Source organism: Geodermatophilus sp. SYSU D00779 (genome assembly GCF_054050595.1).
Genome location: NZ_JBJGZQ010000004.1, coordinates 113,802 through 171,472 on the forward strand (window position 1 = coordinate 113,802; position 57,671 = coordinate 171,472).

Consider the following 57,671-nt stretch of genomic DNA (forward strand, 5'->3'; position numbering starts at 1 on the left):
GACGTTGCGCGCCGCGGTGATCTCCTCCTCGGCCGCGCCGTCCACGTAGTCGAACACCGCGCGCGGGGTCGTGCGCCTGGCCGCCGCGCGGAGGTCGCGGACGGTCAGCGCGTGCTCCAGGCGCCGGGCCGTCCGGCCGAGCCGCGGCCTCCGGAACTGCACGACCTCGCGGAGCTCGGACCACCGGGGCACCTGCCGAACGGTCGGGACCGGCCCGAGCGGCGCCTTGTCTGCCATGTCCCTCGCCTCCGTGGGCCCACGTGACCACCAGCCGGATCGCGGCGTCGTCCAGGGTCGCAGGGTCCACGGGGGCGCGCTCGTCGTCCGCCGGCTCCACAATCGCGCCGGAAGGGGTCGAGCCGTCCGGTGTCGGGGCGCCCGGCCACGACCGGCGAGAGGAGCTCCGGTGGACGACGACGTGGCACCGGCCCGGCGGCTGCGCAGCCAGGCCTGGTTCGACAACCCGCAGAACCCCGGGATGACGGCGCTCTACGTCGAGCGGTACCTGAACTGGGGGCTCAGCCGCGAGGAGCTGCAGTCGGGCCGGCCGGTGATCGGCATCGCGCAGACCGGCTCGGACCTGGCCCCGTGCAACCGGCACCACCTGGTCCTGGCCGAGCGCGTGCGTGAGGGGATCCGGGACGCGGGCGGGCTGGCCCTGGAGTTCCCGGTGCACCCGATCCAGGAGACCGGCCGGCGTCCCACCGCAGCCCTCGACCGCAACCTGGCCTACCTCGGCCTGGTGGAGGTGCTGCACGGCTATCCGCTCGACGGCGTCGTGCTCACCACCGGCTGCGACAAGACCACCCCGGCGTGCCTGATGGCCGCGGCCACGGTCGACCTCCCGGCGATCGTGCTGTCCGGCGGGCCGATGCTCAACGGCTGGTTCCGCGGGGAGCGGACCGGGTCGGGGACCATCGTCTGGAAGGCCCGCGAGATGCTCGCCGCCGGTGAGATCGACGAGGCGGGGTTCTACGACCTCGTCGCCTCCTCGACCCCCTCGCCCGGCCACTGCAACACCATGGGCACGGCCTCCACCATGAACGCCCTCGCCGAGGCCCTCGGCATGAGCCTGCCCGGCAGCGCCGCCATCCCCGCGCCGCACCGGGACCGCGCCCAGATGGCCTACCTCACCGGCCGACGGATCGTGGAGATGGTGCACGAGGACCTCAGGCCGTCGGACGTCCTGACCCGGCAGGCGTTCGAGAACGCCGTCGTGGTCACCTCCGCCATCGGGGGCTCCACCAACGCGCCGATCCACCTCAACGCCATCGCCCGGCACGTCGGCGTTCCGCTGGACGTGGCCGACTGGCAGGACCTGGGGCTGACCGTCCCGCTGATCGTGGACCTGCAGCCGGCCGGTCGGTTCCTCGGCGAGGAGTTCCACCGGGCCGGTGGCGTGCCCGCCGTCGTCCACGAGCTGATGGCCCACGGGCTGATCCACGAGGACGCCCGCACCGTCAACGGCCGGACCATCGGGCAGAACTGCCGGGACAGCGCCGCCACCGACCGCGAGGTCATCCGCACCTTCGACCGGGCGCTGCTGCCCGACGCGGGTTTCCTCGTGCTGCGCGGCAACCTGTTCGACAGCGCGATCATGAAGACCAGCGTCATCTCCGCGGAGTTCCGGGAGCGCTACCTGTCCGACCCGGCGCACCCGGGCGTGTTCCAGGGCCGCGCCGTGGTCTTCGACGGGCCGGAGCACTACCACGCCTGCATCGACGACCCGGAGCTGGACGTCGACGAGTCGTGCCTGCTGGTGATCCGCGGGGTCGGCCCGCTGGGCTATCCGGGTGCCGCCGAGGTGGTGAACATGCAGCCGCCGGCGGAGCTGATCAAGCGGGGCGTGCACGAGCTGCCGTGCATCGGGGACGGCCGCCAGTCCGGGACGTCGGGGTCCCCGTCGATCCTCAACGCCTCACCCGAGGCCGCCGCCGGCGGCGGGCTGGCGCTGCTGCAGACCGGTGACGTCATCCGGATCGATCTGGTCGCCGGCCGGGCCGACGTCCTGCTGCCCGACGAGGAGCTGGCCGCACGCCGGCGCCGGCTGGCGGAGTCCGGGGGGTATCCGGTGCCGGCCTCCCAGACGCCGTGGCAGGAGATCCAGCGCGCGATGGTCACCCAGTTGTGCGACGGCATGGTCCTGCGTCCCGCGGTGGGCTACCAGCGCGTCGCGCACACCACGGGCATCCCGCGCGACAACCACTGAGAACCGTCGCCGGCGACCCCCTGCGGCAGCGCTCCCGGTGTCATGCGAGGCCGGCCTCATGGACGCAGATCGCTATCTGCACACGGTTCGCCACACCCGTCTTGACGAAGATGTGCGAGACGTGGGCCTTGACCGTCGGGAGGCTCATGAACAGCTCACGAGCGATGTCCGCGTTGGACCTCCCCTGCCCGATCGCGATGGCGACCTCCCGCTCCCGGTCGCTGAGACCCGCCAGCCGGGCCGCCGCGCGTGCCCGTGCGGCACCCGCCCCGGTGGGGGACGCGTCGACCACCCTGCGGATCAGCTGCGCGGTGACGCTCGGCGACAGCATCGGCTCGCCGGCGGCGACCCGCTCGACTGCCTCCACGATCTTCGCCGGCGCGGTGTCCTTCAGCAGGAACCCGCTCGCGCCGGTCGCCAGGGCGCGGACCACGTACTCGTCGGCGTCGAAGGTGGTGAGGACGACGACCCTGGGCGGGTCGGGTCGCGCGAGGAGCTGCTCGGTGGCCGCGAGGCCGTCCATGCGCGGCATCCGGATGTCCATCAGGACGACGTCCGGACGCGTCCGTCCGACCACGTCGAGCCCCGCGGCGCCGTCGCCGGCCTCCCCGACGATCTCCACCCGCGGCGTACCACCCAGCACGAGCCGGAGCCCGGTGCGCACCAGGGGGTCGTCGTCGACGAGGACGACCCGGACGGCGGGGCCGCTCACCGGTCCCACGGCAGCCAGGCCCGGAGGACGAAGTCCCCGTCGGCGGTGCGGCCGTGCTCGAGGCGGCCGTGGCTCGCGGCGGCCCGCTCGGCCAGCCCGACGAGGCCGAAGCCGGGGTCGTCGCCGTCCCGGCCGCCGGCGCGCACCGGGTTGCGGACGCAGAGGTCGAGGCCGCGCCCGGGGCTCCCGGCCAGCTCGACGGTGACCGCGGCGTGCGGCGCGTGCTTGCGCGCGTTCGTCAGCGCCTCCTGCACGATCCGGTAGGCGCTGCGGCCGGTCGACACGGGCAGCTCGTCGAGGTCCTCGACGGAGGAGTGCAGGGTGACGTGCGCGCCGGCGGCGTGCTCGTCGGCCAGCAGCGTGGCCAGGTCCCCGAGGGTGGGCTGCGGCCGGTGGTCGGTCGCGTCGATGCCGCGCTCGGGGTCGCGGAGCAGGCCGAGGATCTCCCGGAGGTCGGTCAGGGCGCGCTGGGAGTTGGCCTGGATGACGCCGGCGGTCTCGCGGGTCTGGTCGGGGCTCAGGTCGGTGCGGTAGGCGAGCGCGCCGGCGTGCAGGGCGACCAGCGACATCCGGTGGGCCAGGACGTCGTGCATCTCGCGGGCGATGCGCGCCCGCTCGGCCGTCCGCGCGGAGGCGACCTGCAGGGTCTGCTCCCGCTCGGCGCGGTCCGCCCGGTCCCGCAGGGAGGCCAGGAGCTCGCGGCGGGCGCCCACGTACATGCCCACGGCGACGACCACGCCGGTGAGCAGCACGGTGAAGACGAGGTTCGCCACCCAGGACAGCGGCTGCTCGGGCTGCACGGCGTAGAGGACCAGGCCGCCCAGGACGCCGAGCACGGCGACGGGCAGGACCTCCCGCCACCTCCGGCGCGTCGCGAGGGACGCCGTGCAGACGGTCCACGCGCCGATCGCGCTGGCCGAGAGCGCCGTCGCCGCCGCGGTCAGGACGGCGACGGCGACCGGCCGGCGTCGGCGGAACGGCACCGCCCCGACGGACACGACCCCGAGGGCGGCGTCGATCCAGAACAGCGCCCCGGCCGACCCCCACTGCTCCCGGAAGAGGACCAGCCAGACGCCGCCGAAGAGGACGGCGAAGAGCGTGACGCGCCAGTGCCGCCGAACCGCAGACCGGAGCCGTGGGGCGGGATCGGCCGGGAGGCCCATGGCCGGAGCGTAGGGCGGATGGCGTGCGCCGACGACCGACCGAAGTCGGCACCGGACGCCGACTTCCGTCGCGCAGGCCCCGACCGCAGCCGGATGCCCGGCCCCATCCCGCCGCAGCAGGCTCACCACGACGCCGGTGGTCGACCCGATGTCACCACCACGACTCGAGGGAGATCTGTCATGACCAGCGTCGCCACGGACACCAGGTCGGGCCCGGACGGCCCCCGGCACACCGACGCAGCGGCCGAGGTCTCGCTGCCGCGCCTCCACGCGTTGCGGGCCGGGTACCTCCTCATCGGCGTCGGCCTCGCCGTCACGGAGGGGCCGTCCTTCGTCCAGGACAGCCGGTCCTGGCCCCTCGTGGAAGGAGTGGTCACCTGCATGCTCGCGGCGATGTCGATCCTCGCCTTCGTCGGTGTCCGGTACCCGCTGCGGATGCTGCCCCTGCTGCTGTTCGAGTGCGCCTGGAAGCTCATCTGGCTGGCCGTCGTGGCCCTGCCGCTCTGGGCCGCCGGTCGGATGGACCAGGCCACGTGGGACGTGGCGTTCGCGTGCCTCCTCGTCGTGGTGGTCCTCGTCGTCGTCCCCTGGCGCCACGTCGCCGCCCACTACGGCACCGAGCGCGGGGACCCGTGGCGCTCCGACGCTGCCCACCGACCGCGCCTCTCGGGAAGGCACTGACGTGGGGACGAGCGTTGCCGAGGTCCTGACCCGTGCCGCCGACTCCGCCGAACGCCGGCACGTCGGGATCGTTCTCGGCCTGGTCGATGCCCGCAGCGGCGAGACGGTGGTGGCCGGCCGAGGCCCCACCGGGCGCCCGGACGGCCGGCCCGTCGACGCGAGCACGCTGTTCGAGATCGGCTCGGTCACGAAGACCTTCACCGCGCTGCTCCTCGCAGACGCCGTCGTGCGGGGCGAGGTGCACCTCGACACGCCGCTGCGCGCCATCGTCCCCACCGACGTACGGGTGCCGTCGCGGGACGGCGTGGACATCACGCTGGAGGACCTGGCGACACACCGGTCGGGTCTCCCGCACTCGCCCCTGGGCTGGGCGCCCCTCCTGCGATCCGGTCTGCTGACGCACGACGACCCGTACGCCGGCATCACGGTCCCTGGGCTCTATGACGCGCTGGAACGCGCCCGGTTGCGCCGCACGCCCGGTACGGGGCGCCCCCGGTACTCCAACTTCGCCATGGCGGTACTCGGTCAGGCGCTCGCCGACCACCTGGGCCACCCCGACTACGCCTCGCTCGTGCGGGCACGGGTGTGCGAGCCGCTCGGCCTGCGCGACACCGTCGTCGTCCCCGGCACCCACCAGGAGGAGCGCCTCGCCAGGGGGCACGGGCGCCGCGAGCGGCCGATCGAGCCGTGGCCCCTGCTCGGGGTCGTCGGCGCGGGCGCCCTGCGGTCCACCGCTCACGACCTGCTCGTCTACCTGCGCGCCCAGCTCCGTCCGGACTCCACGCCACTCGCGGGAGCGCTCGTCCTGACCCAGCAGGAGCGGCACCGCAGCCGCCTGGCCGGCGGCATGGCCCTCGCCTGGATGCGGTGGTCCGGGCCGAGCGGCCCGCTGCTCCTCCACGGCGGCGCCACCGGCGGCTTCCGCACGTTCACCGCCTTCGCACCGGAGGCCGCGCTCGGGGTGGTCGCGCTGAGCAACAGCACCCGCAGCCCCGACCGAGCCGCCATCGGCCTGCTGCGGACCCTCCTGCGCGCCGGCTCCGCCCGGTCCGACCACTCCCCCTCCCCCGGAAGGACTCGTCCGTGACCGGACCATCCGCCTGCCTCCGGTTCCCCGATCGCACGAGGCACGGTGCCTACGAGGTGACCGACTCGAACGGCGTCGTCGCGCGCATCACGGCCGACTGGACCGGCAACCGCTTCACCGTCACCGACGCCCAGGGCGCTCCTCTCTGCGCGGCTCGGACGAGCTGCTGGCGGCTGCCGACGCGATGGCGGGCGACCGGACCGGACGGCAGCCTCCTCCTCACGGCGCGGATGCGGGGCATCACGAGGACCTCCGCGGAGGTCCACCTCCAGCGCGGAGGTCGCTTCCTGGTCCAGGGCAGCGCCTGGCGGCGTGACTTCCGCGTCACCGACGAGCACGGCGAGGTCATCCTGACCGCAGCTCCCCGTGCGTCCGCGTGGTCCTTGCGACCGCACGACTACGCCGTCCAGCAGGCGCCCGGGACCTTCCAGCTGGAGGAGGTGATCGCGCTCGTCCACATCTGGCGTACGACCATGAAGGAGGAGTCGGCGACTGCGGCGGGTGGCGCGCTCGCCGGCGGTGCCGCGGCCGTGTAGTCGGCGATCACACGGTGAGGTCGCCCGGCTGACCGTCGGAGCAGGACGCGCGCACTGCCCGGCCGCGCACGCCCGCTCCCGCCGCCAGTGGGCACGATCCTGGGGACGGTCCACTCGCCGCCGTCGGCTGCGGCACGTCCGATGGCGACGACGACGCGCGCACGGCTGTCCATCCCGACCTCACCGATGTCGTCTGGTGTCAGGTTCCACTCGTCGCGGCCGGTATATCGGTAGGAGGTCAGGGCTTCTCGATCGACACGTAGGCAGCCCTGACGCTGCTGTCGCCCCCGTCGAGGTCGTGGAGCGCAGTCCCGGCTCCCTGCCCGTGACGGCGCTGGTGACGGACCGCCATCGGAACGGTTCGTCCGAGTCGACGACCGTCGACCCGAGGATCGCTCCGTGACACGTAGCAGTCCCGCCGTCCATGCACGAGTTCGTCAGTACCGTTGCCGTACCGGAGAGTTGTCGAGCTGGCAGAGTTTGGCCCGGACGGCCTCGGCGTCGGGATGGGCGAGCTCGTCGAGGATGGTCAGGGACTGCCGCCAGGCGTCGCGGGCGGCCTGGGGCTGGCCTGCGGCATGCCGGGCGTCGCCCAGGGCGGCAAGGGCGCTGGCTTGGTAGTAGCGGGCGCCGAGCCCATGCAACAGCTCGACCGCCTGCCGGTAGCAGTCGAGGGCCTGGGTGTGGTGGCCGAGGTTGCTGTGCGCCAGGCCGAGGCTGTCCCAGGTCGAGGCCTCTCCCTGGCGATCACCCGTCTCCTGGAACAGGGCCAGGGCTTGCTGGCAATGGGTCAAGGCCCGCCGGTGGTCGCCGAGCAGAGCATGGAACCAGCCGACCGCGTTCAGGGCACGGGCTTGCTCGTCCCGGTCGTCGAGGGTCCGGAACAGCTGCAGGGCCCGCTGAGCGTGGTGGAGGGCTTCAGCGTGGCAGCCCTGTCGCTCGAGCACCCGCGCCAGGCTGAAATGGACGTGGGCCTGGCCGCCCCGGTCGTCGAGTTCCTCGAACAGTGCCAGGGCCTGCTGGGCGTGGTCGACGGCTTCGGCATGGCGGCCCAACCGGATGTAGGCACCAGCGAGGCTGCGGTGGGCGACGGCCTGCGGCAGCGGATCGGCCAACTGACGGCCGACCGCCAGCGCGGTGCGTCCGGCGGTGACCCAGTCGTGCCAGTGCCCCTGCCAGTCGAAGAACATCTCGATGCTCCACACCAGTTGCCAGGCGTGGGTGTGGAAGCCGGCGGATGCGGCGTATTCGATGGCGGCCAGCAGGGCGGGGTGCTCGGCGGCGCACCAAGCGAGGGCTTGCCCGGCGTCGGGTAGGTCCGCGAGGGTGACCCCGGGCTGCTGCGGGGCCGGGGTCATCGGGATCCTGACCCAGTGCAGCAGCCGAACGGCGGCGTGTCCGGTGTGCAGATAGTGGTCCAGCAGCCGGTGGATCGCGGCGTGCCGGTCGGCCTCCGTGTCGACGGTGTGGGCCTGTTCGGTGGCGTAGGCCCGCAGCAGGTCGTGGAAGGCATATCGGCCCGGGGTGGGCTCTGCGAGCAGGTGGGTGCCGACCAGCTCGGCCAGCAGTGGACGGACCTGCAACAACGGCAGTCCGGCCAGGCTGGCCGCCGCCGCGGCGGTGAGGTGCGGGCCGGGATGCAGGCCGAGCAGCCGAAACAGCCGCGCCACTGGGTCATCGAGCTGCCGGTACGACCAGGAGAAGACGCTCCGCACGTCGGCGGCGGGACCGTCCTGGCCCGTCAGGGCGTCGAGCCGGGCGTGCGCGTCGCGTAGCTCGCCGGCCAGCGTGGCGAGAGGAAACGTCGGCTGGGCGGTGGCGCGGGCGGCCACCAGTGTCAGCGCCAGCGGCAGCCGAGCGCATGACGTGATGATCTCTCTGGTGGCCTGGGGTTCGGCGGCGACCCGGGCCGTGCCGAAGCGGCGAGCCAGCAGCGCCTCGGCCTCGACCTCGGTGAACAAGTCCAGGGACAACGGCTGGGCGCCGGCATCTGCGACCAGTCCGGTGAGTCGGTTGCGACTGGTGACCAGCACCAGACAGCCGGGGGTGCCGGGCAGCAACGGGCGCACCTGGGCGGTGTCGCGGGCGTTGTCCAACACGACCAGCACCTTCTTGCCGGCCAGCCGGCTCCGGTACAACGCCGCCTGCGCGTCCAGCTCGGCCGGTAGGCGCACGGGCGGCACCGCCAGGGCGTCGAGGAAGCCGCGCACTGCCTCGGCCGGTGCCATCGGTTGTCCCCCAGGGTCGAAGCCACGCAGGTTCACGTACAGCTGCCCGTCGGGGAAGCGATCCGCGACCTGGTGGGCCCAGTGCACCGCCAGGGTGGTCTTGCCGACGCCGGCGGTGCCGGCGATCGCCGAGATCACCACCGGCGCGCCCGCGGCGGTCGCCTCGGCCAGCAACGCATCCAACGCCGCGAGCTCGGCGGTCCGGCCGGTGAAGTGCCGTACCGGCGCCGGGAGCTGCCGCGGCACCGGTTCCGCCCCCGGGGCGGACGGTCCGGTGCCGGTGAGGGTGCCGGGGGCGGTAGTGGTGGGGGTGAGCGTCGGATCGGCCCGCAGGATCTTCTGGTGGAGCTGCTGCAGCGCCCCGCCGGGGTCGACGCCCAGCTCAGCGGCCAGCCGCCTGCGCAGCCGCTGGTAGGAGTTCAGCGCCTCGGCCTGCCGGCCCGACCTGTACAGGCTGAGCATGAGCAGCCCGTGCAACCCCTCGTGCAGGGGCCATCGGGCGACGAGGACCTCCAGTTCCCCCACCACCTCGGCGTGCCGCCCCAAGGCCAGATCGGCCTGCAGACAGGCCTCGAGCGCCTCGAGGCGCTGCTGCTCCAACCGCGGGATCTCCGCTCGGGCGAAGGGCGCGTCGGCGAACTCCGCCAGCGGTTGTCCGCGCCAGAGGTCGAGTGCCTCGCGCAGCATGCCCGCAGCCCGGTCCGGCGCCGCGCCCAGCGCCCGGGCACCCTCGCGCACGAGCCTCTGGAAGCGCCGCAGGTCGAGCAGCCCGGGGTCGAGCTCGAGCACGTAGCCGGGCTTGCGGCGGTGCAGGACCGGGGCGCAGGGTCGATCGGATACATCCCCGGCCAGGAGGGCCCTCCGCAGCCGGGAGACGTAGACCTGCACCATGTTGGTCGCGCTCACCGGCGGCTGGTCCGCCCACAGGCCGTCGATGAGCAGATCGGTGGACACCACCTCGTTGAGGTGCAGCGCCAGCATGGCCAGCACCGCACGTTGCTGAGTTCCGCCCAAGGTGAGTGGTCCGGCCGCCGTCCGGACCTCGAGCGGTCCCAGGATCCGCACGTCCATACGCGGTCCCTTCGTCCCGGCCGGCCTTGCTCGCCGGAACCACGGCAGGTCGGGTGCCTGGGGATGCCACGGCCTACGCCACTCAGCGTGCCCGTTGCTGGAGGAGCGTTCAAGGCGGTTCAGCCGCCGTTCAGGAACTGACCAGCCGCCTCCGTCACCTTCAGTCGTACGCGTTGACCACCGCTGGAGGAATCGAGGTGCGTGATGTGTTCGGCCGAGAGGTTCTCGTTCCGCTCAGCCCGCAGCCGCCTTGCGGAAGCGGCCCCTACCGCGCAATTCCCGACTACGAGGCTGGCGTCCTCCGCCATCGAGTCGTCGCTTGCGGGGGCAGCTCGAGACTCCGGTGACCGCTGCGGTGGCGATCTGCTCGGCGGCGGATCGCTCCGTGCGGCACGTAGTCCGAACGAGGAGGTGTGAGGTGCGTGACCGGCAGCTGGACCTCGAGCTCCGAGCTCTCGATCAAGCGTTGGAGCAGTTCGGGGAGCGACTCGAGTTCACGTCCATGGGATTCGCGAGGACCATTCCCGATCGCCTGCAGGGCTGGGTGATCAAGCATTCTGCACTCGCGTCCGTCGTGCTCCGACACCTCTCTCGCAGCCGGCCGCGACAAGGGCTGCGAAGTGATGACGATCGCGGATCCGCAGTCACCGATCCGGGCCACCGATGCCCCCACTCGAGGTGGAGCACGCCATCGCCGAGCGTGCTGGGTTCTCGACTTCCACACCAGTCGGCGGCTTCAGGACCAGGTTCCCGATGACCCGTCAGTCGCCGCGGTGCCCATGCGACGGAAACGCCCGGGAGGACAGCCCGATGGTGCAACAGCTGCGAGACCAACAGTGCTGTAGCGGCGGCTCAGGCGCCGCTGGCCGGTGCTCTGGCGCCGCTCCCGAGCCCGACACCGGAGCGGGGAACGTGCGCTCCCGTGCGGCTGTGTCGACGTCCGCACGTACGGCCCCCGAGGCGCCGCGGCCGATCGGTGCCCAGGTCGGGTCAGCTGGGACCGGGCCGGCTCTGGCCCCTCTCGTCCCCCGGCCCAGGCCGACCGCAAGGGTCCTCCCGGGCGAGGCCCGCATCACCGAGTCGGACGGCGGGGTCAGGCCCATGCGCATCGACACCGCCCGTGGCTCCTTCGCCGCTCTCTGCGCCGGACCCCGGACGTCTGCCCGGCCGACCGTCGTCTGCGTGCACGGGTTCATGGGGTGCAAGCAGGACTTCGCAGAGCTGCTCCCACTCGTCGGCGCCGGATACCGCGTGGTCGCCTTCGACCAGCGCGGGCACTTCGAGACCGCGCAGATGCAGGCGACCGAGGCCGAGCAGGACGTGCGGCTGCCTGAACTGGCCGAGGACGTGCTCGCAGTCATCGACGCGCTCGGTTGTGAGCGGGTGCACCTGGTCGGACACTCCTTCGGCGGTTTCGTCGTCCGCGCCGCCGCCCTGGCGGAAGCTCGGCGGATCACCACGCTGACCCTGATCGGCTCGGGGCAGGGCGCGGTCGGGGAGCCACACGCCGAGGAGCTGCGCCTGCTCGTCTGGGCCCTGCGCGAATACCCGCTCGACCAGGTCTGGGAGGCCATGAAGGCCTACCGGGCGCGGCAGCGGTCCGGGCAGCGCCGACTGGTTGACCCCGAGCGGGAGAGCTTCCTCCGCCGCCAGTTCATCGCCCACAGTCCGCATGCGCTGATGGAGGCGGCGCGGGCTCTGCAGGAAGAACCGAACCGGCTCGACGAGCTCCGCCGACTCGACCGGCCGGTGCTCGTGCTCTATGGCGAGGACGAGAAGTACTGGCCAGCGTCTGCCCAGCGCCACATGGCCCAGTGCCTGAGAGCACGGCTGGTGGAGATCCCGCACGCGGGGCACTGTCCCCCGATCGACGACCCATGTCGCACGGCCGTGGAGCTCCGAGCCTTCTTCACCGCAGTCGACGGACTCGCCCAGCCAGCGCCGCCTGCGGCCGAGGCGGTACCCGGACCACCGCTGTAGCACCGTCCACTGGCGGGAGGGGTACACCGCCACCTCGACCGGGTCGTCCCTCGATCACGTCGACTCAGGCGCCTGCCCGGCGCAGCAAGCCCCTTTCCGTCCCCGGCTCCTCTCGGCCAGCAGGCACACGAGCCGGCGGTCCCCACCACGGCGTCCCTTCGACGCGAACGCATGTCAAGGAGGAGTCATGTCCGCTCTCGACCTCCGGCGACCGGAGTCCCAGGAGGTCCGCATCCTCCGGGCGGAGGATCGCGGGTGGGACGAAGCCCGGCGGGCCTTCAACCTGCTCATCGACCAGCGACCGGCTGCCATGGCGCTCCCGCGCAGCGCCGAGGACGTCGCGGCGGCGATCCGGTACGCACGCAACCGCGGGCTGCGGGTCGCGGCCCAGGCCACCGGACACAACGCCGGGCCCCTGGGTGCGCTCGACGGCACGCTGCTGCTCAACACCTCACGGCTGACCGGCCTGTCGATCGACGCGGCCGACCGCAGGGTCCGGGTGGGGGCGGGCCTGAAGTGGGGGCACGTGGTCCCGCAGTTGTCCGATCTCGGCCTGGCCGCCCTGCACGGCTCATCGCCCGACGTGGGGATCGTCGGCTACACCGTTGGTGGAGGCCTGAGCTGGCTGGGCCGTCAGCACGGGCTGCAGTGCAATGCCGTGCAGGCCTTCGAGGTCGTCACCGCCGACGGCGAGCTCTTGCGGACCGACCCCAGCTGCGAGCCGGAGCTGTTCTGGGCGCTGCGCGGCGGCGGCGGGAGCTTCGGCGTCGTCACCGCGGTCGAGTTCACGGTGCAGCCGGTGGCGGAGCTGTACGCCGGGGCGTTGTTCTTCGCGGCCGAGCGCGCCTCCGACGTGCTGTCCACCTGGCACGGGCTCCTGTCCTCCCTCCCGGACCAGTTCACGACCTGGGCCGCCCTGGTGCAGTTCGCACCCCTGCCCGAGATCCCCGACCTCCTGCGCGGACGGGCCTTCACCGTCGTGATGGGCGCGTTCCTCGGGGCGGCGGCCGACGGCCGGGACCTGCTGGGCGATCTGGTGAGCCTGGGCCCGCAGATCGACACCTTCGCGACCGTGCCACCGGTCGGGCTCAGCGAGCTGGCGATGGACCCGCCGGACCCGCTGCCCTACCGCACCGCGCACCAGCTCGTCGGAGCGCTCCCGTCCTCGAGCCTGGACGACTTCGTCGCGGCCGTCGACATGCGGCCGGGAGCATCGCTGGCCATCGCCCAGCTCCGGCACATGGGCGGGGCACTGGCCCGCCGCCCGGCGGGCGCAGGAGCGCTGGCGACGCTGCCCGGTGAGCTCTCGGTGCTGGGGGTGGGCCTGGTCACCGACGAGGCGTCGTCCTCCGCCGTCGACGCAGCCCTCGACGCGGTCACCGCGTCCCTGGCCGACCACCGCGTCGGGCACTACTCCAACTTCGTCGAGGAACCCGTCGACGCCCGCCGGTTCTTCGGCGAGTCGACCTGGGCGCGGCTGTGCCGGGTCAAGCGCGCCTACGACCCCGCGGACGTCATCCGCGGCAACCACCCCATCCCCCTCGCGTAGGGACGGCCCCCGGTCACCCCACCAGCCGTGGCGTGACCGGAGGACCTCCCGGTGCCGTCGCACCCACCTGGGGAGGCGGTGTGCACCACCCGTTCCGGGACGCCGGGCTCCACCCGGACATCGGGTCCGGGCAGCCCGAGGCAGTTGACGACGGGCAGGTCCACGACCTGCGACGGGGACGACGGGTTCGAGAGCTGCGGGACCCCTGACCACACGAACCGAGGACTCCGCCATGTCCGACTCGATCGATGAACGCCTCCCGTCCGGTGGACCCGCCGGGCACGGAGCCGCGGGGCTCCCCCGGAGCACGGACGGCCGTGACGGCCGGGAGCTCGGTGTGCCCGCCACCTCGACTGCGCCTGCGGTCCGCCTGACTCAGCGGCGCTCGCTGGCGGAGGCGGTGACCGGCCTGCTGGGCCGGCGCTGCTGGGCAGTGCTGGTCGTGTGGGCGCTGGTGCTCGCGGTGGCCGGGGTCGTCAGCGGGGACCTGTCCGAGCGGGTCGACCCTGGCGGCTGGTCGGTGGCCGACTCGGAGTCCGACCTGGCTGCGGCGGCCGTCCGGGACGGCTTCCTCGCTCGCGACGAGCAGACCGTCACGCTCGTCGTCCAGGACGAGCGGTACACCGCCGACCAGCCGCAGTTCGCCGAGCGGGTGCGGCAGGTCATGGCGGACCTGGCCGGCCGGGGCGACCTCGACGTGACCGCGTCCTACGGCTGGGCGACCCTGGGCGCGGACGCCCGCGCGCCGTTCGAGGGCCGCGACGGACGCACGGTGACCACGGTGTTGTCGTCGGGCCTGGAGGACGGCCCCGCCGCACGGGTCCTCCCCGAGGTCCAGCAGGAGCTGGACGACCGGTATTCCGACCAGGGCCTGCGCGTGGCCCTGGTCAGTGCCGCAGCCTTCCGCGGCGAGCTCACCGAGATCAGCGAGGACGGACTCGCCTCGGCCGAGCTCGTGACCCTGCCGCTGGTGGCCCTGCTGTTGCTCCTGCTCTACCGCAGCCTGGTCGCCGCGCTGGTCTCGTTGGTCGTCGCGGTCACCGCCGTCGTGGTGGCCCTCGGCATCCTTGCCGTGGTGGCCCACTGGCTGGAGTTGTCGGTGTTCGTGCGCAGCGCGGTGACGATGCTCGGGCTCGGGGTCGGGGTGGACTACGCGCTGTTCGTCATCAGCCGCTTCAGCACCGAGCTGGCCGGCGGTGCGACGACCCGACGGGCGATCGCCACGACGCTGCGGACCTCGGGCGAGACCGTGCTGTCCTCCGCCCTGGTCGTCGTCCTGGCGATGGCGACGCTGTTCGTGGTCCCGCTGGGCGCCATCCGCTCCATCGCGCTGGGTGCGATCGTGGTCGTGACGCTGGCCGCGCTGACCAGCGTGCTGGTCCTACCGACGCTGCTCCTCCTGCTCGGTCCCCGCATCCAGGCACTGCGCATCCCGCTGCCCCGGCGACGCGCCGGCTCCTCGGGCGACTGGGAGTCCTTCACCCGCCGCACCATGCGCCGGCCGGCAACGGTGCTGGCGGTCAGCCTCGTCCTGCTGCTCGCCCTGGCCGGGCCGGTGCTGCAGCTGCGCGTGTTCACCGCCGACGCCCGCATCCTGCCGACCAGCTCACCGGTGCGTCAGGCCCACGCCTGGCTGCAGGAGGAGTTCGGCGCCGGTGCCACCGCCCCCATGACGGTGGTGGTGAGCAGCCGCACCCCGCTGGCGACGTCGGGCGTCGACGACGACCTGGTCGATCTCCAGCAGCGCCTGGAACAGCTGCCCGACGTGGCCCGGGTGGCCTCTCCGCTCGCGCTGCTGGCACAAGTGCGCCCTGACGGCCCGCTGACCGCGCTGGCCCCCGACGTGCGAGACACGCTGCCGCAGGACGTCCGGGCGACCGTCGACCAGTTCGTCTCGAACGACGCACGCCGCATCGTGCTCGAGGTGGTACCGGCCGACGCCGCCGCCAGCGCCACCACGCGCGGCCTGCTCGAGGACGTGCGCACCGAGGCGCGACGCGCCCTGGCCGGCGGCGGCCTGTCGGTGGTCGTCGGCGGCCAGACGGCCGAGGGCGTCGACAGCAACCGGGCGATCACCGACCGGCTGCCCGTGGCGCTGGCCCTGATGCTCGGCGTGATCTCCCTCGTCCTGCTGGGAACGTTCCGCTCGCTGCTGATCCCGCTCAAGGCCATCGTGGTCAACCTGCTGTCGGCCGCGGCCGCCTTCGGAGTCCTGGTGCTGGTCTTCCAGCGCGGTGTCGGCGCCGGCCTGCTCGGCGTCGAGCCGTCCGGGGACCTGCAGAACATCGTGCCGGTGCTGCTGCTGGCACTGCTGTTCAGCCTCAGCACCGACTACGAGATCTTCCTCCTCAGCCGGGTGCGCGAGGAGTGGCTGGCGACCGGCGACGGAACGGCGAGCGTCGCCCGCGGCGTCGCCCGCACCGGCCCACTCATCACCGGGGCGGCCGTCCTCATGGTGGCCGTGTTCGGAGCGTTCACACTGACCGCCAGCCTGCCGCTGAAGCAGCTCGGGCTCGGGCTGGCCGTGGCCATCGCCCTCGACGCCACCGTGATCCGGCTGCTCGTCGTCCCGGCGTCCATGCGCCTGTTGGGTGCCTGGAACTGGTGGCCCGGGTGCGGCCGACCGCGCACCGTGGCGTCGACCCACAGAACGGCCGGCGTCCCCCTGCCCCGGCAGCGGGGACCGCGCCACCTCGCTCTCCAGGCCATCCACACGGCGCCGGCCCGACCGACCGAGGACCCCCGGAGCCGGACATGACCGTGGAGCACGGACGCCCGGCCGCGTCTCCAGATCGGCAGCTGCGCCGGTTGACCGGTCCCGCCGCTGATGAGAGGAGCAGGACATGAGCACGGACGGACACCGATCGCCGGACGCCGACGGCTCGAGGCCCGCGAGGAGCAGCCGAGGACGGCGGATCCCGTCGCCAGGAGCAGGCGGCGATCAGGCCGGCGATGCTGCGGTCGCGCAGGCGCTCGCCTGGCTCCTCGGGCCCGGTCAGGGCCAGATCGCGCATCTGGTTGAGGACGGCGGTGCGGTGACACACCCGCCGGTCCCGTTCGACCGGCCTCCGCTCGCAAGCCTGCGACGGCATCGAGACGCAGGTGCGCGCGCAGTCACTCCGGCGGCTGGCGCGTCGCGCTCACGCACTCACCGCGAACGCCAGGACCGTCGGGACCGACCTCGAGGACCTCACCGCCACCAACGGTGCCGCACCTGCTGGCCGAGCCCGGCATCGGCCCGATCGTGGCGGCGCAGCCATGGGTGAGCTGGTCCCACCCCGGGCGTATCCGATCCGAAACAGCGTCTGCTGCTCCTGCCGGAACCAGCCCGTTGCCGGCCAGCAGCGGGCAGGTCACCCACCTCCGGCTCGACCGCGGCGGCGACAGACACCTCGACCGCGCGCTGCCTCAGGTGATGATGACCCGACTCTCGTGCCATTCAGCCACGCGGAACACGTTCGTCGCCGCACCGGCGATGGGAGGACACAGCGCGAGGCCCCGCGCTGCATCAAGCACTGCTGTCGCTCGCCACCGTTCGAATAACGTCAAGGAAGCAGAGTTCGACAGCTGTGAAACGACATAGTTCGTTTCCCACATGCACAAGTGGTGCCGAGGAGGATCCGGTGGACCTTCGCTTCGTGGCCTTCAACCTCATCGCTCGCGACGCTACGTTGGTGACGCTGCTCGCCAACTACGCCCGGCACCTGGAGGACGACGGCGCTCCAGGGGATCAGGCGCCGTCCTGCTTCGTCTCCCTGAGCTGGGCCGTCGACGAGCACACTCCTGCACCGGCGGGACGTGAACTCCTGACCATCCACGCGCACGTGTCCCGTGATGTGCCGCGCCCGCAAGACCATCTCGAGGGAATCTGCGAGCGGCTGCGTGCGGCACTGACCACTGCCGGGCCGAACCCATGCCTCACTGCCCGGTGCCTGACGACGTCCGACGTCATCGCGGACGCCCACTCCTGGACGTTCGTCAAGACCAGTACGTGGGAGATCGCAGCCGTACAGGCGGAGTCGAAGGTCTCCCCTGCGACCAGACTCGTGCCATGGTCGGTGTGCGGCGGCACCGACGCTCCTGGCCTCCGGGCCGGGAGCGCGGCTGCCCCCAGCCTGAACTGATCGGCGTCGAGGGCTCTCCGCGGCACGGCTTGGAGTGGAGCTCTCGGCGATGCGCCCGGAGCTCGCCACGACCCACCGTGAGGTCGATGGGCGTACACCACTCCCGTCCCCAGACCACGAGCGCGGTACCGGGTGCCAGCGGAAGCAGCTGGTGGGTCCAGGACACCTGCTGCATTCGCACACCCTCTACTCGGGCTGTGTGCAGGCCCTCGCCAGCCAGGGTCCACACCACTGGTCTGCATGATCGCCAGCAGGTACCGGCTCGGCGAGCACGACGCCGGGGACGTGGGCCAGGTGGTCTGGATGCGCCTGGTCGAACAGGTCCAGCGCCTCCGCGAGCCGCGCGCGCTGCCCGGCTGGATCGCGACCACGGCCGTCGCGAGAGCCTCGCCCCGGCCCGCGCCCACGGGCGGACCCATCTCGTCGACCCGCTGGGAAGCACGGCGCACGAGTTCGTGGCAGACCACCCGGACGTCGACGCCGAGCTGCTGCAGGATGAGGTGGTCGAGGCCGTGCGCGAGGGTCTCGCCGAACTGCCCACGGCCCAGCGCGACCTGCTCCTCCTGGCGGCCGACCCTCCGCTCAGCTACCAGGAGCTCAGCACCAGTGAGCTGCGGGGAGTGACACGTCACGAGGTCGGCCGTGCTGCGGCGTCGAGGGGACGACGACCTGCGACTCCGCCCAGGTGTGCCGCGCTCAGCGCGCGGAACGCACGCTTCTCGACCCCGTGCAGCGGCGGGCGGACAGCGGCTCAGGCACGGTCGGTCACACCACCACGGCCTCGATCCCGGGACGCCCACCCAGACCGCATCCGGAAGCGCACACCAGCGGTGTCGTACGTGCCGCTGCAACTCCTTGACACGACGGTGACGGCCACGTGACGCCGCCCTCCGTACCGTGCGACCGGATCGCACGTGCTGCACAACTCGTCGCCGAGCCACCACCGACCCCCGATGGTGCGGATGAGAGGTCGACCGATGCCCCAGTCCCAGGGACACGAGGCCCCTGCTCGAGCGCATGTCCCCACCAGGGGATGGCACTGCACCCGAGCACATCGGCAGCACAGCCGCGAAGACCTCCGGTGATCAGAGGCCGCATTTCCGCCATCTGACGCGTCTTCTGCCGGTCACAGCGTGGACTGACCCGGCGGCGGGCGCACCGGGCGAGATGGGAGGGGGAGACCGTGCGCGTGTACGAGGCGATCGTGAGGGGCCTGGAGTCGGCGGGTGTGGAGGCTGCTTACGGTGGTGCCGGTGAGAACGCCGCCGGTCTGATGATCGCCCTCGAGGAATCGGAGAAGATCCGCCCGATCATCACCCGGAACGAACAGGCCGCATCGTTCATGGCGTGCGGCCACGCGATGTTCACCGACAAGCTCGGCTTCTGCTTCGCCACGGCCGGCCCGGGCGCGTTCAATCTCATCTCCGGCCTGGCCATGGCGATGTCGGATTCCTATCCGGTGTTCGCCGTCTCCGGATACGCCGACCGGAAGTGGAGTGGACGGGGATCGCTCAACGAGACCTCAGGCCTCGGGGGGACGCCTGACTCGCGGAAGGTGTTCGAGGCGACGACCAAGAAGTCGGTCCTCCTCGAGGACATCGCCGACACGTCCGACGTCGTCGAGGACCTGGTCAACGTCGCGCTCTCCGGCAAGCCCGGCCCGGTGCACCTGCACGTCCCGGAGGACCTCACCGAACGGGGGGTGGAGGTCGAGAACTACCACGACGTCCGGCTTCAGGTGCCCGAGGTCCTCCCGGATCCGGCCCAGGTGGAGACCGTCGCCGGGGTCCTCGCCGCGGCGATCGACGGCGACGAGCCGATCGTCGCGCTGGTCGGCTTCGGCGCGATCCGCAGCGGCGCCGGCGCGGAGGTGAAGCGGTTCATCGAGCGGTTCCAGATCCCGCTCCTGACGACGCTGGACGGCAAGGGCGTTGTGGGAGAGGGCCATCCCCTGTCGGTGGGCGTGTTCGCCGACAGCGGCCACGCCAGCGCGTGGAAGGCGTTCCGGCAAGCCCGGGTGGTGCTGGCCATCGGCAACTCACTCGCCCAGCACGCCACCTTCAACTACCGGGATGACCTGTTCGACGGCAAGGTCCTCATCCAGCTGAACATCGCCGAGTCCGAGTTCGGCCGCAGCGGGTACGAGCCGGCCTACACGCTGCTGGCCGACGCCCGTCGGGGGGTCGCCGCCCTCACCGACGCTCTCGACCGGAAGGTCGACCCCGTTCCCCGCCGCGAGGTCCTGGGGCGCGACTGGGAGGCCCGGCGGATCCTGCAGCCGACGCCGAAGACGATCCACCCCGGGAAGCTCGCGCAGATCGTCGGCCGGATGCTGCCGCGCGACGCCGTCCTGCTGGCCGATGCCGGCGCCCACCTCGCTTGGCTCGGCTACTACGTCGAGCTCGAGGAGGGGCAGAACTTCCGCAAGGCCGGGCAGTTCGGCCCGATGGCCGGGCACACGAACGGTGCGCTCGGGGTGAAGGTGGCCCAGCCGGACCGCACCGTCGTCGTCGGCTGCGGCGACGGCTGCTACTCGCTGTCCGGCTTCGAACTGATGACCGCCGTGGAGAACGACATCCCCGTCATCTGGGTCGTCTTCGACGACAACCAGTTCAAGCTGATCAAGCTCTACCAGCTCTCCGCCTACGGCCGCAGCGCGCTGGTCGAGTTCCAGAACCCCGACTTCGCCGCGTACGCCCGCGCCTGCGGTGCCGACGGCTACGCGGTCGACGACGAGGACGAGTTCGAGCAGGCGTTCGCCGCGGCGCTGGCCTCCGGCCGACCGTCGGTGATCGACGCGCGGATCACCCGCTGGGCCGTGCCGCACTACAGCCCCTCACCCGACGGGGTGATCGACGGCCTGGTCGAGATGATCGAGGAACGCTTCCGGGACGAGTGACCCGCGACGAGTCCCCTTCACAGCCCACCACGCGAACCCGGAGGACCGATGAGCGCCACGACGACCGTCCCGACGAGCGCGACGACCACCCCGAGCACCGCCCCGTGGACCGAGGAGTACGCCGGCGGCAGCCCGGAGGCCGAGCGGCGGCTGTTCGACGATCTCGCGTGGGAGATCATGCGGGTCCAGCGGAAGAACCAGCGGGCCGCCAGCGCCCATGGCGTCCCGCACGGGGTGGACCGCGCCTTCCACGCCAAGGCCACCCTGACCGTCACCGACGCCGAGCTGCGGTTCCGGGACGACCTCCCCGCCGACCTGCGGGTCGGGTTCGCCCAGCCGGGCGTGGCGTACCGCACCGTCGTCCGGTTCTCCAACGCCGCCGGGACCAGCCGCGCCGACCACGAGAAGGACCTGCGAGGCGTGGCGCTGCGCGTGACCGTCTCGGACGAGGAGCAGCACGACCTGCTGATGACCAACTACCCGGCGTCCCACGCCCGGGACGCCCGGCAGTTCGTGGAGTTCGCCGTCGCAACGGCGGGCGGCCGCGCGTCCCGGGCAGTGGGCCTGGTGCGGTTGGCCTTCCGCGTGGGACTCCGGGAGACCGTCCGCATGCTCGGGAACATCCGGAAGGCACGGACCCGGATCGGCAGCGTCGCCACGGCGACCTACTGGAGCCGGGGCGCGATCCGGTGGGGCCGACCCCTCGCCGTCCGGTACCTGCTGCGTCCGGCCGAGGGGACGCCGCCAGCGCCCGCCCCCTCCCGCACCGACCCCGCCCACCTGTCGCACGAGGTCGCCCGCCGGCTCGCCGCCGGCGACATCCGGATGGAACTGTGCGTCCAGCGGTACCAGGACCGGCGGTCCACGCCGATCGAGGACACCGCGATCGAGTGGAAGGAGGAGGTGTCACCGCCCGAGCCGGTCGCCGTCCTGACGATCCGCCGGCGCGACGTCACCACCGCCGAGGAGCGGGCGCAGGCCGGGCTGGTGGAGGCGATGGCCTTCAACCCGTGGAACACCACCGACTCCTTCGAGCCGTTGGGCAACCTGAACCGGGCGCGCAAGGCCGCCTACGACGCGGGCGCCGCGCACCGGCTGGGTCAGCGCTGGCGGACGGACCCGCCGCTGCGCAACCGCGTCCTCCTGGGCGCCGCAGAGCGGGTGTTCGGTGTCGTCAACCGGTTCCTCCCGTGGCACCGGTTACCGCTGCGGCTGAGCGTGCTGAACCTGACGGTCTTCCGGGAGGTCCTGCGGCGCCGGAACCTCATCGATACCGAGGAGCGGGAGGCCCCGCCGCGGGCCCGGACGGTGCCGCCGCAGCCGGCTGAGGACGACCGGGTCTTCCGGACCTTCGACGGCAGGGCCAACGACCTCTCCGAGCCCGAGATGGGCAAGGTGGGGGCGACGTTCGGCCGGAACCTCCGGCCGGTGCACCACCCCGAGACGGTCAACGAGCCGAACCCGATCACGGTCAGCCGGGAGCTCCTCGTCCGGAACCGGTTCATCCCAGCCAGCTCGCTCAACGTGCTGGCCGCGGCCTGGATCCAGTTCCAGGTGCACGACTGGGTCAACCACGCCCGCCACCCGCTGGGTACCCGTGACGTCCGGGTTCCCCTGCCGAAGGGCATGGACGGCTGGGTCAACGTGCCCGGCGGTGCCCCCGAGCCGTACATGAGGATCGCCGGGAACGAGACCCGCAGCGACGGGCCAGGTGCCGAGCAGCGGCCGTTCGGCAACGACGCCTCGCACTGGTGGGACGGTTCGGAGGTCTACGGCAGCGACCCCGACGCCGCCCAACGACTCCGCGACCCCGACGACAGGGCCAAGCTGCACCTGCCCGAGGGCTACCTGCCCGAGGGGACGTCCGGCATGGAGGTCACCGGGTTCAACGAGAGCTGGTGGCTCGGCCTCAGCAGCATGCACACCCTCTTCGCCCGCGAGCACAACGCCGTGTGCGAGGCACTGCGGACCCAGTACCGCAACTGGGACGACGAGCGCGTCTACCAGACGGCGCGGCTGGTCGTGTCCGCCCTCATCGCCAAGATCCACACCGTCGAGTGGACTCCGGCGATCCTCGGCACCCGCACCCTCGACGTGGGGATGAAGGCCAATTGGGGCGGACCGCCGGCCGGGGACTGGCTCACCCGGCTGTCGGTGTGGCTCCTGGACGAGCACGCCTCCGTCGGCATCCCGAAGACGAAGCCGGACCACCACCGGGTCCCGTACTCGCTGACCGAGGACTTCGCGACCGTCTACCGGATGCACCCGCTGATCCCGGATGAGTACACCTTCCTGGACCACCGCACCGGCGAGGAGCGGGGCCGGCGCGTCTTCGGCCAGATCCAGGGGACCCGGACCGATGAGCAGATGCGCCACTTCGGCCTGGCGAACACCCTCTACTCCTTCGGCCGCGCGCATCCCGGTGCCATCACGCTGCACAACTACCCGCGCTCGCTCACCGACTTCGAGCGCGACGGCGAGCGGATCGACCTGTCGGTCGTCGACCTGGTGCGGACCCGGATGCGCGGCGTCCCCCGCTACAACGACTTCCGCGCCGGGCTGCACAAGCCCCGGGTCAGGCGGTGGGAGGACCTCGCCGCCGACCCGCAGGACGCCGAGCTGCTGCGGGAGGTCTACCGCGGCCGGATCGACGACGTCGACACGATGGTCGGCCTGTTCGCCGAGACGCCGCCGCCGGGGTTCGGCTTCTCCGACACGGCATTCCGCATCTTCATCCTCATGGCCTCCCGACGGCTGCAGAGCGACCGCTTCCTGACCGTGGACTTCCGGCCGGAGGTCTACTCGCCACTGGGCATGGACTGGATCGAACGGAACAGCATGACCAGCGTGATCCTGCGGCACTGCCCGGAGCTGGCAGGGGTGCTGCCGCGCGACCGCACCGCCTTCGCGCCGTGGCGGCCGGTCGGGGTCCCCTGACCGGCCCACCCCGTCGCACCGGCTCAGGCTCGGAAGGGGAGATCGATGACACAGCAGCCGACGCGCGTCGGCCATCCGGGGCTGGACGCGCTGGCCGAGCGCGCGTTGCTCGAGGTCCTGTGGCGCCGTCGGACCCACCGGGTCAGCCGGGGCAGCTCGGTGCCCGCCGGCACGATGAGCTATGAGTCGAGTCAGGCCCGGGAGCCGCTGACCGACCTGGAGGAGGCGGTCCTCATCGCGGTCACCGGGTGCACCGGCCTGACCATGCCGGACCGGCCGTTCAACGACCCACGCACCAACGACCCGATCATGGCCAAGCCCAACCTGACGATGGCCGGGCGGACGGCGGGCAGTCCGGACAACGCCCAGGGCACACACTTCTTCCTCATCAACGACAGCGGCACGTACTTCCTCCGCAAGCTGCCCCCGGTCGAGGACCCGCGCTCCCCCTTCGACCCGGAGCTCCTGCTGACGCGGGCGGAGGAGGCGAAAGTCCGGCTGCTGGACCACCGGATCGACGTCCCGGACGGCAACCGCGACTTCCCGGCCTACCTGGACTCCAACCGGTTCCTGTCGAACCTGCCCGGGACGACGATCCTGTTCCCGGTGGTCGACCTCTCCCGCCAGTACATCAACGGCTTGATGTACCTGCTGACCCAGCCGTCGGGCGCGCGCCCGACGGTCGTCGACGACCGCAACTTCTACCGCCTCGCGGGCGTCGAGCGCTGGGTACGGCGGGGCTTCCTCAACGAGGACGTCAAGCTGCCGCTCGGGGCGATCTGGGGCATGCGGACCCAGATCGAGGCCGACCTTCTGCTGCAGAACCTCATGCTCACGGCCGACGCGATGGGCCTGGGCGCGTGGATCCACGCCACCATCTCCCCACCGGTGCTGCTGGGCGACCCGAAGTCCCGGGACCGGTACGGGCCCATGCTCGGCTTCGACTGGGTGACGCCGAGGTGGAAGCCAGCCGACGCCCTGCGCTGGCAGGTCCCGCTCCCCCACCTGTCGGTCCTCCGCGCCCACCCGGTGGGGCTCCGGCACGGCGGGGAGCACCTGATCAAGGCGATGTGCCCACCGAACTACCCGAGCATGGCCGCGGCGGTGGACGCGGTGATCGCCGACAAGTTCGGACCGCGGGGCATCTACTCCGACACCTCGGTGTTCAGTCGGATCTACAGGGGCGACTACGGCGCCGAGTACCTGGACCAGGCCGGCGACTACGACGCGGACGTCATCGCCTGCGCGCGCGACATCTGCACCTACATCCACGAGGTGCACGGCCGGTTCCCGGCGCACGTCGAGGCCATCCACGTGCCCGGGGTGTGGCTCCAGGCGCACCACGTGGAGCAGCCCTACTACGAGCGCTTCTTCCGCAACGGCCTGACCGAGGCCCACCTGTCCCACGACCGGACCTGGCACGCGGCCTCCTGATCCTGCAGCGGCGCAACCTCGACGGTCGCGAGCACCCGGGGCTGATCCGGCCCGGCGGCGAGCCGTCCGATCGACCGCCCACCGAACGGGACGTACCGGCAGGGCGCGACGACCTCCCGAACGTGGCCTGCGGCGCACGATGGGCACGAGGACACCGCGGGCGCCCGGGTCCAGCGGGCGTCCGAGGTCGGGTAAGGCCAGGCTGCGGGTCCGCGGCGGCGATCACCGCGGCTGCGTGAGTACCGCTCGGCCGGACGCTCGGCGGCTCCGCCTCGACCACGGCGCCGTGCTGAACGTCGACGACGTCGGCCCCGGTTCGCGCCGGCACCTCGCTGGTCACCACGCCGGGCAGCGTGGAGGCCCGCCCGCCACCGTGGCAGGGTCCTCGCCACCCGCGTGGGCCCGCGGAACCGGAGGACGGCGCCCGGGGTGATCAGGAGCCCGGATGCGAGACGAGAACCCGTTCGCCGGTGCCACTGGTGAGGGCCTGGTGTCGGCGCTCGCACGGTGCGCCCGGTGCGGTGGCAGGTGACGCCCGCGTGCGGCTGTCCACCCCTGCTGCGCGCGAGGGCGAGACCCGGAGCCGTGGTCAGGTGCTGGCGGGCTCCACCGGATCCGGGTCACGGCGGTCCTCGACGTCGTCCTCCCGGGTCAGGGTCAGGCCCAACGTGGCCCTGAATCCCGTGCCGTGGATGGGCAGCAGCCACTCCCCGTCCACCTGCTCGCAGGCCACGACCTCCTCCCCGGGCGTGGCGCTCGCCTGCTCCACCGAGCGCAGCAGCTCGGCGGTGTCCGCGGGCCTCTCATCGGACAGGTAGCGCTCCCCCGTGTGCAGGAAGAGCCGCACGACCGGGTCGGTGAAGGCCTGCACGTAGTACTGCTTCTGGAACACACGGTTGTCCGAGAAGCCCAGTCCCCAGCTGTCCCGCTCTCCCACGTAGACATCCAGGCGCATGACCAGGTCGTTCGCGGTACGGCCGGCCCGCCGGACGCTCGAGTCGAGCCACCCTTCCCAGATGACCCGCTCCCGGGGGTCGAGCCAGTCGAAGCCACGGTCGGTGAGGCAGTCCGCCAGGTCCTCGCTGTGGAAGGGGCCGTAGCAGTTCTCGGCCTCGGCCGTCTGGTGGAACAAGTCGAAGTCCACACCTCGCGGCTTGATGCAGACGCCGAGGAAGAACTCGCTGCGTCCGAACGCGTCCTTGCCTCGGGTCACGAGCCCCTCGTCCAGCCGGAGGCGCGCACGCACGTCACCGTGGAGGAACCGCATGGCGACCTCGAACGACTCGCGGCTGGTCACCAGTGAGTCCTCGCCCCCGTGACACTTGTGGACGAACGTCCGCGGCGCTCCGGGTATCTGCGCGTACGCCTGCTTCACCAATCCGTCACTGCGGTTGTAGCGGGGGCCGTACTCCCCAGGGACGGAGGCCAGGCGGTTGAGGAGGCTGGCGGCCCCATTGCCGTAGGAGCGGTAGTTCGTCCCCACGACGGTGAGCAGGCGGCGCGGGTCGAAGTGGTTGCCGAAGGTCAGGTAGGACCAGGCCCCCGGGTCGGCGGACCTGGCCGCCGGCCCGTCGGGGTCGAACGCCTCCAGTTCCTCGGCGGCGCCGAGGCCTCCCAGTTGGTCGAGGACCTGGAAGCTGATCCCTTGGTGCGGAGTCCCGAGAGTGACGATCTTGTTGATGTACTCCTCCGCCGCTCGCGGGTCGCCCTTCAGTCGTGGATAGTCCACCTGCACCGCATGACGAACGATCAGCCCGCCCATGGAGTGTGCGATGACGTCGACCTCGGGCACCGGCTGCCGCAGTTCGACGGCCAGCGCGCGGATGAAGTCGATCAACCTCACGAGTTCCGAGCCGTAGGTCGAGAACGACCGGTCCTCGAAGTCGTAGTAACGGAACACCCAGATGGTGTTGGCGACCGAGCGCGTCGACCGCACGATGTCGAGCGCCATGGCAGGGTCGGCGACCAGTCGGCCCTCGAAGAACGCGCTCACGCCGACCAGTTCAGGTGGCAGCTTCTCGGGAGCCTTCTGCGGACGGGAGTGGTAACTGACGATGTTGGTGGCGTCCCGGTAGTCCCAGTCCGACTTGAGCAGGCGCAGGACGAGACCCTCGTAGATGTAGTTCTCGCCGCGTTTGTGCGGATAGACCGTGCCATCGTTGAAACCCTGGTAGGCCACCCGACGCTCATCGGCGGTACCGAGTCCGCCGAAGCCTCGGATGAGGATCAACGGACGTGCTGCGTGCACGCCCGACCTCTGGTCGTCCATGGGCACCCCGATCGTGGGCAGGTCCTCGTACGTGCCGCCCGGCCCAGGCGGCGACTCCCACGGAGGATGTCCCCGGCAACGTCACCGGGTCGTCACGTGCGCGTCACGGAACTGCCCACCGAACGACCCGGTCAGGACACCACGCACGGGGGTCGGTGTTTCCGCCGCGTCCGACCAGCCTGCGAGCTCCACATCCCGGACCTCACAGCGGCTGGATGACCCACGCGTGCACTGGCCGCACGACTTCTGACGAGTGCGCTCGCCGAGAGAGCACTCGGCTCGATCCGTGCTGTGAGTCTGTCCGCGGGGGGCGGTGGCGGGGATGGCCGCGGCCGCCGCGCCCGATCGCCGGCATGCCGTCGAGGATGGGTCCGACCAAGAGGCTGTCGTGCCGGTTCGCGGCCGGGACCAGCACGTTGAGCGGCAGCCCGTGCGCATCGACGAGCAGGGGTACGTGCTGCCGGCCTTGCCCCGGTCGGTGGGGTCCGGGCCGGTCAGTGCACCCCTCTCGCCCGGACGCTGACCGGGTCCAGGCTGGCCCGGAACCGGTCCAGCCGGCCCTGCTCGCCCCACCGGTGGGGCACCGCCTGGTGCCAGCGGTCGAAGACGCCGGCCTGCTGCCACTCGTGCATCGGGCGCCAGCAGGTCCCGCCCGACCCGTGACCCAGCTCGGCCGGAGCTCGGTCCAGCCGATGCCGGTGGACAGCACGAAGGCGATGCCCTCGAGCACGTCCCGGTCGGAGACCCGCGGGCGGCCGGTGCGGCCGTGCACCGCCGGCGGCTGCGGCGGGACCAGCGGCTCGACCAGCGCCCATGGTCCGTCACTGATCAGCCGCGACGGTGGAGAAGACGCCGGGAACGACATGCGGTGCAGCCCGCGTCGAGCCGCCAGGACGGCGTAGGGCCGATGACCTATTCCTGCAACGTCTCCTCACCTCCACCTCGGCGTGACACAGCCGGACGTGGGAGGCCCTGAGCAGGTGACGTGGGCGATCGTGGAGCTCATGATCGACAGGCCGTGGCAGCGGACCGCTCCACTTCCGCCGCCACCGAAGCCCCGCCGCCATCTCGATCCGGGACGTCTGCCAGCCCCGACCGACTGTTGCAACGACCTCCCCCGTGTCGTCGTGGTCTCACGGTGATCATGGTCGCCCGCCGCGATGTGGGGAACACCGTCAGTGCGTCGCGGTGAACCAGGCGGCGGCGGTGACCAGACGGGCGATGTCCGCCGCGTAGCCGGCGTTGATCGAGGTGTCCGTGGGCATGTGGTACTGGGGGTTCATCTCCTCGGGAGGCGCGTCGGGTCCGGGGCCGGCGAACAGGTCCTCGGAGGCCAGGATCGCCGTGTAGCCGTTGAGCTGGAAGCTGTAGTGATCGCTGCGGGCCTCACCCGGATCCAGCTCTCCGCCGTGGGGGTACAGCTGCGGAGCCGGCAGCGTGGGTGAGACCTGCGGCACGAGCTCGGCGACGGTCCGGGCCAGCGCCAGCGACCGCTGCTGGACGGTTGGTGAGCCACGGAACCCGGCGTGCAGCTCGAAGGTGCGCTCGGGCAGCGCGTCCCACCCGATCATGTCCATCTGGAAGACACCGACGATCGGGGTGCCGAGCAGGGCTTGGTCCCGGGCGTAGGCCAGGCTGCCCACCAGACCGTGCTCCTCGGCGTTGAACAGGACGAACCGCACGGCCCGGCGGGGCACCCCCAGGGCGGCGTCCAACGCCTGGATCGCCTCTGCGGCGGCGAGCACTCCGGCGACCCCGCTGCCGTCGTCGTCGGCTCCCGGGGCTGAGTCGACCGCGGGTCGATACCCCGCCTGCCGGGCTCCGGTGGAGTCCATGTGCGCCGTCACCAGCACGATCCCGTCGAGCCCGCTGCCGGGCAATTCGGCCTCGACGTTCTCCAGCCGCTGTCCCTCGTGCGGAAAGCCGTGCCGACGGACGACGAACCGCCCGCCGCCGATCTTCTCCAGATCGGCGACGAGCGTGGAGATGGCCGCGGCGTTGTCCGGGTGTTGGATGTGCCGGCTGCTGATGACGGTGCCGTCTACGCCGGCCGGCGCGGCTCCGGTGTAGCGCGCGAGGTGGTCGGTGAGGTGCTCCGGTCGGATCCTGGCGTCGAGGATCTCCGTCTCCTCGGCGGTGATGGTCGGCGGCACGGTGCTCGCCTGTCCCAGTTCGGCGGGGGCGTCGGCCGGCTCGATCGCCCGGGCTGTCGGCGCCAACTTGAGGTTGTGCCCGTGCCGGGCAGCGGTGAAGTGGAAGGTCTCGACCGACTCGCCGGCCGGAACGGCGACCACCAGGCCGTCGTCGGTCGAGGCCAGCACGGCGCGCGCCGCGGGACCCGCCTGGAAGAAGTCCCTGGAGTTGCCTTCGGGAGCGAGGAAGCCGCTGTCGGCCTGGCGGTCGTCGCGCAGCAGGTACAGCTCCGTGGTGAGCGGCTCGTCCTCGACGCCGAGGCGGTCCACCCGGAAGCCCAGGTCGTCGAGTCGCGCTGCGGCCGACGTGGTACCGATCGCGTAGACCGTGCTGCCGGCCTGGCCCGTGGCGTGCAGGGGCAGCAGCGGCAGGTCGCGGAGCGCGGCGCGCCAGTCCTCGCCGGTGTGCGTGGGGGGAACCGTGATGCGCAGGTAGCGCAGGTGTGCCTGGTCGTCCAGCATCGCCGCGGCCAGTTGGGGATGCGGCGCGACCAGCAGACCCGCCCGCCGGGCCTGGGCGCGCTCTCCGGCGTCCTCGCCGACGAACAGCAGGCGGTCTGCGCCGCGTGCGCGCTCCACGGCCTGTTCGAAGATGCCAGGGGAGTCCTTCGGTCCGTAGAGCACCAGCTCGGGCTCGAGGAGACCGCGGAGGCCGGCGTCGTCCAGTGCCCGGTCGAGTTCCCCGGGAGGGAGGGAACCCGGGTCCGAGATGATCCCCAGACGGGCGCCGCGCTCCCGGAGCTCTCCAAGCACCCCGGGCACGTAGGGGTACACGGCCAGCTGCTCGATCTGGTCTCCGCTCGGGGACAGCGTGGCCGAGGCCAGCGTGCCGCCGATGTCGAAGAAGACGGCCGTGCCGGTCAGCGGGTTCATCATCGCTCCTGACGACTGAAGATATGCTCCCGGTCCCTCACGACCACGGAGTGCCGGGGCCGGTCCGCCACGGCAGCGCTGCCGGTGCGACCCGCTCGGTTGTCCGGGTCAGATGCGACCGGGGTCCGGGACGTGCAGGATGCGGAGGGCCCCGTCACGGGGCCGTCACCGCACCATCAGCGGCCCGCTGTCGGTCCGAGCTCCAGCCAGGTCCCGATGGCCGCCGTCCATCACCCCGGGACGCCACGTCGCCCACGAGCGGCCATGCCCTCACCCGTCACTCCGGGCGCTCGAGCGCCCGCTGTTCGAGCGTCTCGATGAGCGGCACCAGCTCCGGCGGTAGCCGGCTCTCGTCGAAGCGCAGGGAGACGACCTCCTCGCCGCGGTGGATGGTGAGGTCGTACTGGTACTCGTCGGCCCCGGGGCCCTTGGCGGGCAGCTGCGTGAAGCGCGCCGGCCCTGGGCTGTCCAGCACGCGGGCGAGCGCCTCGGCGGCGGCCGGGTCGAGCTCGTCCTGGCTGACGTCGAGCTCGACCCGGTTGCCCGCGAACAGGCCCCCGGTGCGCCGGAAGTGCACCCGCGTCGGCTCAGAGGTCGAGGCCAACGCCGCTCCAGGCCTCCTCGACCGCCGACACCTGGCGACTCTCGTTGCCGAACAGCGTCGAGGCCACGTAGCGGGTGATGCGCGCGAACTGGCGGAACGTGGCGGTCGGCAGCAGCCGCTCGTGACCCAGCGACGCGTACCAGATGCGCCCTGCGTCCTCCCAGGCGTTGCCGCCCAGCCGCTTCGCGACGAGCGTGAACGCACGGTTGGGGATGCCGGAGTTGATGTGCACGCCGCCGTTGTCCTCGTCGGTCTCCACGTAGTCGTCCATGTGGCCCGGCTGCGGATCCTTGCCGAGCAGGTCGTCGTCGTAGGCGGTGCCGGGTTCCGCGAGCGAGCGCAGCGCCCTGCCGGTCACGCCCGGAGCGAGGATCTCACGCCCCACGAGCCAGTCTGCCTCCTCGACGGTCTGGCCGAGCGCCCACTGCTCGACGAGCACGCCGAGGACGTCGGCCATCGACTCGTTGAGCGCCCCGGACTGGCCCTGGTAGACCAGCGGCCCGTCGTACTGGACGACGCCGTGGCTGACCTCGTGCCCACACACCGTCAGCGACTGCGCCAGGCGCGTGAACAACCGTCCGCTGCCGTCACCGAAGACCATCTGCGTGCCGTTCCAGAACGCGTTGTCGTAGCCCCGGCGATAGTGGACGACGCCCTCGATCGGCATGCCGGCCTTGTCGATCGAGTTGCGCGCGAACACCTGGAAGTAGAAGTCCCACGTGGTGCCGAGGCGCTCGAAGGCCGCCTCGGCGACCTTGTCGTCACTCGGCGAGCCGGCCTCGGTCCGGACGATCGGACCACGCAGGTCCATCGTGCCGAGGGCATCGCGGACGAGCCGCTCCTTGGTGGGCGGTGCCAACGCGACGGTCAGCTCGGGCGTTGCCGACCGCGGCAGGACGGATCGGCGCGCCTCCGCCTGGACGCGCAGCGAGCGCATCGTCGCTGAGGTCGCCAGCGCCTCGAGCGCCGTCCGGCGCTGAACGTCGTCGCCGTTCTCGGCGATGCTGCGGAGGACGTAGTCCGGGATGAAGCAGCACACGGCGCCCATTCCGGTCGTCTCGACGAGGCCGGTCATCAGGTGACTCCCATCTCGAACATCAGGCTGGTGGACTGGGCCAACCGTCGGTCACCCAGGGCAGCGTCCAGCTGCCGTGGCAGGAGGGCACGGCCTCCCGGGAAGCGGTCCGAAGGTGCTGACGCGCCGCCCGTGGCGAGGTCCCCCACGGCTCGGCGAGGGACATCGGAACTCGTGAGGGTCGTGGACGGGTCGGACCACTTGTGAGTCTCGGGATGGGGCGTCACCCGAGCGTCACCCGGATGTCACGACGCCGCAGCGTGTCGGGTCGGTGCCGAGGTGTCCCCGGTTCGCGCCAGCGGCGCAAGGAGGCCGTTCGCCAGACCGCGGGCGCTTGCTCGGCAGGCTGGCGAGATCCAACAAGGTGATGACGCTGCCGTGACGCTGCCGTGACGCACGCGCTCGTACCCTCGTCTCCCTGCTGACGATGTCGATCGTCGACGTCGGACCACCTCGTCCCGGGGACGAGCGCTACGTGGACCTGCGTCGGCCGAAGACCCGCTGATCGACCTGCTGATGGGTTCTCACTCGCCCGCGAATCCGAACACCGTCGACGGGATTCGTGAGAGGGCCGACCGATTGCCGGTGCGGACCGGCACCGGGCTCGTCGTGCATGTCGGCGACATCGGCGCACTGGCGTGGGGTGAGCACCGTGAGGACGAGCGGATGAGCTATCTCAACGGGACGCGGATAACGTTCTCCGGCCGGTTCTTCGGTGACGTGTCGACGATCAACAACCGCGATACGAACTATCCGCCGTCCTCCACTCCCCCGACCCAGCTCTGGAATCCGGGCGGCGGCTCGACCTTCGACTTCCTGGGCTGCCGCGTCTCCGGAGGCGAGCACCTGGGTGGTGCGCCGGTGGCCGTTGACGACCCCGTGCGGGGTCTCGCCGTGGTCGGCGCCGCTGACCGTCCGAGCGCCAAGCTGGTGGACCTCGACCCCCATTGGCAGAACTCGTCCGAGATCTGGGGCCTGGTGGTCCGGCTGATCGACCCGACGAGTGGTGCGGAGGTGCTCTCCGGGTCGTTCCGTGTGTCCGGCTTCCGCGACATCACGTCCCGCCAGATCGACGGCGTGGACGTGAACGGCCAACCCGCGGGCGCTGCCTTCGTCTCCGTGCTCGAGGACGTCGCCTACGGCTCCGCCGGTGCGGCGTCCCCCGCTCTTGCCGCGATCCGTGCGGAGAGCTCTGCGGACCGGCTGTCCATCGTCCTCAACACGTTCGGGTTCTTCAGGGCACACGTCGGGGACTCCTTCGCAACCGGTTCGCTCACCGGGTGCATCGGCCCGTGGCGCGCCGACGAGCCTGCCGGGTTCGTGGCCGGACGCCGGATCGAGGCAGGCGTGCTCTCGACCGAGGAGGATCCGCCGGTCGTCCTCGGCCCGACGACCGCCGCGCTCGACCGGCCGCATTCCCGCCTGGTGGTCGACCTGGGCAACGCGTATCCGATCGTGGACCACGCCGGCACGCCGGCGACACTCGCCCGCGTCTCGGGGTCGGCGGAGACCATCGATGCGCTGGAGATCGGTGTGCTGAGCGGTGAGGACGTCGCACCGGAGGACGTCCTGAGCGGTGACGTCGTCGTGATCGGCACGATCGACCTGACCGAGGCGCCCGGACGCGCAGGTGTGTTCTCCTTCCCGTTGACCGCCGCCGCGGCCTCGGCCGCGGGTGGGCGTCCGCTGGCTCTGCTGGCGCGGCGCCCGGATCTCACGAGACGCGTGGTGTGCCGGGAGACCACCGACGGTCTCTACGTCCGGGCCGACGAGTTCGTGCATCGGCTCGACGCGCACAGCGCCGGAGTCGCCTCGGTGCATGCAGTCCGGCGAGGGAGTCCGGCGGCGGGCGTGGTCGTCCACCTCGCGCGGTCGGGCGCGGCGCTGCAGTTCCCAGCCCAGGTCGAGACGGATGCGCGGGGTCTCGCGTCGATCCCGCTCACCGCCGGCGATCCCGGCAACCCTCGCGGTGCCTCGGCCCTCGATGGCGAGGTCGTGGGGATCGCCTACTCGGCTCGGCTGGCCGCCGACGGATCGCCGGACTACCGCGGGAGCGGGCTGGACCGCCGCCTCGATCGGATCGTCGCCCACGTCCGCGATCCGTTCGAGGTCCCCGACGAACCGGACTGGGCGCGGGACATCCACCCCATCCTGGCCCAGTACGCCCGGCTGTACCCGGTCATGCGGGATCACATCGCCGACCTCGGCGACCGCGACGCCGTGATCTCGTGTCGACGAGCGATGCTGTTCGCGCTGACCCGCTCCATCACCGACCCGAACTACATGCCGGTCAGCAGGGACCTCTCGGCGCAGAAGCTCGCGGCCATCGTCAAGTGGCTCGAACTGGGTCCGACGCAACGCTCGGCGCCACCGGCATCCGACGAGCCGGTCGATGACCCGTTCGGTCCTGACCCCCACAGCGCCGAGGCCGCCGCCGCGTCCAGGCGCATCCTGGCACGGCAGGTCGCTCTCCGCCGTGGTGAACCGGAGAGTTGAGGAACCCGCCATGCTGCAGATCGAACGCGCCGCGGTGGACGCGCTCACCCGAGCCGGCTCGGCCGAGGAGCTCGCCGACCTGATCCACGAGGCCATCAGACTCGAGTTCTCGACCATCCCGCCCTATCTGACCGCGATGCTGTCCCTCAAGCCGGGTACCAACCGGGACATCTGGCGCGACATCCACGACGTCGTCGTGGACGAGATGCTGCACATGGCGATCGGCTGCAACCTGCTCAACGCGCTCGGTCGGACGCCGGCGATCGCCGATGCCGGGTTCGTTCCGAGATACCCCTCGACACTTCCCCTCGGGATCGGCACCGGACTCGTCGTGGGGTTGCTGCCCTTCTCCCGCGACCTCGTCAAGCAGGTCTTCATGGAGATCGAGGAGCCCGAGGACCCGTTGGTCTTCCCCGCCCAACGCTCCCTCGCGGTGGAGGTGGCGACCTTCGCGACGATCGGTGAGTTCTACCGGACACTGCGCAGCAAGCTCATCGACCTCGGGGACGAGGTGTTCGTCGGTGACCCGGCACGCCAGCTCGTGTCGCCGCGCTGGTTCCCGACCGAGCGGCTGTTCGCCATCACGGACGTGGACTCGGCCGTCCGCGCGCTCACCCTGGTCGTCGAGGAGGGCGAGGGGACCGGGACCGCCCCGGTGGATCCCGACGGGGACGTCGCGCACTACTACCGTTTCGAAGCGATCTGGCGCGGTCGGCGGCTGGTGCGCGACCCGACCGTGCCCGAGGGTTACTCGTTCACGGGCCCGGAGTACCCGTTCCAGCCCGATGGGGTCTGGCCCCTCACGGCCAACCAGCGCATCTGCGACCTCGACGCCGACACCGAGGCCTGCCGGCGGGCCCGTCAGTTCCAGGTGACCTTCACCCGCCTGCTGATGGCGCTGCAGCGCGTCTTCGATGGCGAGCCCGAGCGCCTGGACGCCGCGATGGGCATCATGTTCGAGCTCAAGATCGCCGGACAGGTCCTCGCGGGCCTGCCCGCCATCGTCGGCGGCGTGCCGACCGGCCGTACAGCCGGCCCGGTGTTCGGGTACGCGGTCATCAACGAGTGACCCGCACGAGGCGCGCATGCCGATCGCCCGCATCGGGCCGACCCGGGCACGCATCCTTCCTCGTCCCGAGGAACGTCCGCGGCGTCCTGCGCCCGGGACAGGACACCACCTTCCACGACCACGGCCGAGCACCCCTGCCCGGCCGCGGGGAGTCGCGTGCTCCGACCATCGACGACCCGCCAGTCTCGACGGACGGGCACAGGAGTCCTCGCCAGGACCACCCGTCACGGGCGACGGGCGAGGCTGCGCCGGCGGACGGACGACGTCCCCTCGGCGCAGCCGAGGACGTCAGCTCCGCACCAGGGCGGGCCACCGGTCGTGCCAGGGCGCAGCCGCCTCGAACGCCGCGGCCGCGCGCAGGACCGTCTCGTCCGCGAGGTGCCGGCCGACGATCTGCAGGCCCACGGGTAGACCGTCCTGCGTCCAGCCGGCCGGAACGGTGGCCGCCGGTTGACCGGTCATGTTGATCGGCAGGGTGAAGGACAGCCACTGGAAGGACGGCACCATCCGGCCGTCGACCTTCTCCGGCCCCTGCACGTGCACCAGGAACGGCGGAACCGTCAGTGTGGGCGTGAGGAGGAGGTCGTGGTCCTCCATGAACCGCCACATCCTGTTGTTGACCGCCTTCCGCGTCACCACCGCGTCGGTCAGGTCCTCAGCCGTCCACGGCCGGGCGAGGAACTCCACCAGGTGCGGGGACATCTCGGTCCCGGCGGCCAGGCGTCGCATCCCCCGCAGATCCGTGTCGAGAGCGACGAGGCCCCAGAAGGCGGCGTACGGGTCGTCGAAGCCCGGGTCGGCCTGCTCCACGTGGCAGCCGAGTTCCTCCTCGAAGACCCTGACGGCGGTCCGGACGACCTCGCGCACCGCGGGGTCCACAGCGGCGTACCCGAGATCGGGGCTGAAGGCCACGCGGAGACCTCGGATGTCGCCGGAGAGGCAGCCGGTCCAGTCCACGTCCGAGGTCGGGATCGTGTGCCGATCCCGGGGGTCGGGGCCGGCCATCACCGACAGCATCAGGGCGCTGTCGGCCACGGTCCGCGACATGGGACCGATGTGCTCCAGGGACTCCCAGCTCGAGATTCCGGGGTACCGCTCGTCACGGCACCCCGGATACAGCGGAACCCGTCCCATCGACGCCTTCATGCCGAACAGTCCGCAGTGGGCCGACGGGATGCGCACCGACCCGCCACCATCGCTGCCGACGGCGATGGGGCCCATGCCGGCCGCGACAGCGGCACCCGAGCCGGCGCTGGACCCTCCAGGGGTCATCGCCGGGTTCCACGGGTTGCGCGTCGTCTCGAAGACCGGGTTGTGCCCGACCCCGCTGTAGCCGAACTCCGGCACGTTGGTCTTGCCGATGATGATGGCGTCGGCCGCCTTGAGGCGCTCCACGACGATGTCGTCCTCGTCGGGTACGAAGTCCTCGTACGCCTTCGAGCCCATCGCCGTCCGGATGCCCTTGGTGGCCACGAGGTCCTTGATGCCGACCGGCACACCCGCCAGCGGACCGACCTCCTCTCCGGCGGCGATGCGATCCGCGAGGTCCTCGGCCTGTTGACGGGCGAGGTCGAGGGTCGGGGTGCAGAACGCGTGCAGGACGGGTTCCACGGCATCCATCCGGTCGCTCACCGCTCGCACGACGTCCACGGGCGAGATCTCACCCGCCCTGACCGCCGCGGCGAGGTCGGTCGCGGGCATGGCACAGATGTCGGTCATGGTCGACGATCCCCTTCTCGATCGGGCGACGACGCCGGGCGCGCCGGCTCCGTTCATGCCGTCCGCTCCCGCGGTGTCGACGGGGGTCGGTTCCTCGGCTCCCGTTCGGGCACCGTAGGCCTCGGCGAGGAACGGGTAGGTCACGAGCGAGACCGCGATCCTCGGGGAGGCGGAGCACACGTGCACGCCTGTGCCTGTCCGAGCGCGACGGCGACGACCGCTGCGAGGTCCACGCGAGGTCGGCGTTCCGCTCCGTACCCGTGCGGCCCGCACCGGGGAGTCGCCGCCGATGACCACGCCGCCGACCGACGGCACGACGCGCAGCGGCCGGCTCCGTCATCCCGCCGTCGCGTCGGCGCTGCTGGGTGACAGCACGCGTGAGCGATCCGCCGTCACCCCGGGCCCCGTCCTGTCGCACCGTGGCCCGGCCGAGCCGCAGGGGGTTGACCCTGATGCAGGATGCATTCTACAGTGTGGCGGCGATCACACCCGAAGGGGTGAACGCACCTCCGGTCAGAGATCGACCTCCCTCCGAGGTGACGCCCATGGCGCTCGACCAGGCGACAACGGCCTCGTCGGCACGGACGGCGGCGAGCGGCGCGGCTCCGTTCCACGGGACGGGACGTGCGGACCGCGGCGGTCCGCGACCCGTGTCGCCCGGGTCCGACAGGCACGGCTCCTCCACGATGGTCGGCCTCCGGCCGGGCGGTGCCGCCGTGACCGATCACGTCGCCGCCGCTCTCGACCCGCGCTGCACGCCTCAGCCGGCCTGACGCCGGCCTCCCCTCGCCCCTTCCCGTACCTCTGGACTCCCTTCCCTGCCCCAGGAGGACGACCATGTCCGCACCCGTCGCCGACCCCCAGGCCCAGACCCCTCCCGTCCCGTCGTCCGTCGACGTCGTCGTCGTCGGAGCCGGCTTCTCCGGCATGTACCTGCTCCACAAGCTGCGCACCATGGGGATGTCGGCCGTCGTGTTCGAGGCCGGCACGGACGTGGGTGGCACGTGGTACTGGAACCGCTATCCCGGTGCCCGCGTCGACGTGGAGAGCCTGGCCTACTCGTACTCGTTCGACCCGGACCTGGAACAGGACTTCGAGTGGCAGGAGCGCTACCCCACCCAGCCGGAGATCCTCCGGTACGCCCAGTACGTCGCCGACCGCTTCGACCTGCGCAAGGACATCGTCTTCCGCACCCGGGTGACGGCGGCGCACTACGACGAGGACAGCCGGACCTGGCGGGTGCGCACCGAGCACGAGGACGCGGTGACCGCGCGGTTCGTCGTCATGGCCACCGGCTGCCTGTCGTCCTCGAAGCTGCCCGAGATCCCCGGCCTGGGCTCCTTCAAGGGCGAGACGTACCACACCGCGCACTGGCCCCACGAGGGCGTCGACTTCACCGGGAAGCGGGTCGGCCTCATCGGGACGGGCTCCTCGGGAGTGCAGTCCATCCCCGTCATCGCCGAGCAGGCCGCTGACCTGACGGTCTTCCAGCGCACCCCGGCGTACTCGCTGCCGGCCCGCAACCGGAAGCTGCGCCCGGACGAGATCAGCGAGATGAAGGAGAACTACCGGGCCTACCGGCAGGCCCAGAAGGAGTCCGGGTTCGGCATCCCGACCCCGGTGCCGACGAAGTCGGCGCTGGAGGTCTCCGAGGAGGAACGGGACGCCCGGTTCGAGGAGGCCTGGGAGAGCGGGAGCCTGGTCAACCTGCTCACCACGTACACCGACCTGGCCGTCGACCAGGACGCCAACGACACGGCGAAGCGGTTCATCCACCGCAAGATCCACGAGATCGTCGAGGATCCGCAGACCGCCGCCGACCTGTGCCCGGAGTACCCGGTCGGCACCAAGCGCCCGTGCCTGGACACCCGCTACTACGAGACCTACAACCGGCCCAACGTCCACTTGGTGAACCTGCAGCGCGAGCCGCTCGTGGAGGTGACCGACAAGGGCGTGCGGACGGCGGCCGACGAGTACGTCTTCGACGCGATCGTCTACGCCACCGGCTTCGACGCCATGACCGGGTCGCTGACCAACGTGGACATCCGCGGGAGGGGTGGCGCGTCGCTCAAGGAGACGTGGAGCGCCGGTCCTCGGACCTACCTGGGCATCGGCTCGGCCGGCTTCCCCAACCTGTTCATGATCACCGGACCCGGCAGCCCGTCGGTGCTGTCGAACATGATCGTGTCGATCGAGCAGCACGTCGACTGGGTCTGCGACGCCATCGAGCACCTGCGGCAGCAGGGGCTGACCACCATCGAGCCGAGCCAGCAGGCGCAGGACGAGTGGGTCGACCACGTCAACCTCATCGCCTCCCACACGCTCTACCCGAAGGCCAACTCCTGGTACATGGGCGCGAACGTCCCCGGCAAGCCCCGCGTGTTCATGCCCTACGCCGGCGGCGTCGGGGAGTACCGCAAGAAGTGCGACCAGATCGCGGCGGACGGCTACCCGGGCTTCGTGCTCAGCGCGTGACCAGCGCCGTCGCTCTCCTCCGGGCCGCGGACGACGCCGTTCGCGGCCCGGACGAGAGCCGCCCGCGTGGGGGCATCGGCCTCGAGGCCAGAGGGTCAGCTCGGGGCGCCGTCCGCGTCGCCGTGCCACAGGATCTCCTCCACCGCGGCGCGGTACTCGACGTAGATCTGCCGGTAGCGCGTCACGGCACCGGCTCGGTCGCCCCGCTCGAGCAGTGCCAGGACCTCGCCGTACCCGGTGACCCAGGGGCGCCAGAGCCTGCTGCCCGGCTCCATGGCCATCATCCGCCCGGTGCGGACCACGACCTGGTCGAGCAGCGACTGCAGTTCCCGGTTGCCGTTCGCCATCACGACGATGGTGCTGAAGTCGGCACCAGCAGCCGACGCCGCTGTGACGTCGCCGCGCTCCAGCGCGCCGGTGAACTCGGCATAGCGCTTGCGCAGTCCGGCGATGTGCTCGGCAGTGAGGTTCTCCACGCCCCCCGCGAACCCGGCGCAGGCGAGCAGCTGCATGACGTCGACCAGCTCCAGCGCCGACTTCTGCGTCAGGCCCGACACCTTGCGGGTGCGGTTCGGCGCGACGTCGACCAGACCCTGGGCGGTCAGCTGCGTGATCGCCTCGCGCACCGGGGTGATGCTCACCCCGAGCCGCGCTGCGATCTCGGCGTCCTTGAGCACGGTGCCAGGTGGCAGCTGCCCGGAGGCGATCTCCTGGCGGAGTTGCTGGACGACGGCCTCGCGCCGAGTGAGCGGCACCTCGAACGACGACGTCACCGACCCACCCCCTTCCCGGTCATCGTGCCAGCCGGTCCCCCACCTGACAGTCCGACCGGCTGCCCCATGCCCCGGCCCCGGCACGGGCCGGTCCCGGCACCACCCGCCCACTCACCCCGTACCACTCGACCGATGGAGGGCCCATGTCCCGTCGTGACCTGATCGACCCCGAGTCCCGCAGCACGCTCGACGCGCTGCTGGAGGCCATCCCAGGCGGCTTCAACGCGATCCCGGACATCGCGGCCCGGCGAGCGACCGTCCAGCAGATGCTCGCCGCCCTCGAGGTGCCGGAGAACCCGAACGTCACCAAGGAGGACCGCGCCGTCCCCGGACCCGACGGCGAGCCGGACGTCACGGTGCGCATCTACCGGCCCGCCGCGGCCAGCGGTGAGTTGGCGGGCATCTACTACATCCACGGCGGCGGGATGATCCTCGGTGACATCGAGGGCGAGGACGCCGCCGCCACCCGGATCTGCGACGAGGTCGGCGCCGTCGTCGTCTCCGTGGAGTACCGCCTGGCCCCTGAGCACCCCCACCCGGCGCCGGTGGAGGACTGCTACGCCGGCCTGGTGTGGATGGCCAAGAACGCCACGGAGCTGGGGGTGGACCCCACCCGGATCGCCGTCTACGGCGCCAGCGCGGGAGGCGGCCTGACGATCGCCACCGCGCTGCTGGCCCGGGACCGGGGTGGCCCGGCCCTGCGGTTCATGATGCCGATCTACCCGATGATCGATGACCGCAACGAGACGGCCTCCAGCCACGAGATCACCGACATCGGCGTGTGGGACCGGGCCGGGAACATCGAGGCGTGGGGCTGGTACCTGGGCGGTCGGCCGGCGGACCAGTACGCCGCGCCCACGCGGGCCGAGGACCTCACCGGCCTGCCGCCGGCGTTCATCGACGTCGGCACCGTCGACCTCTTCCGCGACGAGGACATCGCCTTCGCCCAGCGGCTGATGCAGGCCGGCGTGCCCTGCGAACTGCACGTCTACCCCGGCGCCTACCACGCCTCGGAGACCCTCGCCGCTGAGGCGGCGCTGTCGCAGCGGATCTGGGCCGCCCGTGTCGAGGCGCTCAGGAGCGCTCTCGCCTGAGACGAGCAGAACGGCGCCTGGGCGACCACCGGGCGGCCAGGCGCCGTTCGACTCGCACCATGCCGGCGGTCCGTGCCGGCACGGATGGGGCCACGAGCGGCCGACTGCTGAGCAGGGGGGGACCCGGACAGCGGAGCCCGTGGCGAGTCCCGCGGCCCTCGACCGCAGGGCCTCTCTGCTCGTGCCGGGTCCGGGCCGTCGCGGCCGACTCCGGACCGGGCTCATCCCTCGACGCCTGCCGCTCCCCTCGACACCTGGCGCTGTCGACCGTGCGGGACTCGCCGGTGGCGGTCACCGGGAGCGCGTCGACCACGTGCACCGGACTTGGCGAGGGCGCCCATCGACCGCTCGCCTGCCGGGGAGGCACGTGTCAGTGGGGCATGGTCAGGATGGGTTTGACGACCGCGCCGCTGTAGGAGGCCTCGACGGCGTCCTCGATGCGGTCCAGCGGGAAGTACTGCACCAGCTGGTCGAACGGGAACCGCCCCTGGGCGTGCAGGTCCATCAGGGCGGCGATCAGCTGCTGGCCGTGGCCGCTGCCGCCGAGGGTCCCGCGGATGGTCTTGCCCCAGAGCGTGGTCAGGTGGTCGGCGCTGAACTCGGCCCCCGCAGGGGCGCCGCCGATGAGCAGGGCTGTCCCCAGCATGCCCACCGAGTCGATCGCCTGCCGGACGACCGAGGTGTTGCCGGTGCATTCCAGCGACGCGTCGGCGGGGCCACCGCAGATGTCGTCGACCGCCTGCACCGGGTCGGTGTCGGTCGCGTCGACGGTGTGCGTGGCGCCCAGCCCCTCGGCCAACCGCAGTCTGGCGGCGTGCCGGTCGACCGCGATGATCGTCGTCGCTGCGGAGTTGCGGGCTGCCATCACCGCGGCCAGGCCGACGGTGCCAGCGCCGTAGACGACGAGCGAGCCGCCCGGCTCGGGTCGCAGCGTGTTGAACACCGCGCCGGCGCCGGTGGCCAGCCCGCAGGCCAGCGGGCCCATCAGTTCCACGGGCAGCCCGGCAGGGACCGGGACCAGCGAGGAGGCGGTGGTCATGGCGTAGGTGCCGAACGACGACTGCCCGAAGAAGTGGCTGGCCAGCGGGGAACCGTCGGTGCGGCGCAGCGCCGATGGCCCCTCGAGGCGGTGGCCCCCGCCGACCAGCTCCGCCATGCGCAGGCAGTAGCGCGGCTCGCCGGCCTGGCAGTTCCGGCAGGCCCCGCACCACGGCCAGCCGAGGACGACGTCCTGTCCCTCGCGGACCCCGGTGACCCCTTCCCCCACCGCCACCACCGTGCCGGCGCCCTCGTGGCCGAGCACGCCGGGCAGCGGGAAGGGCAGGTCGCCGTCGCGGGCGATGCCGTCGGTGTGGCAGAACCCGGTGGCGGCCACCCTGACCAGCACGTCCCCGGGGCCGGGCTCGTCGAGCTCGACCTCCTGGACGACGAAGGGGCCGTGCAGCTCGTCGACGACGGCGGCAGTGATCCTCATGCAGGCCCTCTCTCGTGGATCCGGGCTCTGGGTCTCGGGTGGCGGTGCGTCTCGACGGCGACCCTAGGAGCATTCCGTCGCAGCCGCTGGTCGCGACCTCCTGGCGGCCGGCGCCAGGCCGGGACGCCGTCGATGGACGGCACGACGACCGCGGTCCCCTGGTTCGCCGGCAGCCGGGTAGCCGGTCGGCGCCTGCGGCTGCGGCGTCGCCTCGCACGCCGCACGCGCGTCAGCGGTCGGGTGCGAGCCGTGTGCGTGTGTGGCGCCTCCCCCCCGCGGACACCGCCTCACCCCGGTGTTCCTGCGAGTCAGGAGTCCGGGCGTCTGGGCTCCACGGCCTCGGCTGGCCTCGCGACACCCGCGTGGTCCAGGGTCAGCAGTCCGCGGCCTGGTCGATGGGCGCGCAGCGCGTCCTCGCCGGACGTGGATCCGGCGGAGGACCCGTCCGAGCTGCCCCGACGCCCGGTCGGCGGCAGCATCGGCTCGATCCGGGCCAGGCGGCGTCGGTCGGCTCTCCTCGTCCCACCCTGAACAGTGCTCCGAAGGGTCGCGCTGCCAGGTCACCGGGCGTGCAACGCACGGCGTACGGCCTCCGGGACGGCCACTGCGTTCACGGCGGCCCGGGTCCGGGTGTCCTCCGGTGTTGCCGCCGACGTCGGTCCGAAGGGTGAACCCTCCGGCTCGCACACGGTGCCCGCCGCAGGCAGTTCACCGGTCACCAGGTATCGGGTGACGTGGCTGTCCACGCAGAAGTTGCCGGCGCTGGAGTAGGCGGTGTGCCCCCATCCGGCGTAGGACAGCAGTCGCGAACCGGGGAGCAGCTGCGACGCCGCCACAGCGCCGTGGTGAGGGGTGGCCGGGTCGAAGTAGTTCCCGACGACCAGCACAGGCGAGGACGTGGGTGCCGTCCACGGACCCGGGAAACGGTCCTGCCCGGCGCTGCCCGGCCACGACCGGCAGGCGCTCCAGCTCCAGCTCCACACCCGGCCGAACCGGCCGTACCGGGCCTCGGCGCTGTCGGCGGCCGACTGCCACGTCGCGAAGGACCGCGGGTTGACGCTGTCGGAACAGGTGACGCCGGGCGAGGCCTCCACGACGTTCGGGTACGGCTCCTGCACGGCGGCATCCAACCCGAGCTCGGTGCGGATCACGGCCAGGCGCCGCCCCAGCTCAGGCGGGGAGAGCTGCTGCTCCAGATCGACGAGGAGGGAGGCGAAGTCCGGCCAGATGAACGGGGCGTACAGCACGCCCACCGTCACGGCGATCAGGTCGTTGTAGGTCACGGTGAACGCCTCGCCGGTGACCGGGTCGGTGATGTCGGCCGGGTGCCCGCGCAGTCGCTCGGCCAGTGCCGCATACCGGCCGCTCGCATCCCCGGAGAGAGCGCAGTCCGGACCGGCGGCATCACACAGCCGGAAGAACTCGTCGAGGGTGCGCTCGGACCCGTCGGCGCTGCCGATGCGGGTGCCGACCGGAGTGCTCACGGCCTCCTCGCCGTGGCCGGTGGTCCAGGCGATCGGGTCGACGACGCCGTCGACGACGAGGGCGCGGACCCGCGTCGGGAACAGGTTGGCGTAGGTCTGCCCGAGCACCGAGCCGTAGGACAGGCCCCAGTAGGTCAGCTCCTGGTCGCCGAGCGCCCCACGCAGCAGGTCCATGTCGCGGGCCGCGTCGGCGCTGGACATGTGGTCGAGGATGGCACCGCCGTGCCCGGCGCATGCGCCGGCGAGCTCGTCGTCGGACGCCCGCTGGACTCCCTCCTCGTCCGGGAGGTCCGGATACGGGAACGGCGGCAGGGTCGCGATCGCCTGTCCCAGGGTGTCGAAGCACCGCAGCGGTGTGCTGCGGTTGGTCCCGCGGGGATCGAACCCGACGATGTCGAAGCTGGCCCGCAACTCCAGCGGCAGGACCTTGGCGACCGCGCGGACGAAGTCGACCCCGGATCCGCCGGGGCCACCGGGGTTGATCAGCAGGGAGCCGATGCGCCGGCTGGGTTCTCCCGCAGGCAGCCGGATCACCGAGATGCCGATCTGCATGCCCTGCGGGTCGCCGTGGTCGAGCGGGACCGGCACCGTGGCACATTCGAAGCCGTCCCGACATGCCGACCACAGCACATCAGCTGCGGCGACGACGGAACGGCTCGCCGACGGCGTGGCGTGGGCGGGCGGCGCCAGCAGGGCCACGCCCAGTGCCGCGGTGACGACGGTCGCGAGTGCAGCGCGGACGCGACCGCCCAGCACATCGGTGCGGATCATGCCGACTCCCAGGGTGGTCGAGTGCGAGTGACTCACTGATCCAACTGATCCCCGTGTTCAGGTGAACTCCGTGCCTGGTGCCGACGCGCAATTCGGCCAAGAGAGCTGTCGCTCAGCCTCGACGGCGCTGTCGAAAGCTACTCGCCGTGGTCTGTGATCACCATGGCAGCTGGGGCGCATCGGGTCCATTCGTCGCATCGTCGTCCGGGCAGCCGCCTCCTGGAGGCGTGTCCGGTCGATCCACCCGAGAACAACGCGAATCGACCGGGGGCTGCGCGTGGATTCCGTGCCAGAATGGCGGACGAGGTGGATCTCGGCGCGATCCCGCCGTGATCTCGTGGAGGGACGCCCGTCAGGCGACCACCTCGTTCCGTGTCAGGTGCCGAGTTCCGGGATGGGTCCTCCGGCTTGGGCGCCCACATCCGAATGCGCTCTGACGCCGTGAGGTGGATCGGGATCCTGCTTCCTCACCCGCCGGGTATGACACCGACGACGGCTGGAGTGCATGCCGCGCCGGCCGGACGTCGTCGGTGACCGAGTCGCACACCTACACGGTTGTCCCATCTGCAGCCGCCGAGCGCGTCATCGAGGGGATCTCCCCACCCGCCGCCTCGCAGCGGCACCCGCCCGCAGTCCCTGGCAGCGGTTGTTCCCCCGGGATGGACGGGCTGGTCCCCCGAGATGGTAGGGATGGCCACCTCGGTGACGACGTGTTCTCCAGCCATTCGGAGAACACCGGAAGAGCCGCATGGTGACGCCCGTGGAAACAGCGCAGACGGCCGGGGGAATTGTCGGCGACCCTGGCGCGGAAGAGGCCACCACGCGCTTTTCGGCGGGACCGCGATCGAGGCACTGGAGCGACGTGCAGGCTGGTGGACCCGTGCCGGCCGCAGCGAACCCGTCCGTCCGTGGGGATCGAGGTCTGCCTCGACAGGTATCAGCAGGTCGTCGCCGGGGTCTGTTCTGCAGGATCCCTGCGACACACGGCCGGAGGTCCCGCCGCGATGACCGCCCCCTCTTCGTCGCCGTGCCGCCCGGCGCCGTCCCCCTCAGCGGCCGGGCCGGTCCGGATCCGGGTGCTGGGGCCGCTGGAGGTCCTCTACGACGCGACCCCCGTCGCCATCAGCGGGCGCAAGGAGCGCGCCCTGGTGGTGCTGCTGGCGCTGCACGCCGGACGCATGGTGCCGACAGAGTCGTTGATCGAGGCGTTGTGGGGCCCCGAACCCCCGGTCTCGGCGGAGGCGTCGCTGCGGGTCCTGGTGGCGCGGGTGCGCAAGGCGCTGGCCGGGGCCGGGGCGCGGGACGTGGTGCAGACCCGGGCGCCGGGCTATCTCCTCGCCGGCGCAGAGGTCGACACGCAGCTGTTCGAACGGCTCAGCGCCCGGGGGCAGGCGGAGCTGGCGGCCGGGCGCCCTCGGGCGGCGGCCGCCACGCTGGGCGAGGCCCTGGCGCTGTGGCGGGCCGACCGGCTGGCCGAGACCGGCAGTGCGGCGCTGCAGGCCGAGTCGGCCCGGCTGGAGGAGGCGCGACTGGCCGCGGTGGAGGCCCGCATCGAGGCCGATCTGGGCTGCGGCCGGCACACCGAGCTGGTCGGCGAGCTGGAGCTGCTGTGCCGGACGCAGCCGCTGCGGGAGCGGCTGTGGGCCCACCGGATCACCGCTCTCTACCGCTGCGGGCGCCAGGCCGACGCGCTGGGCGCCTACCAGCAGCTGCGGGCCACCCTGGCCGACGAGCTCGGCATCGACCCCAGCCCGGAGCTGCGCCGCCTGGAGACCGCCGTCCTGACCCAGGACCCCTCTCTCGCCGGAGGAGGAGTCCCCCAGGCCGACGACGACCCGGCCGGCCGGGAACCGTGGTGCCCGCCGGGGTCCGGCGGCCGGCCGGGGCTCCCCGGCGCCCTGCCGCGGGTGTGGCGGGTGCCGCCCCGCAATCCGCGCTTCACCGGCCGCGAGGGCGTGCTCCGCGAGCTGCGCCGACGGCTGGGCGCCGGTGGGACCACGCTGGTGGTGCAGGCCCTGTACGGGATGGGTGGAGTGGGCAAGACCCAGCTGGCGCTCGAGTACGCGCACCGGTTCGCCGCCGACTACGAGCTGGTGTGGTGGATCGACGCCGAGCAGCCGGTGCTCATCCCCGACCAGTTGGCCGTCCTCGCCGCTCGGCTGGACGTGCCGGCCGGGGCCACGGTCGCCGACACGGTGGACCGGCTGCTCGCGGAGTTGCGCGGCCGGGATCGCTGGCTGCTGGTCTTCGACAACGCCGAGCGGCCGGCCGACGTCGCCGATCTCCGGCCCGGCGGCGGCGGGCACGTGCTCATCACCTCCCGCTCCCCCGGCTGGGGCGCCCTCGGCGGGCGGCTGGAGGTCGACGTGCTAACCCGCGCGGAGACCATCGCGCTGTTGCGGGCCCGGATCCCCGGGCTGGACGACGAGTCGGCCGACGCCCTCGCCGCCGAACTCGGCGACCTGCCGCTGGCCGCGGCGCAGGCCGCCGGCTACCTGGAGCAGACCGCGCTACCGGCGGCGGACTACCTGCGCCGTTTCCGCGCCCACCGCGCCGATCTGCTCGACCGCGGTGAGGTGGTGGGCTATGCCGGGCGGCTCGACACCACCTGGGAGCTGTCGCTGGAGCGGCTGCGCCACGAGGACCCGGCCGCCGTGCAGCTGCTGCAGCTGGCCGCCCACCTGGCGCCCGAACCCGTCCCCCTGACCCTCTTCGGCGACCACCCGGAGCTGCTGGACGAGCCGCTGCGCAGCGCCGCCGCCGACCCCGACGCCCTGGCCGACACCGTCGGGGCGCTGGTCGGGTACTCCCTGGCCCGCCGCTCCCCCGGCGGCTTCCAGGTGCACCGGCTCGTGCAGGCGGTCATCCGCCGCCAGCTGTCCACCGACCGCCAGCAGACCACCACGCACCACGTGGTTGCGCTGCTCGCCGCCGCATCCCCCGGCGACCCGGAGGATCCGGTCAGCCGGGCTGCCTACGCCCAGCTCGCCGCGCACGTACTGGCCACCGTCCCACTGAGTGCTCACCATCCCGGCGGCCGACGACTGGCCCTGGACCTCAGCCGCCACCTGCAAGCGCGCGGGGACAGCTCCGGCAGCCGAGCCGTCGCCGAGCAGCTGCTCGACCACTGGCGGCAGGAGCTCGGCCCCGACCACCCCGACACGCTGAGCGCCGCCAGCAGCCTCACCCGTGCCCTGGTCCAGCTGGGCGAGGTGGAGCCGGGCCGCGCCCTGGCCGAGGACGCCCTGCGCCGCTGCCGCCGGGTGCTGGGCCCGGACCACCCCACCACCCTGCACGCAGCGACCGTCCTGGCCCACGCCCTGCTCGGGCTGGGGAAGGCGGGGTCGGCCCGTCCCCTGGCCGAGGACGCCCTGCGGCGCTGCCGCCGGGTGCTGGGCCCGGACCACCCCACCACCCTGCACGCGGCGACCGTCCTGGCCCGCGCTCTGGTCGAGGTGGGCGACGTCGGGCCCGCCCGTGCCCTGGGCGAGGACACCCTGCGGCGCTGCCGCCGGGTCCTCGGCCCGGACCAGGCGAGGACCCTGTGGTCGGCCGCCGCCCTGACCCTCGCCCTGGTCCACCTCGGCGAGGTCGAGCCCGCCCGCGCCCTCGGCCAGGACACCCTGCGGCGCTGCCGCCGAGCGCTGGGCCCGGACCACGCGACGACCCTGTTGGCGGCCGCCGCCCTGACCCTCGCCCTGGTCCACCTCGGCGAGGTCGAGCCCGCGCGCACCCTCGGCCAGGACACCCTCGGACGCTGCCACCGGGTGCTCGACCCGGACCACGTGATCGCCTTGTGGGCGGCGACCGCCCTAGCCGTCGCCCTGGCCCGGCTGGGCGACGCCGAGCCCGCCGGCACCCTGGGTCAGGCCACGCTGCAGCGCTGCTGCCGGGTCCTCGGCCCGCACCACCCGACCATCCCGTACCTCACCGAGGCCGCCGGCACCGCCCCCCGTCCCCGCACCGAGCCCTGAGTCGGGGAGCTGCTCGCCCTCGCCCCGGCGACCGCGAGGCAGGACGGAGCCTCGAGGTCCAGGAGCAGGTCGTGGCGTCGTTCCGACGGAGCTCGACGCCGACCGCAACCACTCCGCAAGCCGACCGCTATCGCGAGCAGCCACCGTCCTGTCGTCGGGCTGGGTCCCGACGACGGAGGTCCTGGGTGGGTGCGAGGGACACCTCACTCCCCTCCGCGACCTCCGTCTCCAGACCGTTGCGGACCGCGACCGGTCCGAGGACGCGTGAGGGGCGAGAGCATGACCGAGGGAGTTCGCACCCCGGACCTGCACCCGAGGCGTGCGGGTCAGCAACCACCTGGGGTGCCGGTGCGCACGATGGAGCGGGTCACGGCCGGCGTGGCGGAGCTCGAGGCGGACGTGCGGGGGTCGGGGGACGCGGTCGTGTTCATCCACGGCCTCGGCGTGGCGGACACCTTCGCACCGGTGGTCGAGGAGCTGGCGTCCGCCGGCACTCATCGGCTCATCCGCTACCGCCGCCGTGGTTACGGCGGGAGCGGTCCTCGGCAGGGGCGCTGCACCTCGATCGAGGAGCACGCCGCCGACTGCGTGGCCCTGCTGACGGCGCTCGGTGTCCCGAGAGCGCACCTCGTGGGCCACTCCTACGGCGGCTGCGTGGCTCTGCAGGTGGCCGTCGACCACCCGGAGCTGGTGCGCAGTCTGGTCCTGCTCGAACCCGCGGTGTTCCGCGAGGCCGACAAGGCACCCCTGCGGAGCGAGCTGGGTCGCTTCGTCGCGATGCACCGGGCGGGCGACGACGCCGCAGCGGTCGACGGCTTCTGGTCGTTCGTGGGTGGCCCGGACTGGCGGGAGGAGATGAGCCGCACGGTCCCTGGTGGGCCGGACCAGGCGGCGGTCGACGCGGCCGCCGCGTTCGACTCCGACGTCCCATCGGCTCCCGCGTGGCGGTTCGGAGCCGAACAGGCGGCGGCCGTCGTCCGTCCGGCGCTCCACGTCCTCGGGTCCGACACCCTGCCGGTGTTCCGGGCGGGTGGCGAGCTGCTGTGCTCGTGGCTGCCCCGGGTGGAGGGGGCGACGCTGACCGGTGCGAACCACCTGCTGCACGTGCAGCAGCCGGAGTGCGCGGCCGCGCTCATCGCCGACTTCGTCACGCGGATCTGAGCACCCGCACCGCCGCGACCCACCAGCCGGCTCAGGTGCCCCCGTCGGGACCCGGCCGTGGCCGCGGCTCCTGCCCAGCCGGGACCACCCACTCGCGCAGGGGACCGCCGGTGCGACGTCCGCACTCCTGAGCCACCTCTCGCGTCGCCTGGCGAACAGGCGGCGCACACAGACCCTCGGATCGAACAGGAGAACTCGCCGTGGGAGACATCCTGGGCATCGGCCTGACGCACTACCCGCCGCTGATCGGGACCGACGAGGACATGGCCGACGTCCTGCGGTGGACGTTGTCCGATCCCGACATCCCGGCCGAGCACAAGGAGCCGACGTCGTGGCCGGAGTTGATGCGCACCGAGTGGGGCGACGACGGAGGCACGGCCGCGGCGGCCCGGCACCGCGCCGCGCTGTGCGCGGGTCTCGCCCGCTGTCGGGCCGCGCTGGACGCGTTCGCCCCGGACGTCGTGGTGGTCTGGGGCGACGACCAGTACGAGATCTTCCGGGAGGAGCTCGTCCCGGCGTTCTGCGTGCTGGCCTACGACGACCTGGAGGTCCGGCCGCTGGCCAGGTCGGCCGCCCGCGGCAAGCCCAACGCCTGGGGTCTCCCCGGCGATCTGACCTTCACCGTGCGCGGCGCGCCCGACATCGGCCGCGAGATCGCCACGGCCCTGCTCGAGACCGGCTTCGACGTGGCCTACGCCTACCGCAAGCCGGCCGACGCCCCGTTCCCGCACGCCTTCGTCAACACCCAGCTCTTCCTCGACTACGAGCACGCCGGCACCCGGTTCCCCTATCCCGTGGTGCCGATCGCGGTGAACTGCTACGGCCGGCACGTGATCGCCCGCAAGGGCGGCAGGGTCCGCTGTGCCGACATCGCGGGCGAGCGACTCGACCCGCCGGGTCCCAGTCCAGCCCGCTGCTACGCGCTCGGTGGTGCACTGGCCGCCGCGCTGCGCGACGGGCCGCATCGAGTGGCACTCGTGGCGTCGTCGAGCTGGTCGCACGCCTTCCTCGTGGACGAAGCCTGGCACCTGCGCCCGGACACGGCCGCCGACCGGAGGCTCTACACCGCACTGGCAGCCGGCGACTACGGATCCTGGCTCGAGGTCACCACCGAGGACGTCGTCGCCGCCGGCCAGCACGAGATGCTCAACTGGTTCTGCCTGCTCGGGGCGATGGCCGAGCTGGGCTGCACGCCGAGCTGGTCCACCTTCGTCGAGACGGACGTCTTCAACTCCAACAAGTGCTTCGCGGTGTTCGACCGACCTTCGTGAGGGGCTGCGCGGCGGCGACGTGCTGGCCTCCGCTTCGACGAGGACGGGCGCGGCAGCGCCCGCGGCCACCCCGTGGCCCTGCGGTCCTCGGATCACTCCTGGAGCAGGGCCGCGGAGCGGTCGGCAGCTCTCCCCCGGCGGGGTGCACGTGCCGGCGGACGGGAAGCGCGGTCGCGGTGCGTGCTCACGGGAGCGGAGTCGCGGCTGCGTCGCCCCGCTCAGCGATGACGGCGTCCGCCCCGGTCGCCGTCGCGATGCTGACGCCGTCCGCCACGGCCTGCCGCCATGCGACCTCCCGCTGCTCGACCGCGCGGGTCATGGCGATCACGGTGTCGAGGTGTTCCCGCGGGACGACGACGACACCGCTGGCGTCCCCGCGGACCACGTCACCGGGGTGCACCACGACCCCACCGACCTGCACCGGGACGTTGATGGCCCCCGGCCCCTCGTTGGACCCTGTGGCGGGATGGGTGCTGCGCGCGAACGTCGGGAGGCCGACCTCGTCGATCCCCTCGACGTCGCGCACCGCCCCGTCGACCACGACACCCACGACGCCTCTCCTGGCGAGGGCTCCCGCGACGATGTCGCCGAGGACGGCGGCGTCCGCCCTGCCCCCACCGTCGACGGCGACCACGTCCCCGGGCTGGGTCAGGTCGGGCATCTTGAGCACGAAGAGGATGTCCCCCGGCTTGGTCCAGACCGTGACCGCGGGGCCGCAGAACTCCGCTCCCCCGGCGATCCGGCCGAGCCCGGGCCCGACCACCCCCACCGGCCCACCGCAGTCGGCGATCTGGGTGGTGGCGAACGCCGCCAGGGCCGTGACCGCCTCAGCCGGCGGGCGCTCGATCGCCTCGACCACCGTCCACTGCTGCGCGTGCCACCTGCTCATGCCACGTCCTCCGACTGCGCGGTGTCGATGGTCCCCGGGGTCGCCGGATCCTCCGGGACGGTCAGCCCCATGGCGATGGTCGTCATCGTCGGTGCACCCCTCTCGTCAGGCCCGCGCTGCCCCGGACGTGGCCCGGCGGACCTCCGAGGCGGTGGCGAGCGGCCGGCCCGCCTGCTGCACGGCGCGGCAGGCCTCGGCGACCAGCTCCGCATTCGTCCTGGTGCAGCCGAGCGGTGCATCCTCCAGCCCCACGCGCAGGTGGCCGCCGAGCGCCATGGCGACGTCCCGGAGCCCGTCGAGCTCAACGCCGAGACCGGCGATCATCCAGGATGCCCCGGGATCCGACGCGTCCAGCAGGCGCAGGTAGCTGTCCAGCGCCCACCCGGTGGGCGGCAGGCCGAAGGTGAACGCCGTCGAGAACATGAACCGGTAGACCGGGCGCGGCGAGCCGGGGACGGCGGCACGCAGAGCCGCGCCGGTGCGCAGGAAGCCCGGCTCGTAGATGGCGTAGCTGGGCACCAGGCCGTGCTCGCCGCACAGCTCCAGCCCGGTGCGCACGTCCGAGGCCGAGTTGGCGTAGAGGAAACCGTCCTCGCCGTCGCGCAGCTCCGCGAAGGTCGCCAGGGTGACCGACCCGGGGTCCACGACGCTCCACTCGATCACGCCGGCACGGCCCAACCGCTCCACCACCTCGTAGCGCGCCCGCGCCTCGGCCGGTCCCTGCGACGGGCGCGGGCCCATCGGCACGGTGGGGTAGCAGATGACGTCGCGGCGGCTGCGGACCGCCTCGAAGACCGGTGCGTAGAGGTCGTACGCCTCGCTCGGACGGCCGGAGCCCTCGTCGTAGGCGTGCAGGTGGACAATCGCCGCTCCGGCGTCCGCGCAGGCGACCGCCTGCTCGACGATCTCCGCCCGGGTCACCGGGATCCCCGGCTGCCGCTGCCGGGTCCACGGACCGTTCAGCGCCGCCTCCAGCCACACCCCCTCGGTCATGGCACCCCCACCGTGTTCGGCAGCCGTCGGGTCATCAGTGTCGGCGGGCCGGCCGGGGCCCGCACGGTCGCCGGGAGCCTCGTCGGGACCCCCGCCGCGGCCGCTCGAGCGCACCGCCGGGCCGGGACGCGCCACGGGCAGGTCGGGTCAGCCGTGGTGCGCCGCGCGGTGCCGGGCGAGCACGTCGAGGCCGAAGTCGGAGCCGGGGTCGCGCCACACGGAGTGCGCGTGGTTGGCGCCGCGCTGCGTGTTGTCCCACTCGACCAGCAGGCGCGGTCCCTGCAGGCGGTAGTAGTGCGGCGCCCCGGGGGTCGTCGGACCGGCCCAGGCGACGTGGACGGCGTCGAGCGCGGTCTCGTCGTCGTAGCGACGCACCGGGGACACCTCCGGCGGCACGCGCTCGAGGTAGGTCCCCAGGACTGCCCGCAGCATCCCGCGCTGCTCGGCGTCCAGCTCGGACGCCGGCACGCCCCGCGGCTCGGCGGTGTACTCCAGGGCCGCGTGGTCGGCGTCCTCGTAGCCGGCGGCCTCGTCGATCGCATCGCTGAGCGCCTGCAGCTCGGCCTGCTCGCCGGCGTCCGGGAACCGCTCGTCCCGCCAGATGCCGGCGAGCGGGACGACCCGGTCCCCCGGGGACACGACGGTGCGGTTGGCGGTGACCAGGTCCGGAGGCGCCTTCGGCAGCAGTACGGCACGGGCCGCGAGCTCCGGTGGCAACGAGCGGACCAGGTCCCGCGCGAGGTCCTCGACGCGGGCCAGCGGCCGGTTGACCGCACCGCCGAGCAGCGGCGACGTGGCGGGGTCGGCACCGAGGAAGCACGGCGTCGTCGACACGAGCGCGCCGTCCACGACCAGGTTGTTCAGCGAGACGTGGTGCCCGCCGAACCGCCACCCCCACACCCCGCTGCCGCCCGGCTCGCCGAAGACGCGCAGGTAGTACAGGCCGGGATCGCGGCCGCGCTCCCGGTCGAACCGGGTGACGAAGCCCTCGACCTGGTCGAGCACGTTCTCCAAGCCGATGATCGTCGCCACCGTGACGTAGCCGGGCGTGGACAACCCCGTGGCGACCAGCCCCATCGCCGCCCGCTGCTGGGCCGGCTGCTGGGCGTGGAACGTCAGGCCGCCGTGGTCGGTGGGGGTGTAGAACCAGCGCCGGCGCTCGGCGTCCGAGGGGTCGTCCCCCGGCGCCGCTCCGACCGCGATCCGTCGCTGCTCGGCGTCCAGGCCGTCCAACCAGGCGCCGGCCGCCTCGGCCATCCGGTGGGCCACGTCGTGCGCGGGGACGCCGTCGGCCACGCTCCCAGCAGCAGTCACGGCCGCAATCTAGCCCCGCGACCCGTTGGCCCCACGGCAGCAGCGGTGCTGCCCCGTCCCGGCCTGCGGCGTCAGCGTCCCGGCCTGCGGCGTCGGCGTCCCGGCCCTGAGGTCGACCACCTCTCGCCCTGCCAGCGGCTACCGGATCCCCCGGAGGTGACCCGTGCCCACTCCCACTGACGATCGGCGCGACCTGCTCACCGTCATCGCCCACATGCGTGCGGCCCTGGGCAAGCGGGACGAGCTGCGAGCGGCGCTGGAGGCGCTGGTCGAGACCACCAGCAGGGAGCAGGGGCACGTCGCCTACGACCTGCACCAGAGCATCGTGGACCCCGACCGCTTCCTCTTCTACGAGAACTGGGAGTCCGACACCGACCTGGACACCCACCTGGACGCGCCGCACCTCCGCGACTTCGCCGCCCGGGTCCCCGAACTGCTCGACGACAGCGGGCTGTCGGTCGATCGCGTGCGCCGCATCGCCTGACCGGCAGCCCGGGCGGCGAGCGCGGCGCCGAACGCATGGTCGGGCCCTGCTGGACGGGGCACCATCCAGGCGTGGACTTTGCCCAGGCGCAGCAGGTCTTCCTCGCTCCCCCCGACTCCGAACGGCATCCTGCCGGGGTCCCCGACACCCCTGCCCGCAGGCTGCGCGACGCCGCGGAGCCGATCGCGACCATCAGCATCTGGGGCCGGCAGCTCAACGAGCGGCTGTCCGCCCTGGGGCTGGACTTCCTCACCGGCTACGTCTGGGCGCGAGCCGCGCCGATGGGCGAGCCGACCGCTCCGGTGGTCGTGGCGGCCTTCGGTGTCTTCGAGCCGGGGCTCATCACCGGGCTCTACGAGGAGGCGCGCAGCAAGGCCACCCGCGACGCCGTGCTCGCCGCACGTGAACAGGGGGCGGTGGAGTCGCTGCGCGCACTGCTCCCGGACGCCGACGTGACGGACGCGGTCGCCGCACTGCGCCGCGGCACCGACGTCGCCGCGCAGCACCTGGTCGGCCGCCCGCTCTTCGCCGGCCTCGTGTCGCTGCCCTGGCCGGACGACCCCCTCGGCCAGCTCTGGCACGCCGCGGTGATGCTGCGCGAGTACCGGGGGGACGTCCACCTGGCCGCCAACGTCGCCGCGGACCTCACCGGCGTGCAGATGAACCTGATGACCGAGTACTGGGTCGGCTGGACGCACACCGAGTACGCGGGCACCCGCGGTTGGTCGGCCGAGGCGATGGCCGAGGCGGACGCCGACCTCGTGCGGCGCGGGCTGGTCGCCGACGGGGCGCTCACCGAGCGGGGGAGGCGGCTGCGCGACGGCATCGAGCAGCAGACCGAGGCCGCCCTCGCGCCGGTCCTGGACGCGATCGGCCCCGAGCTGCCCACGCTCACCCGGCGGCTCGACGAGTGGTCCGCGGCGATCGTCGCCGGCGGCGCGGCCCCGCCCGACGTCTACAAGCGGATCAGCGGCTGATCCGCGCGGCACCCGGCGCCGCCACGCTGGAGGACGGCCGCGCGCGCCGGGGTCGACACGCGCAGTCCCCGGCCGGGGTGACCGCTGCGGCCCGCCGGCTCACCGGCCGGGGCCGGTGAGCTGCCGCCCGGGCCGGGCACGGGTGCCGAGGCCACCGGTAGCCGGCACTGGGGTCGGATCGGCGGCCGGACCGGCATCCGGGCAGACGGCGACCGTGGTGCGACGGGTCCCGTCCCGCTACGTTCCCGACCATGGCGCCGTCGAGCAGGCCGGACGCGGTGGCCGACCCGGCGCCGCTGCCCACCGCCGAGCTGCACGTGCACATCGAGGGCACGCTGGAGCCCGAGCTGGCGTTGTCCCTGGCCGCCCGCAACCGCGTGCCGCTGCGCTTCGCCGGCCTGGACGAGCTGCGGCGCGCCTACGACTTCCGCGACCTGCAGTCCTTCCTGGACCTGTACTACGAGCTCTCCGCCGTGCTCCGGCAGCCGCAGGACTACACCGACCTCGCTGAGGCCTACCTGGCCCGGGCGGCGGCGCAGGGGGTGCGGCACGCCGAGGTGTTCTTCGACCCGCAGGCACACCTGGCCCGCGGGATCCCGCTCGAGGCCGTCGTGGAAGGCCTGGACGAGGCGTTCCGCGGAAGCGAGGAGCGGCACGGGATCACCGCTCGACTGATCGCCTGCTTCCTCCGCGACCGCGATCCGGCCGAGGCCGAGGAGCTGCTGCCGCGGCTGCTGCCGTACCGCGACCTGGTGATCGGCGTCGGGCTCGACAGCGCGGAACTCGGCCGGCCACCCGAGCTGTTCGAGCGGGTCTTCGCCCGTGCCGCCGACGAGGGCCTGCGCCGCGTGGCGCACGCCGGTGAGGAGGGGCCGCCCGGCTACGTCCGGTCGGCGCTGGACAGGCTCGGGGTGGAGCGGATCGACCACGGCATCCGCAGCCTGGAGGACGACGCGCTGGTGGCCCGGCTGCGCGAGGAACAGGTGCCGCTGACCGTGTGCCCGCTGTCGAACGTGGCCCTGCGCTGCGTCCACCGGCTCGTCGAGCACCCACTGCGCCGGATGCTCGACGAGGGCCTGGTCGCCACGGTGAACTCCGACGACCCCGCCTACTTCGGCGGCTACCTCCACGACAACGTCGTCGCCACCTCGCGCGCCCTGGGACTCACCCCCGCGCATCGGCGCCGGCTGGCCGAGAACAGCTTCCGCGCGAGCTTCCTGCCCGAGGCGGACAAGGCGCAGCACCTGGCCGCGCTGGCAGCGAGCCGGTCCTGACGGCGTCGCACTCGTGGTGCGCGTGGAGGACCCGCCGCCCTCCCCGGCCGCCGTGGTGGGTCACCACTCGGGCCGTGCACGCCCCTCGACCCGTTCTGCGCACCACTCGCCCGCTGGCACTCCCGCACGAGCCGTCACCGCTGTCGGCTCCGGTACCGGCCCGGCGTGACGCCGATCCGCTTCTTGAACTCGCGGGTCAGGTGCGGCTGGTCGGCGAAACCGCAGTTCGCTGCGATGTCGAGCAGGGAGGTGCCGGTGCGTTCCAGCAGCGTGCGGGCGCGCTCCACGCGCTGCTGCAGGACGAATGCGTGAGGCGTCGTGCCGATCGTCGTGCGGAACTTGCGGGTGAAGTGGAA

Annotated in this window: 39 protein-coding genes and 1 pseudogene (2 of these 40 cut by a window edge); 23 read left to right on the forward strand and 17 right to left on the reverse strand. The window is 72.6% G+C overall.

From position 1 onward, the window contains the following. Nucleotides 1-237, reverse strand: the 5' portion of a protein-coding gene (locus tag ACI79G_RS04245; protein WP_456879892.1) for an alpha-hydroxy acid oxidase. 1,047 nt of this gene lie to the left of the window's left edge; the window shows 237 of its 1,284 coding nt (coding positions 1-237); its start codon is at nucleotides 235-237; its stop codon lies off the left edge, out of view. Between the two features lie 169 nt (nucleotides 238-406). Here ACI79G_RS04245 and ACI79G_RS04250 point away from each other — a divergent pair, with 169 nt between their 5' ends. After that, nucleotides 407-2,209 (forward strand): IlvD/Edd family dehydratase, encoded by a 1,803-nt coding sequence (locus ACI79G_RS04250; protein ID WP_456879893.1) that lies wholly within the window; start codon nucleotides 407-409, stop codon nucleotides 2,207-2,209. A gap of 40 nt (nucleotides 2,210-2,249) precedes the next feature. Here the strand turns inward: ACI79G_RS04250 and ACI79G_RS04255 are convergent, their stop codons facing one another. Further along, nucleotides 2,250-2,921: a response regulator gene (locus ACI79G_RS04255; RefSeq protein WP_456879894.1), complete on the reverse strand. Its 672-nt coding sequence runs from the start codon at nucleotides 2,919-2,921 to the stop codon at nucleotides 2,250-2,252. Next, a complete protein-coding gene (locus ACI79G_RS04260; RefSeq protein ID WP_456879895.1) occupies nucleotides 2,918-4,084 on the reverse strand; it encodes a sensor histidine kinase in 1,167 nt (388 codons plus the stop codon). Before ACI79G_RS04260 ends, ACI79G_RS04255 begins: the two co-directional genes overlap by 4 nt. A gap of 180 nt (nucleotides 4,085-4,264) precedes the next feature. On the opposite strand from ACI79G_RS04260, the gene ACI79G_RS04265 reads away from it, so the two are divergent. The 3 genes from ACI79G_RS04265 to ACI79G_RS04275 are packed head-to-tail and all read left to right on the forward strand — an operon-like array spanning nucleotide 4,265 to nucleotide 6,388. Continuing rightward, complete coding sequence (locus ACI79G_RS04265) at nucleotides 4,265-4,765, forward strand: hypothetical protein (protein WP_456879896.1); 501 nt, start codon at nucleotides 4,265-4,267, stop codon at nucleotides 4,763-4,765. 1 nt (nucleotide 4,766) lies between these two features. Continuing rightward, complete coding sequence (locus ACI79G_RS04270) at nucleotides 4,767-5,852, forward strand: serine hydrolase domain-containing protein (protein WP_456879897.1); 1,086 nt, start codon at nucleotides 4,767-4,769, stop codon at nucleotides 5,850-5,852. A gap of 56 nt (nucleotides 5,853-5,908) precedes the next feature. Further along, a complete protein-coding gene (locus tag ACI79G_RS04275; RefSeq protein WP_456879898.1) occupies nucleotides 5,909-6,388 on the forward strand; it encodes a hypothetical protein in 480 nt (159 codons plus the stop codon). A 437-nt stretch (nucleotides 6,389-6,825) separates the two neighbouring features. On the opposite strand, the gene ACI79G_RS04280 is transcribed toward ACI79G_RS04275, so the two are convergent. Beyond that, nucleotides 6,826-9,687, reverse strand: coding sequence for a BTAD domain-containing putative transcriptional regulator (locus tag ACI79G_RS04280; RefSeq protein ID WP_456879899.1), 2,862 nt, complete (start codon nucleotides 9,685-9,687; stop codon nucleotides 6,826-6,828). Nucleotides 9,688-10,788: 1,101 nt separating this feature from the next. Between ACI79G_RS04280 and ACI79G_RS04285 the strand changes: the two genes are divergently transcribed. The 9 genes from ACI79G_RS04285 to ACI79G_RS04325 all read left to right on the forward strand — a co-directional run bounded on the left by ACI79G_RS04285 (nucleotide 10,789) and on the right by ACI79G_RS04325 (nucleotide 24,610). Further along, the gene (locus tag ACI79G_RS04285; protein WP_456879900.1) at nucleotides 10,789-11,667 is read left to right on the forward strand and encodes an alpha/beta fold hydrolase; all 879 of its coding nucleotides are present in this window, start codon (nucleotides 10,789-10,791) and stop codon (nucleotides 11,665-11,667) included. Between the two features lie 187 nt (nucleotides 11,668-11,854). Then, nucleotides 11,855-13,216, forward strand: a complete 1,362-nt coding sequence (locus ACI79G_RS04290; protein ID WP_456879901.1) for an FAD-binding oxidoreductase — start codon at nucleotides 11,855-11,857, stop codon at nucleotides 13,214-13,216. A gap of 400 nt (nucleotides 13,217-13,616) precedes the next feature. After that, nucleotides 13,617-15,974 (forward strand): MMPL family transporter, encoded by a 2,358-nt coding sequence (locus tag ACI79G_RS04295; RefSeq protein ID WP_456879902.1) that lies wholly within the window; start codon nucleotides 13,617-13,619, stop codon nucleotides 15,972-15,974. 447 nt (nucleotides 15,975-16,421) lie between these two features. Then, nucleotides 16,422-16,799 carry a transposase gene (locus ACI79G_RS04300; protein WP_456879903.1) on the forward strand — a complete coding sequence of 126 codons (378 nt, stop codon included), beginning with the start codon at nucleotides 16,422-16,424 and terminating at the stop codon, nucleotides 16,797-16,799. Nucleotides 16,800-16,839: 40 nt separating this feature from the next. Next, nucleotides 16,840-17,340: a hypothetical protein gene (locus tag ACI79G_RS04305; RefSeq protein ID WP_456879904.1), complete on the forward strand. Its 501-nt coding sequence runs from the start codon at nucleotides 16,840-16,842 to the stop codon at nucleotides 17,338-17,340. Nucleotides 17,341-17,580: 240 nt separating this feature from the next. Further along, nucleotides 17,581-17,964 carry a hypothetical protein gene (locus tag ACI79G_RS04310; RefSeq protein ID WP_456879905.1) on the forward strand — a complete coding sequence of 128 codons (384 nt, stop codon included), beginning with the start codon at nucleotides 17,581-17,583 and terminating at the stop codon, nucleotides 17,962-17,964. A 559-nt stretch (nucleotides 17,965-18,523) separates the two neighbouring features. Next, the gene (locus tag ACI79G_RS04315) at nucleotides 18,524-20,239 is read left to right on the forward strand and encodes a thiamine pyrophosphate-binding protein (RefSeq protein ID WP_456879906.1); all 1,716 of its coding nucleotides are present in this window, start codon (nucleotides 18,524-18,526) and stop codon (nucleotides 20,237-20,239) included. A 48-nt stretch (nucleotides 20,240-20,287) separates the two neighbouring features. Further along, a complete protein-coding gene (locus ACI79G_RS04320; protein ID WP_456879907.1) occupies nucleotides 20,288-23,176 on the forward strand; it encodes a peroxidase family protein in 2,889 nt (962 codons plus the stop codon). Nucleotides 23,177-23,221: 45 nt separating this feature from the next. Further along, nucleotides 23,222-24,610: a hypothetical protein gene (locus ACI79G_RS04325; RefSeq protein ID WP_456879908.1), complete on the forward strand. Its 1,389-nt coding sequence runs from the start codon at nucleotides 23,222-23,224 to the stop codon at nucleotides 24,608-24,610. 589 nt (nucleotides 24,611-25,199) lie between these two features. Here the strand turns inward: ACI79G_RS04325 and ACI79G_RS04330 are convergent. From ACI79G_RS04330 to ACI79G_RS04350, 5 genes and pseudogenes are all read right to left on the reverse strand, one after another. Continuing rightward, entirely contained in the window at nucleotides 25,200-26,879 is a 1,680-nt protein-coding gene (locus tag ACI79G_RS04330; RefSeq protein ID WP_456879909.1) for an esterase/lipase family protein, read from the reverse strand. Between the two features lie 259 nt (nucleotides 26,880-27,138). Continuing rightward, nucleotides 27,139-27,744: pseudogene (locus ACI79G_RS04335) on the reverse strand (IS5 family transposase); the annotation flags it as partial. 310 nt (nucleotides 27,745-28,054) lie between these two features. Next, nucleotides 28,055-29,944 carry a M20/M25/M40 family metallo-hydrolase gene (locus ACI79G_RS04340; protein ID WP_456879910.1) on the reverse strand — a complete coding sequence of 630 codons (1,890 nt, stop codon included), beginning with the start codon at nucleotides 29,942-29,944 and terminating at the stop codon, nucleotides 28,055-28,057. A 277-nt stretch (nucleotides 29,945-30,221) separates the two neighbouring features. Beyond that, a complete protein-coding gene (locus ACI79G_RS04345; RefSeq protein ID WP_456879911.1) occupies nucleotides 30,222-30,548 on the reverse strand; it encodes a protealysin inhibitor emfourin in 327 nt (108 codons plus the stop codon). After that, nucleotides 30,532-31,623 (reverse strand): M4 family metallopeptidase, encoded by a 1,092-nt coding sequence (locus tag ACI79G_RS04350; RefSeq protein WP_456879912.1) that lies wholly within the window; start codon nucleotides 31,621-31,623, stop codon nucleotides 30,532-30,534. The genes ACI79G_RS04345 and ACI79G_RS04350 overlap by 17 nt, the downstream gene beginning before the upstream one ends. A gap of 585 nt (nucleotides 31,624-32,208) precedes the next feature. On the opposite strand from ACI79G_RS04350, the gene ACI79G_RS04355 reads away from it, so the two are divergent. Beyond that, nucleotides 32,209-34,119, forward strand: a complete 1,911-nt coding sequence (locus ACI79G_RS04355; protein ID WP_456879913.1) for a hypothetical protein — start codon at nucleotides 32,209-32,211, stop codon at nucleotides 34,117-34,119. A 10-nt stretch (nucleotides 34,120-34,129) separates the two neighbouring features. After that, nucleotides 34,130-35,188: a ferritin-like domain-containing protein gene (locus ACI79G_RS04360; RefSeq protein WP_456879914.1), complete on the forward strand. Its 1,059-nt coding sequence runs from the start codon at nucleotides 34,130-34,132 to the stop codon at nucleotides 35,186-35,188. 288 nt (nucleotides 35,189-35,476) lie between these two features. Here ACI79G_RS04360 and ACI79G_RS04365 read toward each other — a convergent pair whose 3' ends face one another. Next, a complete protein-coding gene (locus ACI79G_RS04365) occupies nucleotides 35,477-36,907 on the reverse strand; it encodes an amidase (protein WP_456879915.1) in 1,431 nt (476 codons plus the stop codon). A gap of 837 nt (nucleotides 36,908-37,744) precedes the next feature. On the opposite strand from ACI79G_RS04365, the gene ACI79G_RS04370 reads away from it, so the two are divergent. Then, on the forward strand, nucleotides 37,745-39,382 hold the full coding sequence (locus ACI79G_RS04370) for a flavin-containing monooxygenase (RefSeq protein WP_456879916.1): 1,638 nt from the start codon (nucleotides 37,745-37,747) through the stop codon (nucleotides 39,380-39,382). 95 nt (nucleotides 39,383-39,477) lie between these two features. Here the strand turns inward: ACI79G_RS04370 and ACI79G_RS04375 are convergent, their stop codons facing one another. Then, nucleotides 39,478-40,155 carry a GntR family transcriptional regulator gene (locus ACI79G_RS04375; protein ID WP_456879917.1) on the reverse strand — a complete coding sequence of 226 codons (678 nt, stop codon included), beginning with the start codon at nucleotides 40,153-40,155 and terminating at the stop codon, nucleotides 39,478-39,480. A 143-nt stretch (nucleotides 40,156-40,298) separates the two neighbouring features. Between ACI79G_RS04375 and ACI79G_RS04380 the strand changes: the two genes are divergently transcribed. Then, nucleotides 40,299-41,249 carry an alpha/beta hydrolase gene (locus tag ACI79G_RS04380; RefSeq protein ID WP_456879918.1) on the forward strand — a complete coding sequence of 317 codons (951 nt, stop codon included), beginning with the start codon at nucleotides 40,299-40,301 and terminating at the stop codon, nucleotides 41,247-41,249. A gap of 370 nt (nucleotides 41,250-41,619) precedes the next feature. Here the strand turns inward: ACI79G_RS04380 and ACI79G_RS04385 are convergent, their stop codons facing one another. Both ACI79G_RS04385 and ACI79G_RS04390 read right to left on the reverse strand, forming a co-directional pair. Then, the gene (locus ACI79G_RS04385) at nucleotides 41,620-42,723 is read right to left on the reverse strand and encodes an NAD(P)-dependent alcohol dehydrogenase (protein ID WP_456879919.1); all 1,104 of its coding nucleotides are present in this window, start codon (nucleotides 42,721-42,723) and stop codon (nucleotides 41,620-41,622) included. A 560-nt stretch (nucleotides 42,724-43,283) separates the two neighbouring features. After that, entirely contained in the window at nucleotides 43,284-44,978 is a 1,695-nt protein-coding gene (locus tag ACI79G_RS04390; protein WP_456879920.1) for an alpha/beta hydrolase, read from the reverse strand. A gap of 1,004 nt (nucleotides 44,979-45,982) precedes the next feature. Here ACI79G_RS04390 and fxsT point away from each other — a divergent pair. The 3 genes from fxsT (at nucleotide 45,983) to ACI79G_RS04405 (ending at nucleotide 51,384) form a co-directional block, all read left to right on the forward strand. Beyond that, on the forward strand, nucleotides 45,983-48,952 hold the full coding sequence (gene fxsT, locus ACI79G_RS04395; protein ID WP_456879921.1) for an FxSxx-COOH system tetratricopeptide repeat protein: 2,970 nt from the start codon (nucleotides 45,983-45,985) through the stop codon (nucleotides 48,950-48,952). A gap of 342 nt (nucleotides 48,953-49,294) precedes the next feature. Further along, on the forward strand, nucleotides 49,295-50,113 hold the full coding sequence (locus tag ACI79G_RS04400) for an alpha/beta fold hydrolase (protein ID WP_456879922.1): 819 nt from the start codon (nucleotides 49,295-49,297) through the stop codon (nucleotides 50,111-50,113). 200 nt (nucleotides 50,114-50,313) lie between these two features. After that, nucleotides 50,314-51,384 carry a DODA-type extradiol aromatic ring-opening family dioxygenase gene (locus tag ACI79G_RS04405; RefSeq protein WP_456879923.1) on the forward strand — a complete coding sequence of 357 codons (1,071 nt, stop codon included), beginning with the start codon at nucleotides 50,314-50,316 and terminating at the stop codon, nucleotides 51,382-51,384. Between the two features lie 184 nt (nucleotides 51,385-51,568). Here the strand turns inward: ACI79G_RS04405 and ACI79G_RS04410 are convergent, their stop codons facing one another. The 3 genes from ACI79G_RS04410 to ACI79G_RS04420 all read right to left on the reverse strand — a co-directional run bounded on the left by ACI79G_RS04410 (nucleotide 51,569) and on the right by ACI79G_RS04420 (nucleotide 54,580). Further along, nucleotides 51,569-52,273: an RraA family protein gene (locus tag ACI79G_RS04410; RefSeq protein ID WP_456879924.1), complete on the reverse strand. Its 705-nt coding sequence runs from the start codon at nucleotides 52,271-52,273 to the stop codon at nucleotides 51,569-51,571. A gap of 105 nt (nucleotides 52,274-52,378) precedes the next feature. Further along, entirely contained in the window at nucleotides 52,379-53,266 is an 888-nt protein-coding gene (locus tag ACI79G_RS04415) for a 3-keto-5-aminohexanoate cleavage protein (protein WP_456879925.1), read from the reverse strand. A gap of 147 nt (nucleotides 53,267-53,413) precedes the next feature. Then, nucleotides 53,414-54,580 (reverse strand): DUF3500 domain-containing protein, encoded by a 1,167-nt coding sequence (locus tag ACI79G_RS04420; protein WP_456879926.1) that lies wholly within the window; start codon nucleotides 54,578-54,580, stop codon nucleotides 53,414-53,416. Nucleotides 54,581-54,743: 163 nt separating this feature from the next. On the opposite strand from ACI79G_RS04420, the gene ACI79G_RS04425 reads away from it, so the two are divergent. The 3 genes from ACI79G_RS04425 (at nucleotide 54,744) to ACI79G_RS04435 (ending at nucleotide 57,315) form a co-directional block, all read left to right on the forward strand. Continuing rightward, nucleotides 54,744-55,064: a putative quinol monooxygenase gene (locus ACI79G_RS04425; protein ID WP_456879927.1), complete on the forward strand. Its 321-nt coding sequence runs from the start codon at nucleotides 54,744-54,746 to the stop codon at nucleotides 55,062-55,064. 71 nt (nucleotides 55,065-55,135) lie between these two features. Next, entirely contained in the window at nucleotides 55,136-56,041 is a 906-nt protein-coding gene (locus ACI79G_RS04430; protein ID WP_456879928.1) for an SCO6745 family protein, read from the forward strand. Between the two features lie 251 nt (nucleotides 56,042-56,292). Then, nucleotides 56,293-57,315: an adenosine deaminase gene (locus ACI79G_RS04435; RefSeq protein WP_456879929.1), complete on the forward strand. Its 1,023-nt coding sequence runs from the start codon at nucleotides 56,293-56,295 to the stop codon at nucleotides 57,313-57,315. Nucleotides 57,316-57,449: 134 nt separating this feature from the next. Here the strand turns inward: ACI79G_RS04435 and ACI79G_RS04440 are convergent, their stop codons facing one another. Further along, nucleotides 57,450-57,671 carry the final stretch of a helix-turn-helix domain-containing protein gene (locus tag ACI79G_RS04440; protein ID WP_456879930.1) on the reverse strand. The gene runs 666 nt beyond the window's last position, so 222 of the gene's 888 nt are visible here — the last part of the coding sequence; the start codon falls outside the window, past its right edge; the stop codon is at nucleotides 57,450-57,452.

Bases quoted from the DNA above. Each gene is read 5' to 3' on its own strand.
- ACI79G_RS04310 (WP_456879905.1), top strand. From the start codon at position 17,581: ATGATCGCCAGCAGGTACCGGCTCGGCGAGCACGACGCCGGGGACGTG.
- ACI79G_RS04370 (WP_456879916.1), top strand. From the start codon at position 37,745: ATGTCCGCACCCGTCGCCGACCCCCAGGCCCAGACCCCTCCCGTCCCG.
- ACI79G_RS04290 (WP_456879901.1), top strand. From the start codon at position 11,855: ATGTCCGCTCTCGACCTCCGGCGACCGGAGTCCCAGGAGGTCCGCATC.
- ACI79G_RS04415 (WP_456879925.1), bottom strand. From the start codon at position 53,266: ATGACCGAGGGGGTGTGGCTGGAGGCGGCGCTGAACGGTCCGTGGACC.
- ACI79G_RS04360 (WP_456879914.1), top strand. From the start codon at position 34,130: ATGCTGCAGATCGAACGCGCCGCGGTGGACGCGCTCACCCGAGCCGGC.
- ACI79G_RS04410 (WP_456879924.1), bottom strand. From the start codon at position 52,273: ATGAGCAGGTGGCACGCGCAGCAGTGGACGGTGGTCGAGGCGATCGAG.
- ACI79G_RS04340 (WP_456879910.1), bottom strand. From the start codon at position 29,944: ATGAACCCGCTGACCGGCACGGCCGTCTTCTTCGACATCGGCGGCACG.
- ACI79G_RS04365 (WP_456879915.1), bottom strand. From the start codon at position 36,907: ATGACCGACATCTGTGCCATGCCCGCGACCGACCTCGCCGCGGCGGTC.
- ACI79G_RS04380 (WP_456879918.1), top strand. From the start codon at position 40,299: ATGTCCCGTCGTGACCTGATCGACCCCGAGTCCCGCAGCACGCTCGAC.
- ACI79G_RS04325 (WP_456879908.1), top strand. From the start codon at position 23,222: ATGACACAGCAGCCGACGCGCGTCGGCCATCCGGGGCTGGACGCGCTG.
- ACI79G_RS04330 (WP_456879909.1), bottom strand. From the start codon at position 26,879: ATGGACGACCAGAGGTCGGGCGTGCACGCAGCACGTCCGTTGATCCTC.
- ACI79G_RS04385 (WP_456879919.1), bottom strand. From the start codon at position 42,723: ATGAGGATCACTGCCGCCGTCGTCGACGAGCTGCACGGCCCCTTCGTC.
- ACI79G_RS04350 (WP_456879912.1), bottom strand. From the start codon at position 31,623: ATGACCGGCCTCGTCGAGACGACCGGAATGGGCGCCGTGTGCTGCTTC.
- ACI79G_RS04285 (WP_456879900.1), top strand. From the start codon at position 10,789: ATGCGCATCGACACCGCCCGTGGCTCCTTCGCCGCTCTCTGCGCCGGA.
- ACI79G_RS04435 (WP_456879929.1), top strand. From the start codon at position 56,293: ATGGCGCCGTCGAGCAGGCCGGACGCGGTGGCCGACCCGGCGCCGCTG.
- ACI79G_RS04265 (WP_456879896.1), top strand. From the start codon at position 4,265: ATGACCAGCGTCGCCACGGACACCAGGTCGGGCCCGGACGGCCCCCGG.
- ACI79G_RS04320 (WP_456879907.1), top strand. From the start codon at position 20,288: ATGAGCGCCACGACGACCGTCCCGACGAGCGCGACGACCACCCCGAGC.
- fxsT (WP_456879921.1), top strand. From the start codon at position 45,983: ATGACCGCCCCCTCTTCGTCGCCGTGCCGCCCGGCGCCGTCCCCCTCA.
- ACI79G_RS04260 (WP_456879895.1), bottom strand. From the start codon at position 4,084: ATGGGCCTCCCGGCCGATCCCGCCCCACGGCTCCGGTCTGCGGTTCGG.
- ACI79G_RS04280 (WP_456879899.1), bottom strand. From the start codon at position 9,687: ATGGACGTGCGGATCCTGGGACCGCTCGAGGTCCGGACGGCGGCCGGA.
- ACI79G_RS04390 (WP_456879920.1), bottom strand. From the start codon at position 44,978: ATGATCCGCACCGATGTGCTGGGCGGTCGCGTCCGCGCTGCACTCGCG.